Below are 54,994 nucleotides of genomic sequence, written 5' to 3' on the forward strand. Positions count from 1 at the left end.
TCGGTGGTGGTGGCATCCCCTGCCGATGATGCGCCGCTGATGCGCCTGCGCGCCGCCATGTACTGCACGCGGATCGCCGAGTACTTTCGCGACAAGGGCAAGAACGTCCTGCTGCTGATGGATTCGCTGACTCGTTTCGCCCAGGCCCAGCGGGAAATCGCCCTGGCCATCGGCGAGCCGCCAGCCACCAAGGGCTATCCGCCTTCCGTGTTCGCCAAGCTGCCCAAGCTGGTGGAGCGCGCCGGCAACGGCGAGGCCGGTGGTGGCTCGATCACCGCCTTCTACACCGTGTTGTCCGAAGGCGACGACCAGCAGGACCCGATTGCCGACTCCGCGCGGGGCGTACTCGACGGCCATATCGTGCTGTCCCGGCGCCTGGCCGAAGAGGGGCATTACCCGGCCATCGATATCGAGGCTTCGATCAGCCGGGTCATGCCGCAGGTGGTCAGCCCCGAGCAGATGACCCAGGCCCAGCAATTCAAGCAGCTCTGGTCGCGCCTTTCGCAAAGCCGCGACCTGATCAGCGTGGGTGCCTATGTGGCTGGCGGCGACCGCGAGACGGACCTGGCGATTTCCCTGCAACCCAAGCTGGTGCAGTACCTGCGCCAGGGGCTCAATGAAAACGTCAGCCATGAGCAGAGCCGCGATGAGCTGGCGGCGGTGTTCGCCCCAGCGGCTTCGGGCTGATAACCGATGGCCCTGCCAAGTCGTGCCGCGCGCCTGGTGCCGGTGGTGGAGATGGCCGAGGAGGCCGAGCGCAAGGCCGTGCAGCGCCTCGGGCATTTCCAGCAGCAGGTGAGCATGGCCGAAACCAAGCTCCGGGAACTGGACCAGTTTCGCAGCGAGTACCAGAACCAGTGGATGGAAAAGGGCGGCCAGGGCGTTTCAGGCAGCTGGCTGCTGGGCTATCAGCGCTTTCTCAGCCAGCTGGACACCGCCGTGGCCCAGCAACACCAGAGCCTGGTGTGGCACCAGACCAACCTCAACAACGCACGGGCCACCTGGCAGCAGGCCTACGCCCGGGTCGAGGGCCTGCGCAAGCTGGTACAGCGCTACCGCGATGAAGCCCGCATGCTCGAGGACAAGCGCGAGCAGAAGCTGCTCGACGAATTGTCCCAGCGATTGCCGCGCCACGATCGCTTCTAGCACGGCATTGGTCGGCGCAGGTTGCCCAGGGGCGGGCGGGCTGCTAAACCTGTGGTGTCTGCAATCGCCATGATCGAAGGAGTCGAGCATATGGCCGTGGAGCACGATCTATCGCCGGATGGGAACAGCCTGACGATCAGGGTCAAGGGACGGTTCGATTTCGGCAAGCACCAGGCGTTTCGTGAATGCTACGAGCGCGAGCCAGTACCTTCCAAGGGCGTGGTCGTCGACTTGAAGGACGCCACCTATCTCGACAGCTCCGCCCTGGGCATGCTCCTGCTGCTGCGTGACCACGCCGGCGGCGACGATGCGTATATACGGGTGATCAACGCCAGCTCCGACGTTCGCAAGATCCTCGCCATCTCCAATTTCGACAAGCTGTTCGAGATCACTTGAGCGACCTCGTGAACGAGCAGTCGTCGCTGACCGTGCTGATTGCCGAAGATGGCGCCACCGACCGCCTGTTGCTGGCGCGCATCGTGCGCGAGCAGGGGCATTCGGTGATCACGGCCGAGAACGGTGCGCAGGCAGTGGCGCTGTTTGCCGAGCTGCGTCCGCAACTGGTGCTGCTCGACGCGCTGATGCCGGTGATGGACGGCTTCGAGGCGGCTCGCCAGATCAAGCTGATGGCTGGCCAGGCGCTGGTGCCGATCATCTTTCTTACCTCGCTGAGTGAGGAGCAGGCCCTGGTGCGTTGCCTGGAGGCTGGTGGCGACGACTTTCTGCCCAAGCCTTATCGCCCGGTGATCCTGGCCGCCAAGATCAAGGCGATGGATCGCCTGCGTCGCCTGCAGGCGACCGTGCTGGAGCAGCGCGACGAGCTGGCGCGCCACCACGGTCACCTGCTCAACGAGCAGCGGGTGGCCAAGGCGGTGTTCGATCAGGTCACGCATTCGGGGTGCCTGAATGCGCCGAACATCCGCTACCTGCAATCTCCCTATGCGCTGTTCAACGGCGACCTGCTGCTGGCGGCGTTCACGCCGACCGGTGAAATGCATGTGCTGCTTGGCGACTTCACTGGCCATGGCCTGCCGGCTGCAGTGGGCGCCATGCCGTTGGCCGAGGTGTTCTACGGCATGACCGCCAAGGGCTACGGCCTGGCCGAAACCTTGCGCGAGATGAACGCCAAGCTCAAGCGCATCCTGCCGGTGGACATGTTCTGCTGCGCAATGATGCTCAGCCTGAGTTTCGAGCGGCGCCTGGCCGAGGTATGGAACGGCGGCATGCCGGACGGCTACCTGCTGCCCGCGGCCGGTGGCGAGCCCCAGGCGCTGGTGTCGCGGCACTTGCCCTTGGGGGTGCTGGCGCCGGAGCGTTTCGACGAGCACCCCGAGGTGGTGTCGCTGGCGTTGGGGGATCGCCTGTTCCTGCTGTCCGATGGGGTGGTGGATACCTGCGACCAGGACGAGCAACTGTTCGGGGTGGAGCGCCTGCGCCAGGTGTTTGCGCGCAACCGTGCGCCGCAGCACCTGTTCGAGGATGTACTGCAGGCGCTCGAAGACTTTCGCGGCCAGTCCCGCGACGATGTCAGCATGCTCGAGATCAGTGTGGTCGAGCCACAGACACTGGCCCCGCCGCCGCTGGTGTATTCGGACAGCGGCCAGTCCAGCCCGCTGGACTGGTCGCTGTCGTTCGAGTTTCGCGCGCAGACCCTCAAACGCTTCAACCCCTTGCCCTATCTGTTGCAGGTACTGCAGGAAATACACGGCCTGCGCCCCCAGAGCGGTGCGCTGCACAGCGTGCTCAACGAGCTCTACACCAATGCACTGGAGCACGGTGTGCTGGCCCTCGACTCGGCCCTCAAGCGCGACGCCCAGGGGTTTGCCGCCTATTATCAGGAGCGCAGCCGACGCCTGCAGGCATTGCAGGAGGGTTACATACGCTTGCACCTTCAGGTTGAACCCGTAGCGGGTGGCGGGCGTCTGGTGATTGAGATCGAAGATAGCGGCAGTGGCTTCGATGTGGGTACAGTGCTGGCCCGACCGGTGTTGGAGCAGCGGTTGTGCGGGCGTGGCCTGAGCCTGATCCGGCGTTTGAGCCGTCACGCCGAATGGGCCGACGGAGGGCGCAGGGCCCGCGTGGAGTTCGCCTGGGTGGCTCTGGCATAATTGAACTTGATCAAGGAGTGAGCAAGTGTCCGATCAGCGTATCGATAACAAGGTAGTGGGCGAGTTGCGGGAGGTCATGGGTAGCCAGTATGCCGAGTTGCTGGAGACCTTCCTGGCCGATTGCGAAAAGCGCATGGTGCAACTGCGCGACGCCCGCTCCCCCCGGCAGCTGAGTGAGGCTGCCCACAGTTTCAAGGGTAGCTGCAGCAACATGGGCGCCACCGACCTGGCCGAGTTGTGTCGGCAGCTGGAAGTGCGCGTGATGGAGCAGCCGGCACACGGCATCGAGGACCTGATCAGCCAGATCAGGTGCGAGTACCTCGAAGTGCGTCCCTTCTATGTCGCCGAGTTGGAGCGCGTGTCGCCGCAGGCGGCCAGGCATCCTGTGTAGCGCAAACCTGGCGCGACTCTTGCAGTCTCTTCGCTATTCAAGTTCGCGCTTCTGTAGTGGAGACCCTTCCCATGCCTGTCGCTTCAAACCCGCTGCTGCAACCGTCCGCCGTGGCCAAGGCCTCGCGCACGGCTGCGCCAGCGCCCGAAAAGGTGCCCCAGGTCGCCAATGACAAGGCTGCGGGCTTCTCCAAGGTGTATGCCGATCAGTCCCGCGACAAGCTGCCGGCCAAGGCGGATGTGCCCAATGCCGACAAGGCGGGCGTTGCAGCCGGGGCGGCAAATGCCGGCAAGACGGCGACCGATCAGGAGCGCACTGTTGCCGACAGCGGCAATTCATTGCCTGAACAGAAGCCGGCATCGGACGAGTCGACGCCAGTTGCCGATGACCTTCAACTGCTCGATTCGAGCCTGGTGGCGGGTCAGGTTACTGACGCCCAGGCCGGCGCACAGCTGATCCAGGCTCAGGCCGAAGCGGTGGCCCCAGTGGTACAGGCGGCTGCCGCACAGTTGCAGGCCCAGGTGCAGGCCCCGGCCGTCGCGCCGCAGCCACCGGCCCCGGAAGAACCCGCTTTCGACCCGGCCGGCGACGTGCTCGAGGACCTGCCGGTATTGCGCCTGGCCCTGGAGCAGAACGCCCAGGCCCAGGGCACCACCTCTGCCCATGCCAGCAAGCCGACCACGGCGCAACCCGAAGCCACCCAGGGCCAGCCTGCCGTCAATACCCTGGCGGCCATGCTCGACCCGCGTCAGGCCGATCCGGGCGACAGCGAGCCGGGCGAGAAGGGCTTCAGCAACCTGCTCGATGACGGCCTGAAGGACCTCAAGGGCGCCTCCAGCGATACCCGTGTCGATGACTTTGCCGAGCGCCTCAGCGCGCTGACCCAGGCCGCGACGCCCAAGACCGCCAATGCGGTGCCGGTGGCGATGCCGCTGAACCAGCCGCTGGCGATGCACCAGGGTGGCTGGACCGAAGGCCTGGTCAATCGCGTGATGTACCTGTCCAGCCAGAACCTGAAGTCGGCTGAAATCAAGCTGGAGCCAGCCGAGCTGGGGCGCTTGGACATTCGCGTGCACATGACACCCGAGCAGCAGGCGCAGATCACCTTCACCAGTGGCAACGTGGTGGTGCGCGAAGCGCTGGAAAACCAGGCCAGCCGGCTCAAGGAAATGTTCGCCGAACAGGGTCTGGCGCAACCTGACGTGAACGTGGCCGACCAGTCCCGCGAGCAGCAGCAGGGCTCGCAGGACGGCACCTCGAAGCTCAGCGGCGTGGCCGCGCGTCGCAATGAAGGCGCGGGCGGCGAAGAGGCCGACGCCGACGCGGCGGCCCAGCCGGTGGAGCGACCGGTGGTGCTGGGGTCCAGCGCGGTCGATTTCTACGCCTGATTGCACGGGTAGGGCTGGGCGGTTGCGGGGCGGCTGCCCAGCCCTTCACGGATGAATCTGCCCCTGCGTTCGTCGCCTTCCTCAATCGGGCCGGTGTGGCTCGCAAATCTGGCATAACACTTGCTCAACCCTCGCCATGTGGGACAAACCTCTTGTGAGTGACGGATTATTGGCATGGCGAAGAGCGAAGCAGTGAAAGACCCCGCCGTAAAAGGCAAACTCAAGCTGATCCTGCTGCTGGTGCTGGCATTGCTGCTGGCCATCGGCTTGTCGGTGGGCGCCACCTGGTTCTTCCTGCAAAGGGGCGACAGCAAACCTCAGGTCGACCCGGCAACCGTCAGCAACGTCAGGCCTGCGGCCATCTACGAGCCGCTGGCGCCAGCCTTCGTCGTCAACTTCAACCAGAACGGTCGTCAGCGCTACATGCAGGTGAGCATCACCATGCAGGGGCGCGACCAGGCTGCGCTGGATGCGCTGAAAGTGCACATGCCGGTGATCCGCAACAACCTGGTGATGCTCTTCTCCGGCCAGCCGTTCGACTCCCTGGCGACCCCGGTCGGCCAGGAGATGCTGCGCCAGAAGGCCACCGCCAGCGTGCAGGAAGTGGCCCAGAAAGAAGTCGGCAAGCTGGTGATCGACCAGTTGCTGTTCACCAATTTCGTATTGCAGTAGGAGCCCAAGATGGCCATGCAGGACCTGCTGTCCCAGGATGAGATCGATGCCCTGCTGCACGGCGTCGACGACGGGCTGGTGCAAACCGATAGCGGCGCCGACCCCGGCAGCATCAAGAGCTACGACCTGACCAGCCAGGACCGGATCGTGCGCGGGCGCATGCCGACCCTGGAAATGATCAACGAACGTTTCGCCCGGTATACCCGGGTGAGCATGTTCAACCTGCTGCGCCGCTCGGCGGATGTGGCAGTGGGGGGCGTGCAGGTGATGAAGTTCGGTGAGTACGTGCACTCGCTGTACGTGCCCACCAGCCTCAACCTGGTGAAGATCAAGCCGTTGCGCGGCACCTCGCTGTTCATCCTCGATGCCAAGCTGGTGTTCAAGCTGGTGGACAATTTCTTCGGCGGTGACGGTCGTCACGCCAAGATCGAGGGCCGCGAGTTCACGCCCACCGAATTGCGCGTGGTGCGCATGGTGCTGGACCAGTGCTTCGTCGACCTCAAGGAAGCCTGGCAGGCGATCATGCCGGTCAACTTCGAGTACATCAACTCGGAGGTCAACCCGGCCATGGCCAACATCGTCGGCCCGAGCGAGGCGGTGGTGGTGTCCACCTTCCACATCGAACTCGATGGCGGTGGCGGCGACCTGCACGTGACCATGCCCTACTCGATGATCGAGCCGGTGCGCGAAATGCTCGACGCGGGCTTCCAGTCCGACCTGGACGACCAGGACGAACGCTGGATCAAGGCCCTGCGCGAAGACGTGCTGGACGTCAGCGTGCCGATCAGCGCCACCGTGGCACGCCGCGAGCTGCGCCTGCGCGACATCCTGCACATGCAGCCGGGTGATGTGATCCCGGTCGAACTGCCGGACGAGCTGGTACTGCGCGCCAATGGCGTACCGTCGTTCAAGGCCAAGTTGGGCTCGCACAAGGGCACGCTGGCATTGCAAGTAACCGAGCCGATCGAGCGCCGCTGATCGGTACCCTGGCTTTAACTCCGAATTGATTGCCCCGTCGAGGACAAGATGGCTGACGAAAACGATATCACCTCCATGGAAGACCAGGCCCTGGCCGATGAGTGGGCAGCAGCCCTGAGCGAGACCGGCGACGCCGGCCAGTCCGACATCGACGCGCTGTTGGCGGCTGACGGCGGCAGCAGTGCCGGCTCGCCCAACCGCTTGCCGATGGAAGAATTCGGCAGCTCGCCCAAGGGCAGCGATGCAGTGACCCTGGACGGCCCGAACCTGGACGTGATCCTGGATATTCCGGTGAGCATCTCGATGGAAGTGGGCAGCACCGAAATCAACATCCGCAACCTGCTGCAACTGAACCAGGGTTCGGTGATCGAGCTGGACCGCCTGGCCGGCGAGCCGCTGGACGTGCTGGTCAACGGCACCCTGATCGCGCACGGCGAGGTGGTGGTGGTGAACGAGAAGTTCGGCATCCGCCTGACCGACGTGATCAGCCCGAGCGAACGCATCAAGAAGCTGCGCTGAGTGAAGCGTCTTCTGCAAGCGGGGCTGACCGGGGTCGGCCTGCTCTGGCTCGACCTGGCACTGGCGGCACAGCCCGCGGCCACGACAGCCGCGGCGACCACGGCAGCAGCCGGCAGTGCCAGCGGGCAGTTGGGCCGTCTGGTGCTGGGGTTGTTGCTGGTGCTGGGCCTGATCTTCTTTCTCGCCTGGCTGCTGCGCCGGGTGCAGAACGTGACGCCGCGTGGCCAGCAGGTCATCGAGATCGTCGGCACGCGCGTGGTCGGCCCGCGTGATCGGCTGCTGCTGGTGCAGGTGGGCAACGAACAGATACTGATCGGTCATACGCCGGGCAGCCTTACCGCGTTGCATGTGCTGGCCGAGCCGGTGCAGGTACCGGCCAGCGCTCGCCAGGCTACGCCCGAATTCGCCCAGCGCCTGATGGAGCTGCTGGGCAAGGATCAAAAGGACAAGTCGTGATGGGCGCATTGCGCATGCTGTTGACCCTGCTGCTGATGTTCGCAGCGCCGCTGGCCCTGGCCGCCGACCCGCTGTCGATTCCGGCGATCACCCTGTCCAACGGAGCGGATGGGCAACAGGAGTACTCGGTCAGCTTGCAGATCCTGCTGATCATGACGGCGCTGAGCTTCATTCCGGCGTTCGTGATCCTGATGACCAGCTTCACCCGGATCATCATCGTGTTCTCGATCCTGCGCCAGGCCCTGGGCCTGCAGCAGACGCCGTCGAACCAGATCCTCACCGGCATGGCGCTGTTCCTGACCCTGTTCATCATGGCGCCGGTATTCGACCGGGTGAACAAGGATGCCCTGCAGCCGTACCTGGCCGAGACCCTGTCGGCCCAGGACGCGGTGGCCAAGGCCCAGGTGCCGCTCAAGGACTTCATGCTGGCGCAGACCCGCGAGAGCGATCTCGACCTGTTCATGCGCCTGTCCAAGCGTACCGATATCGCCACGCCGGACGAGGCGCCGTTGACCATCCTGGTACCGGCCTTCGTCACCTCCGAACTCAAGACCGCGTTCCAGATCGGCTTCATGATCTTCATCCCGTTCCTGATCATCGACCTGGTGGTGGCCAGTGTGCTGATGGCCATGGGTATGATGATGCTGTCGCCGCTGATCATCTCCCTGCCGTTCAAGATCATGCTGTTCGTGCTGGTGGATGGCTGGGCGTTGATCATGGGTACCCTGGCCGGCAGTTTCGGTGGCGTCTAGCGCGCCGAGGAGAACAACATGACCCCAGAAGTTGCTGTCGACCTGTTCCGCGATGCGCTGTGGCTGACCACCATGATCGTGGCCGTGCTGGTGGTACCGAGCCTGCTGGTGGGCCTGATGGTGGCCATGTTCCAGGCCGCCACCCAGATCAACGAACAGACCCTGAGCTTCCTGCCGCGCCTGCTGGTGATGCTGATCACGCTGATCGTGGCCGGGCCCTGGCTGGTGCAGAAGTTCATGGAATACATCCTGTCGTTGTACGGCAGCATTCCCCAGTTGATCGGCTGAGCGCGCGATGCTCCAGTTGACCGATGCGCAGATCGCCACCTGGGTGGCGAGCTTCATCCTGCCGCTGTTTCGCATTGCCGCCGTGCTGATGACCATGCCCATCATCGGGACCAAGATGGTGCCGGGGCGCATCCGCCTGTACCTGGCCCTGGCGATCACCGTGGTGGTGGTGCCGGGCCTGCCGCCGATGCCCGAAGTCAATCCGCTGTCGCTCAGCGGGCTGCTGCTGACTGCCGAGCAGATCCTCATCGGTGCGGTATTCGGCCTGTCGCTGCAACTGTTCTTCCAGATATTCGTAGTGGCCGGGCAGGTGGTGGCCATCCAGATGGGCATGGCCTTCGCCTCCATGGTCGACCCGGTCAACGGCGTCAACGTGGCGGTGGTCAGCCAGTTCCTGAGCATGCTGGTGACGCTGCTGTTCCTGTCGATGAACGGGCACCTGGTGGTGTTCGAGGTGATCACCGAGAGCTTCACCACCTTGCCGGTGGGCACCGGCCTGATGGTCAACCACTACTGGGACCTGGTCGGGCGGCTGAGCTGGGTGCTGGGCGCGGCGCTGCTGCTGGTGCTGCCGGCGATCACCGCGCTGCTGGTGGTGAACATCGCCTTCGGCGTGATGACCCGTGCAGCGCCGCAGCTGAACATCTTCTCCATCGGTTTCCCGTTGACCCTGGTGCTGGGGCTCGGGATTTTCTGGGTTGTCCTGGCCGACATCCTTTCCCATTACCAGGCGCTGGCCTCCGAGGCCCTGCAGTGGCTGCGTGAGCTGGCGAGGGCGAGCTGAGCATGGCAGAGAGCGAAAGCGGTCAGGACAAGACAGAAGACCCCACGGAGAAAAAGAAGAAGGACGCCCGCGAGAAGGGCGAGATCGCCCGTTCCAAGGAGCTCAACACGGTGGTGGTGACCCTGGCCGGGGCCGGTGGCCTGCTGGTGTTCGGTGGTGGCCTGGCCGAAGTGCTGATGGACATCATGCGCATCAACTTCACCCTGTCGCGCGACACGCTGATCGACGAGCGCTCGATGGGCACCTTCTTGCTGGCCTCGGGCAAGATGGCCCTGATGGCGCTGCAGCCGGTATTGCTGGTGGCGCTGATCGTGGCCTTCATCGGGCCGATCTCGCTGGGTGGCTGGCTGTTTGCCGGCGGCACCCTGGCGCCCAAGTTCAGCCGCATGAACCCGCTGTCGGGGATCAAGCGCATGTTTTCCCTGAATGCACTGACCGAGCTGCTCAAGGCCCTGGCGAAGTTCTTCGTGATCCTGATCGTGGCGCTGGTGGTGTTGTCGTCGGACCGTGACGACCTGCTGGCCATTGCCAACGAGCCGCTGGAGCAGGCGATCATCCACAGCGTGCAGGTGGTGGGCTGGAGTGCCCTGTGGATGGCCGCCGGCCTGTTGCTGATTGCCCTGGTGGACGTGCCGTTGCAGCTGTACCAGTCGCACAAGAAGCTGCTGATGACCAAGCAGGAGGTGCGCGACGAGTACAAGAACAGCGAGGGCAAGCCGGAGGTCAAGCAGCGTATTCGCCAGTTGCAGCGCGAGATGTCGCAGCGGCGCATGATGGCGGCGATCCCCGATGCCGACGTGATCATCACCAACCCGACCCACTATGCGGTGGCGCTCAAGTACGACCCCGAGAAGGGCAATGCGCCGACGCTGCTGGCCAAGGGCACCGATTTCCTGGCGCTGAAGATTCGCGAAATCGCCAATGCCCACAACATCCAGGTGCTGGAATCGCCTGAGCTGGCGCGTTCGATCTTCTACTCCACCGAGCTCGAGGAAGAGATCCCGGCCGGCCTCTACCTGGCCGTGGCCCAGGTGCTGGCCTACGTGTATCAGATTCGCCAGCACCGGGCGGGCAAGGGCAAGGCGCCGGAGCCGCTCAAGGATCTGCCGATTCCGCCGGACCTGCGCCGCGATTCCTGAACCGTTTGAGCTCTTCCCGTCGGCGCCGAGGTGTCGGCCCCTTCGCTGCAGGAGCCGGCAGTGTCGGCGAAGGTCGCGTCACTGATCCAAAGTTGGAAAGCTTCTTGCAATAGCAGCGCCAAGCGCCCGCATGGCGTCAAAAGTTTGCTTGAAGAGGAATATCGGTGGATCGCTCTCAGTTAATCAACAGCGCCCGTAGCAACCTGTCCGGGCTCGGCCGGGGCAACCTGGGGGTGCCGCTGTTGCTGCTGGTGATGTTGGCAATGATGATGTTGCCGATCCCGCCGTTCCTGCTCGACGTGTTCTTCACCTTCAACATCGCCCTGTCCATCGTCGTGCTGCTGGTGTGCGTGTACGCCTTGCGCCCGCTGGATTTCGCCGTGTTTCCGACCATCCTGCTGGTGGCCACGCTGCTGCGCCTGGCGCTGAACGTGGCGTCCACGCGGGTGGTGATGCTCCACGGCCACGACGGCCACGAAGCCGCGGGCAAGGTGATCCAGGCCTTCGGCGAGGTGGTGATCGGCGGCAACTACGTGGTCGGTATCGTGGTGTTCGCGATCCTCATGATCATCAACTTCGTGGTGGTGACCAAGGGGGCCGGGCGCATTTCCGAGGTGAGCGCGCGCTTCACCCTCGACGCCATGCCCGGCAAGCAGATGGCCATCGACGCCGACCTCAACGCCGGCCTGATCGACCAGGCCCAGGCCAAGGCACGGCGTACCGAAGTGGCCCAGGAGGCCGAGTTCTACGGTTCGATGGACGGTGCCAGCAAGTTCGTGCGCGGTGACGCCATCGCCGGCCTGCTGATCCTGTTCATCAACCTGATCGGCGGCATGGCCGTGGGTATCTTCCAGCACGGCATGACCTTCGGCGATGCCGGTCGCGTGTATGCGCTGCTCACCATCGGTGACGGTTTGGTGGCGCAGTTGCCTTCGCTGCTGCTGTCCACCGCCGCCGCGATCATGGTTACCCGTGCCTCGGGCTCCGAGGAAATGGGCAAGCAGATCAACCGGCAGATGTTCGATTCGCCCAAGGCGCTAGCCGTGTCCGGTGGCCTGATGATCGTCATGGGGCTGGTGCCGGGCATGCCGCACGTGGCATTCCTCAGCCTCGGCCTGATGGCCGCGGGCGGCGCCTACCTGGTGTGGCGCAAGCAGAACCAGGCCAAGGTCAAGGCACAGCAGGAAGTGCAGCGCCAGCAGGACCTGCTGCCGTCGCCGCAGCGTGCTCAGGAAACCAAGGAGCTGGGCTGGGACGACGTTACCCCGATCGACATGATCGGCCTGGAAGTCGGCTACCGGCTGATCCCGCTGGTGGACCGCAACCAGGGTGGGCAGTTGCTGGCGCGGATCAAGGGGGTACGCAAGAAGCTGTCCCAGGACCTGGGCTTCCTGATGCCCACCGTGCACATCCGCGACAACCTCGACCTGGCCCCCAGCGCCTACCGCCTGACGCTGATGGGGGTGATCCTGGCCGAGGCCGAGATCTACCCCGACCGCGAACTGGCGATCAACCCGGGGCAGGTGTTCGGCAACCTCAACGGCATCGCCGCCAGGGACCCGGCCTTCGGCCTGGAGGCAGTGTGGATCGATGTGGCCCAGCGCAGCCAGGCGCAATCGCTGGGCTACACCGTGGTGGACGCGAGCACCGTGGTCGCCACCCACCTCAACCAGATCCTCTACAAGCATTGCCACGAGCTGATCGGTCACGAAGAGGTACAGCAACTGCTGCAGGTCCTGGCCAAGGGCTCGCCCAAGCTGGCCGAGGAACTGGTACCGGGGGTGCTGCCGCTGTCCGGTCTGCTCAAGGTGCTGCAGGCGTTGCTGGCCGAGCAGGTGCCGGTGCGCGACATCCGCACCATTGCCGAAGCCATCGCCAACAATGCCGCCAAGAGTCAAGATACCGCCGCGCTGGTGGCTTCGGTGCGCGTAGGATTGAGCCGCGCAATCGTGCAAAGCATTGTAGGAACTGAGTCCGAGCTGCCTGTGATCACGCTTGAGCCAAGGTTGGAACAGATTTTGCTCAATAGTTTGCAAAGGGCCGGGCAGGGTCAGGAAGATGGTGTTCTTCTTGAGCCGAGCATGGCCGAAAAGCTTCAGCGTTCGTTGATCGAGGCCGCCCAGCGTCAGGAGATGCAAGGGCAACCTGCAATCCTGCTGGTCGCAGGACCCGTTCGACAGATGCTGTCGCGTTTTGGCCGCCTGGCTGTACCGAATTTGCATGTTTTGGCGTATCAGGAAATACCTGACAACAAGCAAGTTACCATCGTTGCCACAGTAGGCCCCAACGGCTGAGGTAGTGGGATATGCAAGTTAAGCGTTTTTTCGCCGCTGATATGCGTCAGGCCATGAAGCTGGTTCGTGATGAGCTGGGGGCAGAGGCCGCCATCATCGGCAACCGACGGATTGCTGGCGGTGTCGAGCTGACGGCGGCGCTGGACTACAAGCTGTCCGCGCTTGCGCCGCGGGTGCCGAACGTCGAGCTCGAGGACGAACTGCGCAAGACCCAGTCGCGCATCGTCACCGCGCAGGCCGAGCTCAGCAGCCGGGTCGAAGGCGAGGAGGGCAACCGCCAGTTGTTCGCCGGCCTGCCGCTGACCGCCTCCGAGCCGCTGGTAGAGCCGCAGGTCGAGGCCCCCGTGCGGCCTCAGGCAGCGGCCCCGGCGCCGGTCGATCAGCGCCTGTTCGATTCCATGCGTTCGGAGCTCTCGGGCCTGCGCGAGCTGCTCGAAGTGCAGCTCGGCTCGCTGGCCTGGACCCAGCTGCAGGGCAGCAAGCCGCACCAGGCCAACCTCTGGCGCCGCCTGCAGCGCATCGGCATCGCCGGGCCGCTGGCCCGCGAGGTGCTGGACATCACTGCCGACATCGAAGAGCCCCGCCAGGCCTGGCGCATGCTGCTGGCGCACCTGGCCCGCATGATCCAGGTGCCGGAAATCGAGCCGATCGAAGAGGGCGGCGTGATCGCCATGGTCGGCCCGGCCGGCATGGGCAAGACCACCACCCTGGCCAAGCTGGCGGCGCGCTATGTGCTCAAGTACGGCGCGCAGAACATCGCGCTGGTGAGCATGGACAGCTTTCGCATCGGCGCCCAGGAACAACTCAAGACCCTGGGGCGCATCCTGAATGTGTCGGTGACCCACGTCGACCCCGGCCAGTCGCTGGCCCAGGCCCTGGACCCTCTGCTGCGCAAGCGCGTGGTGCTGATCGATACCGCCGGCCTGCAGGCCAGCGACCCGGCACTGCGCATGCAGCTCGAAACCCTGGCCGGGCGCGGCATCCAGGCCAAGAATTACCTGGTGCTGGCCACCACCAGCCAGAAGCAGGTGCTGACCGCTGCCTACCACAGCTACAAGCGCTGCGGGCTGGCCGGTTGCATCCTGACCAAGCTCGACGAAACGGCGTGCCTGGGCGAGGTGCTGAGCCTGGCCATCACGCATGAGTTGCCGGTGGCCTATCTGACCGATGGGCCGCGCATTCCGGACGATCTGCACTTGCCGCGCCGGCACCATCTGGTCAGTCGCGCGGTCAGTGTACAAATGCAGGACGATCCCAGCGAAGAGGCCATGGCCGACATGTTCGCCGATCTGTACCACAGCGACGGCAAGCGTGTCGGCTGAGGTAAATGTGTATACGTTGCAAAGTACCTACATCAATGGTCTGCCAGGCATTTTTCAGGTGTTGAAAGCGCAGCCAGTCATGTGGCCTCGGTCTAAGTAAGACAAGGTAAAGAACAAACATGGGCAGCATGCATCCCGTACAGGTGATCGCCGTGACAGGCGGCAAAGGTGGCGTCGGCAAGACCAACGTGTCAGTGAACTTGTCATTGGCGCTGGCTGAGCTTGGCCGTCGGGTCATGCTGCTGGACGCCGACCTGGGCCTGGCCAACGTCGACGTCTTGCTCGGCCTGACCCCCAAACGCACACTGGCCGATGTCATCGAGGGCCGCTGCGAGCTGCGCGACGTGCTGCTGCCGGGGCCTGGCGGGGTACGCATCGTGCCTGCGGCCTCCGGCACCCAGAGCATGGTGCACCTGGCGCCGGCCCAGCATGCCGGGCTGATCCAGGCGTTCAGCGAGATCGGCGACAACCTCGATGTGCTGGTCATCGACACCGCGGCCGGCATCGGCGATTCGGTCGTCAGCTTCGTGCGCGCGGCCCAGGAAGTGCTGCTGGTGGTGTGCGACGAGCCCACGTCCATCACTGACGCCTATGCCCTGATCAAGCTGCTGAACCGCGATTACGGCATGAACCGTTTCCGGGTGCTGGCCAACATGGCACAAAGCCCTCAGGAAGGTCGCAATCTGTTCGCCAAATTGACCAAGGTCACGGATCGCTTCCTGGATGTCGCCTTACAATACGTCGGTGCTGTGCCCTACGACGAATGTGTCCGCAAGGCAGTGCAGAAGCAGCGAGCAGTCTACGAAGCCTTTCCGCGTTCCAAGTGCGCGCTGGCCTTCAAGGCCATTGCTCAGAAGGTCGATAGCTGGCCGTTGCCTGCCAACCCGCGTGGTCATCTGGAGTTCTTCGTCGAACGGCTGGTGCAACCGACCAGTGCGGGACCAGTGCTATGAGTGCAAGCGGCTATCGGATGTACAGCAAGGCTTCGCGTGATGCCCAGTACGAGCTGATCGAGCGGTACGCACCCTTGGTCAAGCGCATTGCCTATCACCTGCTGGCGCGTCTGCCAGCCAGTGTGCAGGTGGAAGACCTGATCCAGGCCGGCATGATCGGCCTGCTCGAGGTCTCCAACAAGTACGACTCCAGCAAGGGTGCCAGTTTCGAGACCTATGCCGGTATCCGCATCCGTGGGGCCATGCTCGACGAGGTGCGCAAGGGGGATTGGGCGCCGCGTTCGGTACACCGCAATACCCGCATGGTGAGTGACGCGATTCGTGCAATTGAAGCAAAAACCGGTCGTGATGCTAAAGATCACGAGGTTGCTGCCGAACTTCAATTGAGTCTCGATGATTATTACGGGATTTTGAACGATACCTTGGGCAGTCGCCTGTTCAGTTTCGACGACCTGTTGCAGGACGGCGAACATGAAGGCCTGCACGAGGACGGCGCCAGTGCCCAGCTCGAGCCATCGCGCGATCTGGAAGACGAGCGCTTTCAGGCAGCCCTGGCGGATGCAATCGCCAACCTGCCCGAGCGCGAGCGCCTGGTGCTGGCGCTGTACTACGACGAAGAGCTGAACCTCAAGGAAATCGGCGAGGTGCTGGGGGTCAGCGAGTCGCGTGTCAGCCAGTTGCACAGCCAGTGCGCCGCACGCTTGCGCGGTCGCCTGGGGGAATGGCGGGCGCGTTGAGCAGCCGTTCCATACAGTCGTGAAATGTAGTGCCCGAATTGATTGAATGCGCGTTCAGCGCTGAGCGCGTTAAAGACTGCTTGGAGGTCTAATTGAACAAAGACATGAAAATCCTCATCGTCGACGATTTTTCGACGATGCGGCGGATCATCAAGAACCTGTTGCGTGACCTGGGCTTTACCAATACCCAGGAAGCCGACGACGGCAACACCGCGTTGCCGATGCTCGAAAGCGGTCACTTCGATTTCCTGGTGACCGACTGGAACATGCCCGGCATGTCCGGTATCGACCTGCTGCGCAAGGTACGTCTGGATGAGCGCCTCAAGCACCTGCCGGTGCTGATGGTGACGGCCGAAGCCAAACGCGAACAGATCATCGAAGCCGCCCAGGCGGGCGTCAACGGCTATGTGGTCAAACCGTTCACCGCCCAGGTGCTGAAAGAAAAGATCGAAAAGATCTTCGAGCGCGTCAATAGCTGAGGTACGCCACGGGGGCGCTTATGGAGCAAAAAAGATCATCTTTGGACGACTTCGAGTCGACTCTGAAGAAACATGCCCAGGAGCTGGTCAGCAGCCTTGAAAAAGGCAGGTTCGGCGACGCGGTGCAACTGATCCATCAGCTGAACCAGACCCGTGACCTTGGCCTGTACCAGGAGGTCGGCAAGCTTACCCGCGAGCTGCACAGTGCGATCGTCAGTTTCCAGATCGATCCGCACATGCCGCAGGCCGAGGAAGTCTCGCAGATTACCGACGCCACCGAACGCCTGTCGTACGTGGTCAAGCTGACCGAGGGCGCTGCCAACCGCACCATGGACCTGGTGGAGGCAAGCACGCCGGTACTCAATGACCTCAGTGCCGAGGCGGCCAGCCTGAGTGGCGACTGGCAGCGCTTCATGCGCCGCGAAGTCGAGGCTCCGGAGTTTCGCGAGCTGGTCAAGCGCGTCGACAGTTTCCTGACGCACAGCGCCGAGGGCAACCGCAAGGTCGCCGGCCATCTCAACGACATTCTTCTGGCTCAGGACTACCAAGACCTGACCGGCCAGGTGATCAAGCGCGTCACGGCGCTGGTCACCGAAGTAGAAAGCAATCTTCTGAAGCTCGTGTTGATGGCGAGTCAGGTCGACCGGTTCGCCGGCATCGAGCATGACCACGACCAGCTGCGTGCCGAAAAAGATCAAGAAAAACATCCGACTCGGGGTGAAGGACCACAGATTCATGCCGATAAACGTGAAGACGTTGTGTCCGGTCAGGACGATGTCGACGATCTGCTGTCCAGCCTGGGTTTTTAGGGAGCACGTTTAATGAGCTTCGGCGCCGATGAAGAAATCCTCCAGGATTTTCTGGTAGAAGCCGGCGAAATTCTTGAGCAACTGTCCGAGCAACTGGTCGAGCTGGAAAGCCGCCCGGATGATGCCGACCTGCTCAATGCAATTTTTCGCGGTTTTCACACTGTAAAAGGGGGCGCCGGCTTCCTCCAGCTCAATGAGCTGGTGGAGTGCTGCCACATCGCCGAAAACGTCTTCGACATCCTGCGCAAGGGTGAACGACGTGTGGACGCCGAACTGATGGACGTGGTCCTGGAAGCCCTGGACACCGTCAACAGCATGTTCGGCCAGGTGCGCGAGCGCACCGACATCACCGCAGCCACTCCGGAACTGCTGGCCGCCCTGGCGCGCCTGGCCGAACCTGCCGGTGCCGAAGCTGCGGCGCCTGCGCCGGTGGCGGCGGTTGCCGAGCCGGAGCCTGAGGCCGAGGCGAGCGGGGGTGATATCACCGACAGCGAGTTCGAGCAGTTGCTCGACTCGCTCAATGCCGCCAAGGCCCAGGCCGAGGCGCCCGAGCCGGTGGCCGTGGACGCTGCCAGCGATGAGATCACCGACGCCGAGTTCGAGTCGTTGCTGGACCAGTTGCATGGCAAGGGCCAGTTCGCCCCCGACAGCGTGGCGGCGGCATCTGCTGCTGCACCTGGCGCGGACGCGGCGCCCAGCGGTGACATCACCGACGATGAATTCGAAGCACTGCTGGACCAGTTGCACGGCAAGGGCACCTTTGCCGCCGATGCACTGCCCGGCGCTGTAGCGGCCGCCGCACCGGCCGCTGCCGCACCCGCAGCGGCGGGTGACCATATTTCCGAACACGAATTCGAGGCCCTGCTCGACGAGTTGCACGGCAAGGGCAAGTTCGCGCCCGACGCCGTCAGCGGCGCTGGCGCTGCCAGCGCGCCTGCTGCTGCGGCGACGGTTGCGGCCAAGCCGGCGGCCAAGCCCGCAGCGGCAGCCGCTGCACCGGCACCGGCACCGGCACCGGCCAAGGCACCCGCCCCCGCGCCAGCCCGTCAGGCGGCTCCCGCTGCCGACAAGCATCCGGCCAGCGAGGCCGAGACCACCGTGCGGGTCGACACCGCGCGCCTGGACGAGATCATGAACATGGTCGGCGAACTGGTGCTGGTGCGTAACCGCCTGGTGCGCCTGGGCCTGAACAGCGGCGATGAAGCCATGTCCAAGGCCGTCTCGAACCTGGACGTGGTGACCGCCGACCTGCAGACCGCGGTGATGAAGACCCGCATGCAGCCGATCAAGAAGGTCTTCGGGCGCTTCCCGCGTCTGGTGCGCGACCTGGCCCGCCAGCTCAAGAAAGAGATCAACCTGGAGCTGGTCGGCGAAGAGACCGACCTGGACAAGAACCTCGTCGAGGCCCTGGCCGACCCGCTGGTGCACTTGGTGCGCAACGCCGTCGACCATGGCGTGGAAACCCCGGAAGAGCGCGAAGCCGCCGGCAAGTCGCGCAATGGCAAGGTGATCCTCGCTGCCGAACAGGAAGGCGACCACATCCTGCTGTCGATCTCCGATGACGGCAAGGGCATGGATGCCAATGTCCTGCGCGCCATTGCGGTCAAGCGCGGGGTGATGGACAAGGACGCCGCCGATCGCCTCAGCGAAAGCGACTGCTACAACCTGATCTTCGCCCCGGGCTTCTCGACCAAGACCGAGATCTCCGACGTGTCCGGTCGCGGCGTGGGCATGGACGTGGTCAAGACCAAGATTTCCCAGCTCAACGGCTCGATCAACATCTACTCGACCAAGGGCCAGGGCTCGAAGATCGTCATCAAGGTGCCGCTGACCCTGGCGATCATGCCGACCCTGATGGTGATGCTCGGCAACCAGGCCTTCGCCTTCCCGCTGGTGAACGTCAACGAGATTTTCCACCTGGACCTGTCGCGCACCAACGTGGTCGACGGCCAGGAAGTGGTGATCGTGCGTGACAAGGCCTTGCCGCTGTTCTACCTCAAGCGCTGGCTGGTCAGCTCGGCAGCCCACGAGGAGCAGCGTGAAGGCCACGTGGTGATCCTGTCGGTGGGTACCCAGCGCATCGGCTTCGTGGTCGACCAGCTGGTGGGCCAGGAAGAGGTGGTCATCAAGCCGTTGGGCAAGATGCTGCAGGGCACCCCGGGCATGTCGGGCGCCACCATTACCGGTGACGGGCGCATTGCGCTGATCCTCGACGTGCCGAGCATGCTCAAGCGTTACGCCGCTCGGCGTATCTGATCCCGGTGGTGTGGCCAGGTGGCCGCGCCCCGTAATGGAGTGTTTATGGTAGTCAAGGTCCTGGTGGTGGATGATTCCGGTTTTTTCCGCCGCCGTGTCTCGGAAATTCTTTCAGCGGACCCGACTATCCAGGTGGTCGGTACCGCGACCAACGGCAAGGAAGCGATCGATCAGGCGCTGTCGCTCAAGCCCGACGTCATCACCATGGACTATGAAATGCCCATGATGGATGGCATCACCGCCGTGCGTCATATCATGCAGCGCTGCCCCACGCCTGTACTTATGTTCTCCTCGCTCACCCACGAAGGCGCCCGCGTCACCCTCGACGCACTGGACGCCGGTGCGGTGGACTACCTGCCGAAGAACTTCGAGGACATCTCGCGCAACCCCGAGAAGGTCAAGCAGATGCTGTGCGAAAAGGTGCATACCATTTCGCGCAGCAACCGTCGTTTCAGCAGCTATGCCAGCCCGGCACCGGCCGCAGCGCCTGCACCGTCGCACAGCGCCGGCAGCAGCGTCCCGGCAGCGTCCATGCGCGCCGCCCCGGTTGCCCCGCAAGCCCCTGCGCGGGCCGCTGCACCCAGCTCGCCGGCGCCCAAGCGCAAGGCCTACAAGCTGCTGGCCATCGGTACCTCCACCGGTGGCCCGGTGGCGCTGCAGCGCGTGCTGACCCAGCTGCCGGCCAACTTCCCGGCGCCGATCGTGCTGATCCAGCACATGCCGGCGGCCTTCACCAAGGCCTTCGCCGAGCGCCTGGACAAGCTGTGCCGCATCAGCGTCAAGGAGGCCGAGGACGGCGACGTGCTGCGCCCCGGCCTGGCCCTGCTGGCACCGGGCGGCAAGCAGATGATGGTCGACGGGCGCGGCACGGTGAAGATCCTGCCGGGTGACGAACGCCTCAACTACAAGCCCTGCGTGGACATCACCTTCGGTTCGGCGGCCAAGTCGTATGGCGACAAGGTGCTGGCCGTGGTGCTGACCGGCATGGGCGCCGATGGCCGCGAAGGCGCGCGCCTGCTCAAGCAGGGCGGCAGCCAGGTGTGGGCCCAGGACGAAGCCAGCTGCGTGATCTATGGCATGCCCATGGCCATTGCCAAGGCCAACCTGGCCGATGCGGTGTACGGCCTGGACGAGATCGGCCGGCACCTGGTAGAGGCGTGCATCTGATGGACGTGTTGAGCCTTATCGGGATCATCCTGGCGTTCGTCGCCATCGTTGGCGGCAACTACCTCGAAGGCGGCCATCTGTCGGCGCTGATCAATGGCCCGGCGGCGCTGATCGTGATCGGCGGGACGCTGGCGGCCTCGCTGCTGCAGGCCCCCATGAGCGCGTTCAAGCGCGCCCTGCAGATCGTGCGCTGGATCCTCTTCCCGCCGCGGGTCGACCTGGCCGGCGGTATCGACCGGGTGGTCAACTGGAGCCTCACCGCACGCAAGGAAGGCCTGCTGGGCCTTGAGGGCGTGGCCGATGCCGAGCCCGACCCGTATGCCCGCAAGGGCCTGCAGCTGCTGGTCGACGGCGCCGAGCCCGAAGCCATCCGCAGCATTCTCGAGGTGGATTTCTACACCCAGGAAAGCCGCGACATCCAGGCCGCCAAGGTGTTCGAGAGCATGGGCGGCTATGCGCCGACCATCGGCATCATCGGCGCGGTGATGGGCCTGATTCACGTGATGGGCAACCTGGCCGACCCGACCCAGCTGGGCAGCGGTATCGCGGTGGCGTTCGTGGCCACCATCTACGGCGTGGCCAGTGCCAACCTGATCCTGTTGCCGATCGCCAACAAGCTCAAGGCCCTGGCCATGCGCCAGTCGCGCTATCGCGAAATGCTCCTGGAAGGCTTGCTGTCGATTGCCGAAGGCGAGAACCCACGTTCAATCGAACTGAAGCTTCAGGGCTTCATGGAGTAAGCCATGGCCCGTCGTCGTCAACCCGAGGAACATGAAAACCACGAACGCTGGCTGGTGTCGTATGCCGACTTCATCACCTTGCTGTTCGCCTTCTTCGTGGTCATGTATTCGATTTCCTCGATCAACGAGGGCAAGTACAAGGTCATCTCGCAGGCGCTGATCGGCGTGTTCAACGATCCCGAGCGCAGCATGAAGCCGATTCCGATAGGCGACGAGCGCCCCCTCAGCGTCAAGCCGGCCGAACCGCTGATCAAGGACAGCGAGCAGGTCGATGCGGGCCTGGGGCAAAGCTCCAGCGACCCGCTGCAGACCATCGCCGACGATGTGCGCGATGCCTTTGGCGACCTGATCAAGTCCGACCAGATGACCGTGCGCGGCAACGAACTGTGGATCGAGATCGAGCTCAATTCCTCCCTGTTGTTCGGCAGTGGCGATGCCATGCCCAGCGACAAGGCGTTCGACATCATCGACAAGGTGGCGCACATCATCAAGCCGTTCGCCAACCCGGTGCACGTCGAAGGTTTCACCGATGACCAGCCGATCCGCACGGCGCAGTACCCGACCAACTGGGAGCTGTCGTCGGCACGGGCGGCGAGCATCGTGCGCCTGCTGGCGATGGAAGGGGTCAACCCGGCACGCATGGCTTCTGTGGGCTACGGCGAGTTCCAGCCCATCGCCAGCAATGCCAGCCCTGAAGGGCGCGCGCAGAACCGCAGGGTGGTGCTGGTGATCTCGCGCAATCTGGAGGTGCGCCGCAGCCTGACCGGTACCGGCAGCGCCAATGCCACACCCGATGCGGCGCTCAAGCGTGCTGGCACACAAACTGCACCGCCAGCCGTAGCACCGACGGCCGGGCGCAATCCCGTCAATTCCCCGTCGTCGACCCTTTAATCGATCCCGGCAGGGTCCGACCCGACCGGGAGGAAGCAGCGCAATGAGAGTCTGGGCAGTAGCCAATCAAAAAGGTGGTGTCGGCAAGACCACCACATCCATCGCCCTGGCCGGCCTGCTGGCCGAGGCGGGCAAGCGTGTGGTCGTGGTCGACCTCGACCCGCACGGGTCCATGACCAGCTACTTCGGTCACAACCCGGACACCCTCGAGCACAGCAGCTACGACCTGTTCCTGCACAAGGGCACGGTGCCCGAAGGGCTGCCGGGCCAGCTGTTGCTGCCCACCAGCGACGAGCGCATCTCGCTGCTGCCTTCGAGCACCGCCCTGGCGGTGCTCGAGCGTCAGTCACCGGGCCAGAGTGGCCTGGGCCTGGTGATCGCCAAGAGTCTGGCGCAGCTGTGGCAGGATTTCGACTACGCGATCATCGACAGCCCGCCGTTGCTGGGCGTTCTGATGGTCAATGCGCTGGCTGCCAGCCAGCAACTGGTGATCCCGGTGCAGACCGAATACCTGGCGGTGAAAGGCCTCGAGCGCATGGTCAGCACGCTGAGCATGGTCAATCGCTCGCGCAAGCAGGCCTTGCCGTACCACATCGTGCCGACCCTGTTCGACCGCCGCACCCAGGCCTCGATGGGCACCCTGCGGGTGCTGCGCGACGCTTATCCCGACACCATCTGGCAGGGCTACATTCCGGTCGATACGCGCCTGCGCGACGCCAGCCGTGCCGGGCTCACGCCGTCGCAGTTCGATGGCAGGAGCCGTGGCGTGATTGCCTACCGGGCATTGCTCAAGCATCTGCTGGCGCAGAATGCCGTTGCGCAGGTGGCCTGATGAACAGCCCGCAGCAGGTCACCATAAAGCCTCAACTGGCCTTGCAGTCGTACCTGGACGGCCTGTTGCAGGAGGCCACCGAAGAGCTGCAGCCATTGCCCCTGGCGGTGGCCGAACGCGTCGCAGTGGCCCCGGCCCCGGTGGTCGTCACGGCGCCTGAAGCGATCGACGAGTTCCAGGCCGCCGTGCTCGAAGAACAGGCCCGTGACGCCCGGCTCAAGACCGCGGCGCCGGCATTCGCCGAGCCGACGCGGCTGGTCATGCCGGTGATGGCGCCACCGGTGGTGGCCAAGGTGGTGGAGGCGACCCCGGTGGTCGCCCCGGTCATCGCCGACGTGCCAACCCCGGTCGAGCCGCTGGTGCAGGTGCACCTGCCCGCAGCACCGGACCAGCCGGTGCCGCCGTTGACGGGCGACGGTCGCCCGGCCTGGGCCGCCGAGCCGTTCGAATGCCTGCTGTTCGACGTGGCCGGGCTGACCCTGGCGGTGCCGCTGGTGTGCCTGGGCTCGATCTACTCGCTGGCCGGCCAGGAGCTCACGCCGCTGTTCGGCCAGCCCGAGTGGTTCCTGGGCATCCTGCCGAGCCAGGCGGGCAACCTGAAGGTGCTCGACACGGCGCGCTGGGTCATGCCAGACCGCTACCGCGACGACTTCCGCCAGGGGCTGCAATACGTTATTTCGGTACAGGGCTACGAGTGGGGGCTGGCGGTGCATCAGGTCAGCCGCTCGCTGCGCCTGGACCCGAGCGAGATCAAGTGGCGCAGCCAGCGTGGGCAGCGCCCGTGGCTTGCTGGTACGGTCATCGAACACATGTGCGCGCTGCTGGATGTCGCCGAGCTGGCCGAGCTGATCGCCAGCGGCGCCGTCAAGCAGATGCACGGTACGCATAAATAATCGGTCGCAACTGCCGCGACCGCACTGAGTACACCGCCGAGAACGGCTTTTGAGGGTTAGGGGAATGAAAAACATGACTGCGCAGGGTTCCGACGATCCGATTCTGCAGTGGGTAACGTTCAAGCTGGACAACGAGTCCTACGGCATCAACGTGATGCAGGTCCAGGAAGTGCTGCGCTACACCGAAATCGCTCCGGTGCCGGGCGCGCCGAGCTATGTGCTGGGCATCATCAACCTGCGCGGCAATGTGGTGACCGTGATCGACACGCGCCAGCGCTTCGGCCTGATGTCTGCCGAAATCTCCGACAACAGCCGTATCGTGATCATCGAGGCGGACAAGCAGGTGGTCGGCATCCTGGTCGATAGCGTGGCCGAGGTCGTGTACCTGCGTCAGTCGGAGATCGAGACCGCGCCGAATGTCGGCAACGAGGAATCGGCCAAGTTCATCCAGGGCGTGTGCAACAAGAACAACGAACTGCTGATCCTGGTCGAGCTGGACAAGATGATGACCGAGGAAGAGTGGTCCGAGCTGGAGAATATCTGAGTTGATTCTCGAGGGTGCTGTCATATTTCTGGCGCTGGTCTGGATCCTCAGCCTGTGGCTGTTCTACGGCTACAGCAAGCGCCAGCGCGAGCTGGCCTCGCAGCAGGCTCAGGGCGATGCGCTGCGTGACCAGCGCATCAAGGACCTGGCCAAGCGTGTGGACGATTACCAGAACGGTACGGTGCGCATGGGCGACGCGTTGCACGAGCTGCGCGCCGTGGTGGCGCCGTTGCCGGACAAGCTGATGCAACTGGAGCAGCGCGACCCCAACAGCCTGTCGTTCGCCCAGGCGGCGCGGCTGGTGGGCATGGGCGCCAGCGTCGACGAGCTGACCCAGTCCTGCGGCCTGACCCAGGCCGAAGCCGAGCTGATGAGCAAACTGCACCGCAGCTGATGCAAGGCACCCGGCCTGCGCGGCGTCAGTCCGGCGCAGGCAGGCTGTACAGGTTCGGGGTAATGTCGCGCTCCTGCGGGGCGTTGTCCACGAACCCCTCCGGCACCTGGCCCTTGAGCTGCCAGGCGAAGGCGATGATCTCGGCGATGGTCAGGTACAGCGCCTCCGGGATCTGATCGCCCAGCTCCATGCGCGCCAGCAGGCGTACCAACTCGGCATTTTCGTAGATCGGCACTTCGTGTTCGCGGGCAATGGCCAGGATCGCCTCGGCCAGCTCGTCGTCGCCCTTGGCGCTCAAGGTCGGGGCCTGCTGGCCGTCGTAGGTCAGGGCAATGGCCTGACGTGGCGGGGTCTGGCTCATGCGTTTTCATCCACCCAGCGTTGTTCCAGATGCGTACGCGGCCCCTGTGGCGGCGTACCGTGATGGCACAGCAGTTCACCGACGTTGAGCCCGCGCTCCACCAACCGCGCGCGCAGCTTGCCGAGCTGGCTGTCGATCAGTTGCGCGGTGCTCGGCAGCTCCGCCCACAGCTGGCTGGACAGGTTGCCCTGGCTGATCTGCGCCTGCACCTGCAAGGGCCCCAGCGGGCTGAGGTCGAATGCCAGCTCCACGCGCCAGAGCATCTCCAGCGGGTCGCGCTGTTCGCGTTCCGGGTCGGCCTGCTGCTCGGGGGTTTCCTCGCGCTGCAGCTTCACTTGCAGCGGCATGAACTCCTGACCGTTGCGCACCGGTATCTCCAGTTGCCAGGTGGTCTGCAGGTTGCCGTCGGCGGTGGTGCGGGTTTGCTCCAGGCCAGCGAGCTGGTGGCTCTGCAGGCGTGAAATGGCTGCCGCTGCCAGGCGCAGCAGGTGTTCCAGGTCGCCTTCCTCGTCGCCACTTTGCAGCAGCCGCGAGGGCAGCGGAAAGCTTCCCGGGGCCGGGCGCGGGCTTACCTGGCCGAGCATGCCCAGGGCGTTGCGCACCATGCCCGGCAGCACCTGGGCCAGGGTGCTGGCAGCCACGGCCGGGTTGAACTGGGTGCTGCCGGGGAGGCCGGGCAGCAACTGCGCCACCAGCCGGATCACCTGGGCCTTGAGGTCGGGGGCGAGGGCGGCGGGGGCGCCAGCCAGCAGCTTGGCTTCCAGAAACGCGCCGCTGTTGTTCAGGGCCTGGGCCAGGCCCTTGGCCGTGCCGAGCTGTTCCATGTCCGGCAGGCTGGCCAGCAGGGTGCTCACGCTGGCCCGCACATCGGCCGGCAGGCGCTGCTCGGCGCTCATCTGTTGCAGGCTGGCGAGCAGGCCCGGCAGCGAGGCCTGGCGGCTCAGCTGCGCGCTCAGGTGCTGGGTGATCGCCAGTTGTTCCTGGCGCCCGCTCAGGGGCACGAAGCTGATCGACTGTTCACCCTGTACCCGTGCGCTGAGCAGGCTGCCCAGCGCCAGTGGCCGAGGGCTGTCGATGTTCAGGGTGGCGCCGGCCTGGGCGGTGTTGAGCAGGGTCACCAACGAGCGGAACAAGGCCGGCTGCCCGGCGGCCTGGGGTAGCGCCTGGGTGGTCAGTACCTTGCCCTGCAGCAGGGTGCCCGGCGGCAACTGGCGGGTGTCGAGCTGGGTGAGGGTGGCCACGTTGCGCGCGATGGCCTGCTGCACGGTGATGCTCAGGTTGCCGGCATTGGGCTGGCTGACCGTCAGCTCGCTGCCCTGGGGCAGGGGCTGGCTGGCGCTGGTCTGCACGGTGGTCTGGCGCCCGTTGGTCTGGGTCAGTTGCAGCAGCAGCTGGAAGTCCTGACCGACCTGGCGCAACGACAGTACCTGCGCCTGCGCGGTCTCGCCCGGGGCGAGCAGGGCAGGCTGGGGTTGCAGCAGCTTGAGCAGTTCGCCGGTCATCGCCGCGCTGCGCGCCTGGGGGTTGGCCAGGGCCTGCGGGCCAAGGCTGTTGATTTCGCCTGTCATCACGTTGCAACCTGTGGAAATAGCCCTCTTTGCAGTAGGACATGCCATGTATAATGCCGCCCGTTCCTGGCGGGTGCGCACGTCCTGTGGCGTGCCCGATGCGACCGGCCATGCCGTACAGCTGTTGCTCAGTATAACGGCCAGGCCCGGACCGACTTGAGACCGAACCATAAGGCGAACCTGTGACCCCTCGACTCGAAGCTGTGGGCCTGGCCTGCGAGCGCGACTGGCGAATGCTTTTCGAACACCTCGAACTGCAACTGGCGGCCGGTGACATGCTGCAGATCAGCGGCCCCAATGGCAGCGGCAAGACCAGCCTGCTGCGCCTGCTCAGCGGGTTGATGCGGCCCACCAGCGGTGAAATCCGCCTGGACGGCAAGCCCTTGGCCGAGCAGGGCAGCGAACTGGCCAGGATGCTGCTGTGGATCGGTCATGCGGCCGGCATCAAGGACCTGCTCACCGCCGAGGAAAACCTGGCCTGGCTGTGCGCCCTGCATCAGCCTGCCAGCCGCGAGGCGATCTGGCAGGCACTGGCGGCCGTGGGCCTGCGCGGCTTCGAAGATGTTGCCTGCCATACCCTGTCGGCCGGCCAGCAGCGCCGCGTGGCGCTGGCGCGGCTGTACCTGGACAGCCCGCCGCTGTGGATTCTCGACGAACCCTTCACCGCCCTCGACAAGCAGGGCGTGGCCCAGCTCGAAGCGCACCTGGCGGCGCATTGCGAGCGCGGCGGCATGGTCGTGCTGACCACCCACCACACGCTGGCGCAGACGCCGTCCGGCTACCGAGAACTGAACCTGGGGCAGTACGCGGCATGAGTGTGTTCGTTCATTTGCTGCGCCGAGAAGCGCAGGTGCTGTGCCGCCGTCCGGCCGAGCTTGCCAACCCATTGGTGTTCTTCGCGATCGTGATCGCGTTGTTCCCGTTGGCGGTCGGGCCGGAGACGCAATTGTTGCAAAACTTGTCCCCTGGGTTAGTCTGGGTGGCCGCCCTTTTATCCGTTCTGCTCTCGCTGGACGGGCTGTTTCGCAGTGATTTCGAGGACGGATCCCTCGAGCAGTGGGTCCTTTCGCCGCACCCCCTGGCGCTTCTGGTATTGGCAAAGGTGCTGGCACACTGGGCCTTTTCCGGTCTGGCACTGGTATTGTTGTCGCCGCTGCTGGCCCTGATGCTCGGTTTGCCGGTGCAATGCCTGCCGGTACTGCTGGCCTCGCTGCTGCTCGGTACCCCGGTACTGAGCCTGCTGGGTGCAGTGGGCGCAGCCTTGACCGTGGGTTTGAAGCGCGGTGGCCTGCTGCTGGCACTGCTTATTTTGCCGTTATATATCCCGGTGTTGATCCTGGGCAGTGGCGCCTTGCAGGCGGCACTGCAAGCTATGCCGGCGACCGGTTACCTGCTCTGGCTTGGCAGCCTGACCGCCCTTGCAGTAACCCTGGCACCCTTTGCAATAGCGGCTGGCCTGAAGATCAGCGTCGGCGAATAATGAGGTCTGGGCCCCGCCCAGCAAAGACCCTGGATGTACCGTGATGAAAAGCAGCGCAATAAGCTGGACGTGGTTTCACAAGCTGGGTTCACCCAAATGGTTCTATGCCATCAGCGGCCGCATGCTGCCGTGGCTGAGCATCGCCGCCATCCTGCTGATCGGCGTGGGCGTGGTCTGGGGCCTGGCCTTCGCCCCGCAGGACTACCAGCAGGGCAACAGTTTCCGAATCATCTACATCCACGTGCCGGCGGCCATGCTGGCGCAGTCGTGCTACGTGATGCTGGCGGTGGCCGGTGTGGTCGGCCTGGTCTGGAAGATGAAGATCGCCGACGTGGCACTGCAATGCGCCGCGCCCATCGGCGCCTGGATGACCGTGGTGGCCCTGAGCACCGGTGCCATCTGGGGCAAGCCGACCTGGGGCAGCTGGTGGGTTTGGGATGCACGACTAACGTCGATGCTGATCCTGCTGTTTCTGTACTTCGGTCTGATTGCCCTGGGCCAGGCGATCAGCAATCGTGAGAGCGCGGCCAAGGCCTGCGCGGTACTGGCGATTGTCGGCGTGATCAACATTCCGATCATCAAGTACTCGGTGGAGTGGTGGAACGCCCTGCACCAGGGCGCCACCTTCACCCTCACCGAAAAGCCGGCGATGCCTGCCGAGATGTGGCTGCCGCTGCTGCTGACCGTGCTGGGGTTCTATTGCTTCTTCGGCGCGGTGCTGCTGTTGCGCATGCGCCTTGAAGTGCTGCGGCGCGAGGCACGCGCCAGTTGGGTCAAGGATGAAGTGTTGGGCCACCTGGGGCGGGAGACCGCACGATGAGTTTTGCCAGCTTCAATGATTTCCTCGCCATGGGCCATCACGGCCTCTATGTCTGGTCGGCCTATGGCATCTGCCTGCTGGTGCTGGCCATCAATGTTGCCGCGCCCGTACTGAGCAAGCGCCGGTATCTGCAAGAAGAAGCGCGCCGCCTGCGCCGGGAGAAGTCCAAGTGAATCCGCAACGCAAGAAGCGTCTGTTCATCATCCTCGGCCTGCTGGTGGGTGTCGGCGTCGCCGTCGGCCTGGCCCTGAGCGCGCTGCAGCAGAACATCAACCTGTTCTATACCCCTACCCAGATCGCCAACGGCGAAGCCCCGCTCGATACCCGCATCCGGGCCGGCGGCATGGTCGAGGCCGGTTCCCTGCAACGCTCCGGCGACTCGCTGGACGTGCGTTTCGTGGTCACCGACTTCAACAAGTCGGTGCCCATCACCTACCGCGGCATCCTGCCCGACCTGTTCCGTGAAGGGCAGGGCATCGTCGCCCTGGGCAAGCTCAACGCCGAGGGCGTGGTGGTGGCCGACGAGGTGCTGGCCAAGCACGACGAAAAATACATGCCGCCCGAGGTCACCAAGGCCCTGAAGGAAAGCGGCCAGGTGTCCACCGACGGCGGAGCCAAGCCATGAATGCTGCACTGATGATTCCCGAGCTGGGCCAGTTGGCGATGATCCTGGCCATCTGTTTTGCCGGCGTTCAGGCCAGCGTGCCGCTGCTCGGCGCCTGGCGGGGCGACAGCCTGTGGATGAGCCTGGCACGCCCGGCGGCGTGGGGCCAGTTCGCCTTCCTGGCGTTTGCCTTCGCCTGCCTGACCCATGCCTTCATGACCGACAACTTCTCGGTGGCGTATGTGGCCAGCAACTCCAACAGCGCCTTGCCCTGGTACTACAAGTTCAGCGCCGTGTGGGGCGCCCACGAAGGCTCGCTGCTGCTGTGGGCGCTGATCCTGGGCGGCTGGACCTTCGCCGTGTCGATCTTCTCGCGCCAGTTGCCGCAGGTGATGCTGGCCCGGGTGCTGGCGGTGATGGGCATGATCAGCGTGGGCTTCCTGTCGTTTCTGATCGTTACCTCCAACCCGTTCCAGCGTCTGCTGCCGCAGGTGCCTGCCGATGGTCGCGACCTCAACCCCCTGCTGCAGGACATCGGCCTGATCGTGCACCCGCCGATGCTCTACATGGGCTACGTGGGCTTCTCGGTGGCCTTTGCCTTCGCCATCGCCGCATTGCTCGGCGGGCGCCTGGACGCGGCCTGGGCACGCTGGTCGCGGCCCTGGACCATCGTGGCCTGGGCGTTCCTGGGCATCGGCATCACCCTGGGCTCGTGGTGGGCCTACTACGAGCTCGGCTGGGGTGGCTGGTGGTTCTGGGACCCGGTCGAAAACGCCTCGTTCATGCCGTGGCTGGTGGGCACCGCACTGATCCACTCGCTGGCCGTCACCGAGAAGCGCGGCGTGTTCAAGAGCTGGACCGTGCTGCTGGCGATCGCTGCGTTTTCGCTGAGCCTGCTGGGCACCTTCCTGGTACGTTCCGGCGTGCTGACCTCGGTGCACGCCTTTGCCGCCGACCCCGAGCGCGGTGTGTTCATCCTGATCTTCCTGCTGTTCGTGGTCGGCGGTTCGCTGACCCTGTTCGCCTTGCGCGCCCCGGTGGTCAAGAGCCAGGTCGGGTTCGCCCTGTGGTCGCGGGAAACCCTGCTGCTGGCCAACAACCTGGTGCTGGTGGTGGCGGCCTCGATGATCCTGCTGGGCACCCTGTACCCGCTGGTGCTCGATGCACTGACCGGGGCCAAGCTGTCGGTGGGGCCGCCTTACTTCGATGCGCTGTTCATCCCGCTGATGGCCCTGCTGATGGTGGTGATGGCGGTCGGCGTGATCGTGCGCTGGAAGGACACCCCGACGAAATGGCTGGTGAGCATGCTCACCCCGGTGGCGATCGGCAGCGTGGTGCTGGCACCCATCGGCGGGCTGCTGGTGGACGACTTCGACTGGCAGGTACTGACCACCTTCGCCCTGGCGGCGTGGATCCTGCTGGCCGGCGTGCGCGACCTGCTCGACAAGACCCGTCACAAGGGCCTGCTCAAGGGCATGCGCGGCCTGAGCCGCAGCTACTGGGGCATGCACGTGGCGCACCTGGGCATCGCGGTATGCGCCCTGGGCGTGGTGCTGTCGAGCAACAACAGCGCCGAACGCGACCTGCGCCTGGCGCCGGGCGAGTCGATGGAACTGGGCGGCTACCAGTTCGTGTTCGAAGGCGCCAAGCATTTCGAAGGGCCGAACTTCACCTCCGACAAGGGCACCGTGCGCGTGCTGCGGGACGGTCGTGAAATCAGCGTGCTGCACCCGGAAAAACGCCTGTACACCGTGCAGCAGTCGGTGATGACCGAGGCCGGCATCGATGCCGGTTTTACCCGCGACCTGTACGTGGCGCTGGGCGAGTCGCTGGACAACGGCGCCTGGGCCGTGCGCGTGCACGTCAAGCCGTTCGTGCGCTGGATCTGGCTGGGCGGCCTGCTGACCGGCCTGGGCGGCCTGATGGCGGCGATGGACAAGCGGTATCGGGTCAAGGTGAAAAGCCGGGTACGTGAAGTACTGGGCATGTCGGGAGCAACTGCATGAAGCGTTGGATCATGGTGCTGCCGCTGGCGGTGTTTCTGCTGGTGGCAGTGTTTCTGTACCGGGGCCTGTACCTGGACCCGTCCGAGCTGCCCTCGGCGATGATCGGCAAACCCTTCCCGGCGTTCTCGCTGCCGACCGTGGAAGGCGACCGGACCCTGACCCGCGACGACCTGCTGGGCAAGCCGGCGCTGGTCAACGTGTGGGCCACCTGGTGCCCTTCGTGCAAGGTCGAGCACCCGGTGCTGAACAAGCTGGCCGAGCAGGGCGTGGTGATCTACGGGGTCAACTACAAGGACGAGAACGCGGCTGCGATCAAGTGGCTGACCGAGTTCCACAACCCCTACCAGATCGGCATCCGTGACGAGCACGGCACCCTCGGCCTGGACCTGGGTGTGTACGGCGCGCCGGAGACCTTCATCATCGACGCCAAGGGCATCATCCGGCACAAGTTCGTCGGTGTGGTCGACCAGACCGTGTGGCGCGAGCAACTGGCGCCGCTGTACCAGGGCCTGCTCGACGAGGCCGGCCAATGAGGCGCTGGCTGGCAGGCGCGCTGCTGGGCCTGAGCATCGCCGGCGTGGCCCACGCGGCCATCGACACCTATCAGTTCGCCGACGACGCCGAGCGCGAGCGTTACCACGTGCTGACCAAGGAACTGCGCTGCCCCAAGTGCCAGAACCAGGACATCGCCGACTCCAACGCACCGATTGCCGCCGACCTGCGCCGCGAGATCTTCCGCATGCTCGGCGAAGGCAAGGACAACCAGCAGATCATCGACTTCATGGTCGACCGCTATGGCGACTTCGTGCGCTACAAGCCGGCCCTGACGGCGCGTACCTGGCTGCTGTGGTTCGGCCCGGGCATCCTGCTGCTGGGCGGCTTCGGCATGCTGGCGCTGATCGTGCGCAAGCGCCGTACCCAGGCGGCGGGCGGCACCGTCGACCTTTCCCCCGAGGAGCGTGAGCGCCTCGCCAAACTGCTGGACAAAGAACGCACCCATGACTGAATTCTGGCTTCCCGCAGGCCTGCTGTTACTGGTAGCCCTGAGCTTTCTGCTGATCCCGGTGTTGCGCGTGCGTCGTGCGCAACAGGAAGAAGACCGTACCGCGTTGAACGTGGCCCTGTACCAGGAGCGGGTGGCCGAACTGCAGGCCCAGGGCGAGACCGGGGTGCTCACCGCCGAGCAACTGGACCGTGGCCGCGACGAGGCCGCCCGCGAGCTGCTGGCCGACACCGACAACGCCGAGCCCGACCGCAGTGCGCGCCTGGGCAAGACCTTGCCGCTGCTGGCCGCGGTGCTGGTGCCGGTGATGGGCCTCGGGCTGTACCTGCACTTTGGCGCCAGCGACAAGGTCGAGCTGACCCGCGAGTTCGCCCAGGCGCCGCAGTCGGTGCAGGAGATGACCTCGCGCCTGGAGCGTGCGGTGCAGGCCCAGCCAGACTCGGCCGAAGGCCTGTACCTGCTGGGCCGTGCCTACATGGCCCAGGAACGCGCCACCGATGCCGCCAAGGCCTTCGAGCGCGCTGCCGCCCTGGCCGGGCGTCAGCCTGAGCTGCTTGGACAATGGGCGCAGGCGCTGTACTTCGGTAACGGCAAGCAGTGGACAGCGCAGATGCAGGCGTTGACCGACGAAGCGCTCAAGGCCGATCCGGCGGAAGTCACCAGCCTGGGGCTGCTGGGTATCGCCGCGTTCGAGGACGGGCGCTACCAGCAGGCCATCGACTACTGGAACCGTCTGATTGCCCAGCTGCCCGAGGGCGATGCCTCGCGTGCCGCGCTGCAGGGCGGCATCGAGCGGGCTGGCGAACGGCTCAAGGCCGCGGGCCAGGCGCCGGCCACCAACGCACGCCTGACGGTGCGGGTCGAGCTGGCGCCGGCGCTCAAGGACAAGGTGCGTCCCGATGACAGCGTGTTCATCTTTGCCCGCGCCAGTTCCGGGCCGCCGATGCCGCTGGCGGCCAAGCGCGTGACCGTGGCCGACCTGCCGATCGAGGTTCAGCTCAGCGACAGCGATGCGATGATGCCGAACATGAAACTGTCGAGCTTCCCCGAAGTCCAACTGGTTGCGCGCGTCTCCCGTGCCGGCCAGCCGACCAAGGGCGAGTGGATCGGCCGTGGCAGCCCGCTGGCCAGCAGCACCGAGGCGCCGCAGCACCTGACCATCGACAGCCCGGACCCGTAGAGAGCTCACTATGAACAGCATCGCACGCCTCACCCTGATCGCCCTGGCCGTGGGCTTGAGTGCGTGTACGGTGCATCGGCCCAGCGAGCCCACTGTGCCGCCGATCGAAACCCTGCCGCCGACCGGGCCGGTGATCAAGCCGGTGCCGGGGCCCAAGCCAGGTACCCCGGCCACGCTGCCGACGCCCAAGCCGATGCCACGCACCTCGGCAAGCTTCGCGCCGCCGCCGGGTGGCGCCAGCCACTGGGACCCGAAACTCGGGGTGTACGTGCTCGAAGGCAAGACCAACACCTTCTACCGCCAACGCACCTACTACCGCTTCAGCAATGGCTGGAGCTGGGCCACCAGCCCTGACGGCCCCTGGCAGGACACCGACAGCAGCGGCGTGCCGGGCGGCCTGGGACGGGCTTTCGCCCAGTAAGCCCAAGCCGGCATAATGCCCCTTTTGCGAATGGCCAGGGGGCACGGCATGACACACAAGGTACTGGTGCTGGTAGAAACGGTGGATGACTACCTGCCCTTGCTCGAACAGGCCGGCTTCGAGCTGATTCGTGCACAGACCCCGGCCCTGCGTGCCGAGGCCATCGCCCGCCACGGCGGCGCAATCGATGCGGTACTGACCCGCGGGCCGCTGGGCTTGCGAGCCGACGAAATCGCCGCCTTGCCCCATCTGAAAATCATCTGCGTCATCGGCGCCGGCTACGAGGAAGTGGACCTGGCAGCGGCTGCTGCGCGTGGCATCACCGTGACCAATGGCGCCGGTGCCAACGCCACGGCGGTGGCCGACCATGCCCTGGCGCTGCTGTTCGCCATCGTGCGCGATATTCCCCGTGCCGATGCCACCACCCGCCAGGGGCAGTGGAACCGTGTGATCAGCCCGTCGCTGAGCGGCAAGCGCCTCGGGGTACTGGGCCTTGGCGCGACGGGGTTGGCGATTGCCCGGCGTGCGGCGCTGGGCTTCGACATGCAGGTCAGCTACCACAACCGCCGGCCACGCACCGACGTGCCCTACACCTGGTGCGAAAGCCCGCTGGCGCTGGCGGGGGCGGTGGACTTTCTGATCGTTGCCACCCCGGGCGGGGCCGGTACGCGCCACCTGGTCGACGCGGCGGTGCTGGACGCACTGGGGCCTCAGGGTTTTCTGGTGAACATTGCGCGGGCCAGCGTGGTGGACACCGATGCGATGGTGGCGGCGTTGCGCGAAGGGCGTATTGCCGGGGCCGGGCTCGATGTGTTCGATGCCGAGCCTGAAGTGCCGCAGGCACTCAAGGCGCTGGACAACGTGGTGCTGACCCCGCATGTGGCCGGACAGTCGCCGGAAGCGGCGCGCGACACGGTGGCGCTGGTGCTGCGCAACCTGCAGGCGTTCTTTGCCGGGGAACCGGTGTTGACCCCGGTGACGGCGTAATCCGCTGTAGGAGCCGGCCTTGCCGGCGAAAGGGCCGGGGCCGACTGCTGCTAGACTTCAGCCCTACCGCTCACCGCAAGGACCCTGCACCATGTCCCAACCCCAGGAAAAACACGGCAGCTGCCTGTGCGGCGCCATTCACCTCAGCGTCAGCCTCGACAACGCCAGTGTCAGCGCCTGCCATTGCAGCATGTGCCGCAAATGGTCCGGTGGCCCGTTGATGGTGGTGCACAGCACCCAGACCCTCAGGCTCAGCGGCGACACCCCGCGCATCTACGATTCCTCCGAGTGGGCCCAGCGCGGCTTCTGCGGCACCTGCGGCACCCACCTGTTCTATCGCCTCAAGGCCGGCGGCTTCGACGCCGTGCCGGTGGGCGTGCTCGATGGCGAGAGTGACTGGGCGCTGGAACTGCAGATCTACATCGATCAGAAGCCGGGCTACTACTGCTTCGCCAACCAGACCCGGACCCTCACCGGCGCCGAGGTGCAAGCGCAGTTCAGTTGAGCGCAAGCAACCAGTCCCTGAACACCTGGGCCGCCGGCGAGCACACGCGCTGCCTGTCGTGCACCAGGTAGTCGGCCTGGCCGGTGTGCACGACGAACTCCGACACCGGCCGCACCTGCCCGCTGGCGATGCACTCGCGGGCCATGAACTCCCAGCCCAACCCCACCCCCATGCCCTGCATCACTGCGTCGAACACCAGGGTGATCTGATTGAATGTCACCGCATCGGCCGGCGCCTTGTAGCGCACCCCCAGGTGCGCGAACCAGTCGGGCCAATCCAGACAGTTCCAGGCCGAGGCATCCAGCTGGATCAGCGGCAGGGCCTGCAGCGCCGCCAGCGAATCGGCTGGCGGCAGGGCCCGCTGGGTGCTGACGATGGGGTAGATGCATTCATCGAACAGCTTGTCGGCCTGCAGTGAACTCCAGCGGCCATGGCCGTACAGCACGCCGAAGTCATAGTTGCCCACCACGCGTTCATCCATCTCGTTGCTGGCATGGATGTTCACTGTCAGCTCGGGGTGCTGTGCGTTGAAGCGCAGCAGCCGCGGGAACAACCAGTACTGTGCCACCGCATGGGTGCAGATCACGCTGACATTGCGGCTGCCGTGCCCGCTTTTGAGGCGCAATACGTTGGCCAGCAGGCTGTCGAGCATCGGCTCGACGATGGCATTGAAGCCACTGCCGGCGGCGGTCAGGGTGATGCCGCGGGCGCGGCGTTCGAACAGCGGCGCACCCAGGTGTTCTTCAAGCAGCTTGATCTGTTTGCTCACCGCGCTCTGGGTCAGCGACAGCTCGGCGGCGGCGCGGGTGAAGCTGCCGGTGCGTACCACCGCCTCGAAAGCGATCAGGGTATCCAGCGGGGGCAGGTGACGGCTGAAGCGGCTCATTGCGGTGTCTTTGGTTCAGGGAATGGCTGGATGGTAAACCCGGTGCTTTGCGCTTTAAAGGTATTCCCCATGGGAATGCCTGCATGCCGAATGATCTTTTGCCTGGACGCCTGCATTTGGCTAGCCTGCGTGCTCTGAAAAACGAGGAGCAGGCAAGTGAAACGGGGTGTGGCGTATGCCGGCGTGGCCGGTGCGATGTGGGGCATGGTGCTGATGGTGCCGCAACTGCTGCCGGAGTTCAGCCCGGTGCTGCTGGCCTGTGCGCGGTTCGTCCTGCTGGGGGCGGTATCGCTCGCGCTGCTGCTGCCAATGCGCAAGGCGCTGCGTCAGCTCGAACGGGCAGACGTGTGGATGCTGGCGCGCCTGGCGCTGATCGGCAACCTGCTGTACTTCATGTGCCTGGTGGCGGCGATCCAGCGCCTGGGCGTGGCGCCGGCATCGCTGATCGTTGGTGTGCTGCCGCTGACTATCACCCTGTACGGGCGCAATGACAGCGGCGCGGTGGCCCTGTCGCGCCTGGCCGGGCCGCTGGCGCTGATCCTGGCGGGCATGCTGTGCATCAACCTGCAGACCTTCGCGGTGGAGCCGGGGGCGGTGCAGGACAAGCTCGCCGGGCTGCTCTATGCGCTGGCCGCGCTAGCGTGCTGGACCTGGTACGCCACCTACAACAGCCGCTATCTCAAGCAGTGCCGGCACCTGGACAGCCATCAGTGGTCGGTGCTCACCGGGGTGGTGACCGGCGTGTTCAGCCTGGTGCTGGTGGCGCTGCTGTGGGTGTGGCAGCCGCAGCAGTTGCAGGTGCAGGCCACTGCTGAGCGCTGGCAGCTGTTCTGGGCGTTCAGCCTGGGTTGCGCGTTGTTTGGCTCGTGGCTGGCGGGGGTGTTGTGGAATGCGGCAGCCAAGCGCATGCCGCTGACCCTGAGCGGGCAGTTGATCGTGTTCGAGACCCTGTTTGCCTTGCTGTATGCGTTCATCTGGCGCCAGAGCGGGCCGAACCTGCTGGAGAGCGCGGCGATCGTGCTGGTGGTGGGCGGGGTGTGCTGGTCGATGCGCCAGCACGAGCCGGTGACAGCCAGCGCCACCTCATGATCCGCGTTCGCTCCCCACAGCCTTGCAAAACACGGCCATTGCTGCGAAAACGCATCGGCAGAAAACGTCCCATAGCCGTCAGAGATCACCCATGAGCAACGAACTTCAAATCATCGACCTCCAGTTGGGCGACGGCAAGGCGGCCGTCAAGGGGGCACTGATCACCACCCAGTACACCGGCTGGCTGGACGATGGCAGCGTATTCGATTCCTCCCACCAACGCGGCAAGCCGTTCCAGTGCGTGATCGGCACCGGCCGCGTGATCAAGGGCTGGGACCAGGGCCTGATGGGCATGCAGGTGGGCGGCAAGCGCAAGCTGATCGTGCCGGCGCACCTGGGTTACGACGCGCGTAGCGTAGGCAGCATCCCACCGAATTCGACCCTCACCTTCGAGATCGAGCTGCTCGAGGTCCTCACCCGCGACGATTGAGGGCTGAGTCATTCTCATTACAGTCTTTGGCCCTGATGCCGATAACAGCCTGTCTCTCACCCGAAGCAAGGACATTTTGCGTGCTGCGTACTTTCTGTTTTCTTTTCCTGGCCTGCCTCGGCCTTACCGGTTGCTACTCCTTCACACCGGTGGGCCCGATCGGCGAACCGGTCACCGTGGCCGACAACACTGCACAGCGGGGCGCCCAGATCGCCGACGTGGCCATCACCGCGCCCGACCTCAAGGATGACGTGCGCCTGAACATCAGCCGCCAGCTCACCGCACAGATCAGCCACTACGTCGACCGCGGCGAGTACTTCACCAAACTGGTGGAATTTCCCGCCACCCTGGGCGAGCAGGATGTAGTGCTCAAGTTCACCATCACCTCGCTCAAGGGCAAGCGCACCACGCACCCCGGTTACGTTCCCGGCGCGTTGGTGACGCTGACGTTCTGGATCTGGTTCAACGGCCCGATCTATGTCGACAAGTACGACCTGGCCGGCGAGCTGGTGATCGAAGACCGCGACGGCAAGCGCCTCACCCGCGTCACCGAGCAGGTCAAGCTCGACAACAATGTCGGCCTGTACGACAACGACTATGCCAACGGCAGCCTGGGGGGCGTGCAGTTGCGTCAGCTGATCACCAGGTTGCTCGACACCGCGACGGCTGCCCCGCAATTGGCCACTCACTGAAAGGAATTCAACCATGCGTCATTGCCTAATGGCCCTGTTGCTGGCCCTCAGCACGGCCCTGACCGGCTGCATCAGCTACTCCCAGCACCAGTTGCCGGTGGTCGAAGCCTGGCCGCCGCTGCCTGCCGCCGATGCGGCGCCCGCGCACAAGACCGCCTATGTGCGCTTCAATACACTGTACGAGTTCAACGGCCAGCCGCGCGCCAGCAACGCCAACCTGATGCGTTTCGAAAAGACCCTGGTGCAGAGCTATGAACAGAGCGAGCGCTTCACACGGGTGACCAGCGAGAAGGTCGACTCTGACGTGTACGCCTACGTCACGCTCAGGAACAACGAGCAAGGCAACGTGCTGGCGGCGACGCTGACCGGTGCGACGCTGTTCATCATCCCGTCCACCTTCGACAACACCCTGACCCTGGAGACGCTGTACAAGGACCGTGAAGGCAAACTCATCGGCAAGGTCAGCAAGAGCGAAACCATCACCACCTGGATGCAATTGCTGTTGATCTTCGCGGTGCCGTTCAACGATTCGGGCGATGCCATCATCGAGCACCTGAGCCGCAGTTCGGTTGAAGAAGCGATCCGGCGCAAGCTGATCTGAGCGTCATCATCGCGAAACATCCCTGCGCCAGACTGGCGCGGGCTCAAGGCAGAGCCGGCACGGATGAACCAAACGGGTTTGCGACACTCTCAAGCACGCCCGTTTCCACGGATGGAACGACAGACAGGGATCACCCCGCAGCCCCGGCTGCGGGGTGGCACAGGCGGGTCAGCCTCAACCCTATTTGTCGCAAAGAGCCCGTGCCATGAAGTTGCCCTCCTTTTTTCGGCGTTATCGCCCTGCGCTGTTTTCCGTTCCGCTGGTCGTCGGCGCCACCCTGCTGACCTTCGAAGCGCTCGAAAGCCGAGCCCAGCCGGTGGACGGCACCCAGACCCTGGTCTTCCTGCGCCATGCAGAAAAGCCCGGCGAAGGCCTCGGGCAACTGAACTGCCAGGGCCTCAACCGCGCCCTGGACCTGGCCACTCTGCTCCCGGAAAAATTCGGCCCCGCCGACTACGTGTTTGCCGCCAACCCCAGCCGCGAAGTGGAGGAGGGCAGCAACGACAATGCCTACAGCTATATCCGTCCGCTGATGACCATCAGCCCGAGCGCGATCAAGCTCGGCCTGCCGGTGAACATCGACTTCGGCGCCAACGACACCGGCGACCTGGCCGACGAGCTGCTGCAGGACAAGTACCGCAACGCCACGGTCTACACCGCGTGGTCACACGGCTACCTGCCCGAGCTGATCAACACCGTGGCCGGCAAGGCGCTGGGCGAAAAACGCACCATCACCGACGACTGGGACGGCGAGGATTTCGACTCGCTGTATGTGCTGACCCTGACCTGGCACGACGGCAAGGCCAGCCTGCTCAGCCGCAACTACAAGCAGGGGCTGGACAACGGCGACCTCGCCTGCCCGAGCTGAGGGCTAGTTCACCACCTCGAAGCGTGCGCTGGCCTCGCGCCACTCGAACGTCTTGCCCAGGCAATACGGGCTGGAAGGGATGAGCACCTGGGTGGCGCCACCCTGCAGGCGTACCTGGACGGTGTCGATACCCTTGCTGCGACAGCCCGGCACCTTCACCTCCAGCGTCTGCTGCAGCTTGCCGGTGGCCTTGTCCATCACCTGGATGGTTTCGAGGGCGGCATAGTCCATGTCCATCGGCAACTGGAAGTAGAAGCGTTCGGTGGATGCGGCCTGGGGCAGTACCGCGCCCGACGAGGGTGTCTGCAGGCCGATGTCGGCCACCAGCTTGAGCGTGAAGGGCAGCTGCTTGCCGCTGGCGTAGGCGGTCCAGGTGCCTTGCAGCGGCTGGGCACGGCTGCTGAAATCGGCTTTCTGGAAATGCAGGCGCGCGGTGGGCAGGCCGCCGCTGTCCAGTTCGTCCATGGCGAAGTTGTAGGTGTCGGTGTTGCGCGTGGGCTTGAGCCGGATCGGCGTGTGGTAGCGCTCGTAGTAGTAGATACCGGTCACGTAGTCGTTGGTGCGCTCGATCACCAGCGTCACCGGCAACCCGCCGAGTTTGCCCTGGTACACGGAATGGTAGGCCAGGGCATTGGCGCTCAGGCACAGCAGCAGGCAGGCGAACAGGGTACGAAACGGCATCAGAAAGGCTCCACGCTGTGGCGCTGCCACACCAGTTGCTTGGGGTCGACGAAGTGGTAGTACTGCCAGTCGCTGGTCCCGGTGTCGTAGTTGCTGCCCTGGCGCTGGGCTACCCAGCCGGGGGCGGGGAACTTGAGCGCGCCCTTGTCGCCCAGCGCTTCGAGTTCGGTGTGGCGTTGGTAGGTATTGCTGGTGGGCTGGTACAGGTAGAACTGGTCCGGCTCCTGGTTGGCGCCGCCGGTGGCGCGCTGGCCGATGGGCGAGGCCCTGAAGTCGATGATGCCGTCACCGTTGTAGTCGGCGAAGGTCAGGGTGCGGGTGCCGTTGAACGCCAGCGCCAGGTTGTCCAGCACCTGCAGTGTGCTGCCGCTGGCGAGGTCGATGATGGTGATGCGATCGACCTTGCCGGTGTATTCGCCCTCGGCCTTGCTGGCGTGCACATAGAAGCTCTTGCCGCGGTTCTGCGGCTGTTGCAGCAGCGCGCCTTGCCAGCTGGAGCGCTGCTCGTCGCTGAAGCGAGTCTGGCGCGTGAGGCTGAAGGGCACACGTTCCCGGGTGCGCAGGTCGATCCATTCGCCACTGAAGTCGCGATCGTGCGTGAACACGAAGGGGCGCACCCGCAATGCTGCGGCGGGCATGCGCGGGTTGTCCATGATGTTGATCAGCAGTGGCACGTCCTTGCTGTAGGGCGTCACTTCCAGTGGCTGGCTGGTGTGGTGCTCGGTGTCCAGCAGGTAGCCTTGCACGTACTCGTACTGCGAGGTGTATTGCAGGGCGACCTCGACCTTGCGCTCGCCGAGGGTGCCCTGGTACAGGTTGATCGGGTCGGTGGCGTGGGCGCTGGTGAAGGCCAGCGCCAGGCCCAGCATGCAGAGGGGCCTTGGGAAAGCGAACATGGTGACGATGCGTCCTTGCGGGAGAGGGGCGCAAGGCTAGCATATGTGTGGAACGTGCCGTTGCTCTGCGAATCCCGCGCCGCCCGCCAGTATGGCGCTTATGCCATCGGCGGCAGCCGTCGCTTCACCGGGCTTTTCTTGACGATGGCGGTGTTGGTTTCGGCGTGGCTGTTGAGCTTGTCGAGCAAGGTGTCGAGCTGCTCCATCGAGCGTACATGCAGGCGCGCGATGAAGCAGTCGTCACCCGTGACCTTGTCGCACTCGGTGAACTCGGGGATGGCGATGATCTGGCGCTCCACCTCCTGCAACTGCCCCGGCAACGGACGAATGCGCACGATGGCCTGCAACTGGTACCCGAAGCTGCGCGGGTCGATGTCGACCGTGTAGCCCTTGAGCACGCCGCGTTCTTCCAGGCGACGCAGGCGCTCGCTGACGCTGGGCGCCGACAGCCCGCTCAGGTGCGCCAGCGCCTTGAGCGAACGCCGCGAGTCTTCCATCAGCGCCTTGATCAACAGCTGGTCGATATCGTCAGTCATGCAATCCTCGTCAGGCAGATCAATGAAATTGCCTTGATAAAAAAGGCAAGGCTTGAGTCTAGCCTTGTTTTTGCTATGGAGTGCCCTGGCTTCTTGCTCGCATAATCTGTCCATCGTCTGGGAGGTGAGAGATGGACAATTCAATACGCCGTGGGTCGTTGGAAATGGTCGCCGCGATGCTGATATCCGGCACCATCGGCTGGTTCGTGCTGGTGTCGGGGCAACCGGTGCTGGACGTGGTGTTCTGGCGCTGCGTGTTCGGCGCCGGCACGCTGTTGCTGGTGTGCGCCGTGCTGGGCTTTCTGCGGCCGGGCATCCTCACACGTGCCAGCTTTGCCCTGGCGGTACTCAGCGGGGTGGCCATCGTGGGCAACTGGGTGCTGCTGTTCGGCTCCTATTCACGGGCCTCGATTGCCATCGGTACGGCGGTGTACAACGTGCAGCCGTTCATGCTGGTGGGGCTGGCGGCGGTGTTTCTGGGTGAAAAGCTCAGTGTGCCCAAGCTGTTCTGGCTGGGGGTGTCGTTTGCCGGGATGCTGGCCATTGTGAGTGCCCACGGCAGCGGGCAGGGCAGTGGCGAGGATTACCTGCCGGGCATCGCGCTGGCGCTGGGCGCGGCGTTTCTGTACGCGGTGGCCGCGCTGATCATCAAGCGCCTGAGTGGCACGCCGCCGCACCTGATCGCGCTGATCCAGGTGAGCACCGGCATCCTGTTGCTGGCGCCCTTTGCCAATACCGGCGGCCTGCCGGGCACTGCGGGGGCGCTGGCCAGCCTGGTGACGCTGGGTATCGTGCACACCGGCCTGATGTACGTGCTGCTGTATGGCGCCATCCAGAAACTGCCGACCGCGTTGACCGGGGCGCTGTCGTTCATCTACCCGATTGCGGCGATCTTCGTCGACTGGTTCGCCTTTGGCCATCGCTTGAGCGCGCTGCAATGGCTGGGGGTGGCAGCGATTCTGCTGGCGGCTGCCGGCATGCAGCAGGGCTGGTGGTGGAGGGCGAGCGGCAAGCTGCACGCCACAAGCGACAAGTAAACAGGCGCCCGGCGCAAACTTGTCGCTTGCTGCGTGAAGCTTGCCGCTAAAATAGCCCTTTTTGTCCCAGTGAATCCTGCCATGCCGATTGCCACCCTTCACGCCCACCTGCTCGGTGCCCTGAACCCTGCGCCTGCCGAAACCCGGCGCCTGTTCCATGGGCGCGGGCGCTGCTGGCCGGGGCTCGAACAGATCACCGTGGACTGGCTGCAGGGCGTGCTGCTGGTCTCGCTGTTTCGCGAACCGCCCGAAGGGCAACTGGCCACGCTGGAGCAGATGCTGCGCACCCTGGCCGCCAGCCCTGGCTGGCCCGGGCAGGCGATCCTGATTCAGCACCGCTACCTGCCCGACAGCCCCGGCCAGTGGTTGCTGGGCGAGCCGAGCGAGCACCGGGTGATCGACGAGGATGGCCTGCGCTATCAGCTGGACCTGGGCCTGAAGCAGAACACCGGGCTGTTCCTGGACATGCGCTATGGCCGGCGCTGGGTGCGGGAGCAGGCGGCGGGCAAGCGGGTGCTCAACCTGTTCGCCTACACCTGCGGGTTTTCGGTGGCAGCGATTGCCGGGGGGGCCGAGCAGGTGATCAACCTCGATATGGCGCGCTCGGCCCTGAGCCGCGGGCGCGACAACCATCGGCTCAACGGGCATGACCTGGGGCGGGTGGGGTTTCTGGGGCATGAGCTGTTCAAGTCATGGGGCAAGGTGCGCAAGAGCGGGCCGTATGACCTGATCATCATCGACCCGCCGACGTTCCAGAAGGGCAGCTTTGTGCTGACCCAGGACTACAGCAAGATCCTGCGCCGCCTGCCGGAGCTGTTGAATGAAGGCGGCACGGTGCTGGCGTGCGTGAACGACCCGGCCATCGGGCCTGACTTTCTGATCGAGGGGATGGCAGCCGAGGCGCCGGGGCTGGTGTTCGTGGAGCGTCTGGCCAACCCACCGGAGTTTGCGGACAGTGATCCGGTGGGCGGGCTGAAGGCGCTGGTGTTTCGCCAGGGGTGAATCTGTTTTGCCAGTGCTGGCCTATCGCGGGTCAAGCCCGCTCCCACAAGGATTGGCGCTAACCCTGTGGGAGCGGGCTTGACCCGCGATGCGATCCGAAGGCTAGCGGCGCAAACGCCGCCACCCCATCACCACACCACTCACGCTCAGCACCAGCCCACCCAGGCTGAGCACGATCATCCACCCATCCCACAAAGGCCGCCGCGTCAGCAGCGGTAGCCAGTCCCAGCTGTGCAGCAACGCGAACAGCCAGCGTGACGCGCGCCGTGGCTGGTCCAGTTGCCCCAGTACTTCACCGGTGTACAGGTCCAGATGCAGCCAGGTCTGCGCCGGGTCGTCGAAGCGCACCCGCAGCACCGGCAGACGCTTTTCAAGATGCCCGAGCATGCTCTGCTCGGCCCGCGCGTAGTAGTAGAAGTCGTAGGCCTCCAACTGCTGCACCTGCATCGCCGGCCCGATCGCCCGCGCCGCCTGCTCCAGCACCGCCCGTGGCAGACGCTGCAGCACCTGGCCGTCGTGCATCGACAGTACCCGCGTGCGTCCCGCGCCGTCCTGGCCCACCACATACCCCGCGCCCCCGATCAGCCGCCACTCCAGCTCGCGGGCGGTGAAGCCCTGGTCGGCAAAGCGCGCCAGTGCCTGGGGCACCGACAGCGGGAACGCCGCCGCATTCAGCGGCCCGCCCTGATACGCCGAGGTATCCAGCGGCTGCGCACTGCTGAACAGCCGCCACGGGTTCATCGACATCAGCCCACTGAAAATCCAGGTGATGGCCAGGGCACCGAACAGCAACCCGCCCACATGGTGCCAGCGTGCCCAGCCCTTGTACGGCGAACGCGAACCGCTGCGGTAGGGCCGGCTGAAACGCCAGCGCATCACCCCCACCACCGCGCCCAGCAGCGCCATCACGCTGGCTGCCAGCGACAGGTAGATCACCAGGTTGCTCCACAGCCCGTCCAGGCCGATGCCGCGCAATGGATACAGCCAGTGCAGCCAGGCGCCGATCAGGTTCCAGCCGCGCTCGCTGGCGCTGGCATCGCGCACCACTTCGCCGGTCTGGCCGCTGATGTACAGCAAGGTGCCGTCCGTATCGCTCAACTGCACGCGATGCAGCGGCCGGTGCGCATCCAGTGCGCGCGAATGGCTCCACAGGTCTTCCTGCACCGCGTCGCGATAGGTCAGCGGCGCATGCGGGTCGTATTGCCCGGCACTGGCCAGCGCCCGTTCGCGGTTGGTGGGGGCGATGCGCTGGCCGCTGCGTGCGTCCACCGCCACGGCCTCGCCGCTGGCATAGTCGAACAGGTAAAGCGCCTGCCCGGCCACGCTGCTCAGGCGTATGCGTGCAGGTTGCGGATCGGCCACCGCCAGCGCCTCGCCCAGCGAGACGCAACAGCCCTGCGCCGACAGCGCCGGCAGGTGCGCCAGGTGCTCGCGCGGGGTCAGCTTGGGGTAGCCCACGTACAGCATCACCATGCCCGAGACGAACCACAGCGCCATGAACACGCAGGTCACGATCCCCAGCCAGCGATGCCACAGATACAGATAACGCTTCATTGCAACGCTCCATCAGGGCCAGGGCGCGAACGCCCCGGCCCGGCCCAGTCAGAAGCGGGTCTGCACCGCCAGTTCGAAGGTGCGCGGTGCACCCAGGTAGAGCATGCTCGACGAGGTCCAGCGTGCGTACACCTCGTCGGTCAGGTTGCGCACCCGCGCGGTGATGCGCGTGTCGGCATCCACCTTGTAGCCGACGAAGGCCCCGAACAGGGTGTACGACGGCGCGTAGCGGGTGTTGGCCGCATCGGCATACACCGACGACACATAGCGGCTGTCGCCGCCCACCTGCCACTGTGGGTCCAGGTCGTAGGTCAGCCACAGGTTGGCCACCCGGTCCGGGGTGTTGGTGGGGGTGTTGCCCTTGCGCGAGAACGACTGGCCGCCGACGTTTTCGTTGAACGCGTCGTACTGCGCATCGACATAGGCGAAGTTGCCTTCGGCCAGCAGTTGCGGGGTGACACGCAGCGCCGCCGCCACCTCGATACCGCGTGACGACTGCTTGCCCACCGGCTGGGTGAAGCCGGGGTTGGCCGGGTCGGCGGTGGCCAGGTTGTCGCGCTCGATGCGGTAGGCGGCCACGGTGGCCGAACCGCGTCCGTCCAGAAAGTCGAACTTGCTGCCCACCTCCAGCTGCTTGCCGGTGCTCAGGTCGAAGTCGCGCACCTGGCCGAAGCTGGCGGTGGTGAGCATGCCGGCGGGCGGGTCGGCGGCGGTGCTGTACTGCACATACACGTTGGCCGACGGGGTCAGCTCGAACACCAGGCCCACACGCCCGGTGGTGGGCTGGTAGCGGCGTTTGAACTGCGCCGGGTTGGCCTCGTTGACGGCGCGGTAGTTGCGTACCTGCAGGTCGATGCTGTCGTGGCGCAGGCCCGTCAGCAGGGTCAGGCGATCGGTCAGGGTCAGGCGGTTCTCCAAAAAGCCGGCCCAGGTGTCGACCGTGTTCTGACGGTTCTTCTCGTAGCCGGGGAACATGCCCGGCAGGTCGTAGAAGTGTCCCGGGTCGAAGTGGTCGGGGTCGACGCTGCCGGCAGCGGTGCCCGAGCGCGGGTAGGTCATCTGCACGTTGTGGCTGTAGTCCAGGCCCGTCGACCACTGGCTGCGCAGGCCGAACAGCTGGCCGTCATGCAGCAGTTCCACGCGGTTGCCGTTGAGCTCCTGGTCGTGCCGTTGCAGCAGGCTGCCGGCGCGTTGCACGCGGCTGTTGTCGGCGTTGTAGGTGTAGGTCTCGAGATTGCGGAAGTTGCGCTCGGTGTTGTAGTGGTAAAGCGTATTGCGCAGCGAGGTGGCGTCGTCGAAACGGTACTCGGTGATCGAGCGCAGCCAGCGCACGCGCTGCTCGTAGCGCCCGTCCTCGACGTTGTAGTTCTCGAAGCGCCGGCTCTTGTCGACCTTCATCTGGCCGCCCAGCGGGTTGAGCACCGGGCTGCCCCAGTAGGGGCTGTCGACGCTCTCGTTCTGGTATTCGAGTGCCAGGGTGTGGGACAGCTGGTCGTTGATGTCGGTCAGCAGCGAGAACGCCACGCTCCAGGCATCGCGCTCCTCGCGGTCGACGTAGCCATTGCTGCGGGTATGGCTGAAATCCAGGCGCGCATGGTTGGTGTCGTTGAGTGCGTGGTTGAAGCCGAACGAGGTCTCGCTGCTGTCGTAGCTGCCATAGCTGACGCGGCCTTCGTTGAAGTCTTCGTCGCGGTTGGCCAGCTTGGTGATGTAGTTGATCGAGCCGCCTACGGCGCCGGCGCCGAACAGGAAGCTGGACGGGCCGCCGACCGCTTCGACGCGGTCATAGATCCAGCTGTCGACCGGGCGTGCGGCGATCGAGTCGTACTGCACGCTGATGCCATTGAACAGCTGGGTGATCTGCGCCCCGGAAAAGCCCCGGTACGACACCGAGCCGGCCGAGCCGGGCGGGGAGGCGGCGTTGAGGCCGGGTACGCCGGCGAGCATGTCCTGGGTGGTCCTGGCGCCGCGCTGTTCGATCTGCTGGCGGTTGACGATGCTGATCGAGGCCGGGGTTTCGCGGGGCGTGAGGCCCAGGCGCGAACCGGTTTGCGAGGGGGTGTCGAGCAACACGCCGTCCACCGGAATCGGCCGGTCGCTGACCAGTACATCGGGCAGCACGAGTGCCTCGTCGGCAACGGCGTTGAGCGACAGGGCGCAGAGCAGGGCAGTGCAGCCCTGCAAACGTGGGAAAGGGGTCATTGAGCGAACTCTGCAGGTGAGCCAACGGCACCCCCGCGCAGTGGCGCAGGCGTGTGCCGGTACGGGCAGCGGCAAGGCTGCCGGGTTGGATCAGGCCAGCAGGGGGGAGGCGCGCGGGTTGGCCGAGGGCCAGCAGTAGCGAGGTGGTGCCTTGCTGCGCAGTTCGCGGTGGTAGCGGCGCGTGCGGGTGAACGCCAGCAGCCAGCCGATCACCAGGCTCAGGGCCAGGCACACCACGGCCGCGGCACACACCGGGCAGGTTTGCAGGCTGTCCCAGCCGGCGATGGAGGCATCGCTGTAATCGGTCTTGAGGGTCGGGCCCGGGGTGCCCATGGCCGAGCAGAAGGCTCCGCCGATGCCGTTGAGCTGCAGGCCCATCATCTGCCCGTGGCCGATACCGCAGGCGAACAGATTGAACAGGACGCTGAAGTACAGCGTCCAGGCAATCAGCGAGCGGTCGGCACGGGTAAATTTCATGGCGGCGACTTTAGCACCACCTTCCCATGCCGGGAAGGTTGAACGCCGCAGTGTCTACACCGTTTCGTCGCGTACGTGGGCCGGCTGCGGGTAATACTGCGCGAAGCTCACGTCGTCGGTCTGGTCCACGCGCTTTTTCAGGCGTTCGTTGAACGCCCGGTTCACCGCGTACTGCCCGCCCGAGGTGGTGCGGAACTGGGCGGTGAGGGTGATGCCGTTAAGGTTCATGGCGTCCACCCCGAACACCTGCAGCGGCCCTTGCAGGCTGTGGCGCAGCACCGGGTCCTCGCTGATCGACTGGCCCACCTCGCGGATCAGGTGCAGGGCGCTGTCGACATCGGTCTGGTAGCTGAACTGCACCGAGAAGAACGCATAGGCGAACTGACGCGACTGGTTGGTGACGGCCTTGATCTGGCCGAACGGTACCGAGTGCACGAAGCCCTTGCCGTCGCGCAGGCGCAGGGTGCGGATGGTCAGGCTCTCGACGGTGCCGGCGTGGCCGGAGTCGAGCACCACCCAGTCGCCGATGGCGATGGTGTCCTCGATCAGGATGAACAGGCCGGTGATCACGTCCTGTACCAGCTGCTGAGAACCGAAACCGATGGCCAGGCCGACCACCCCGGCACCGGCCAGCAGCGGCGCCACGTTGATGCCCAGGTTGGCCATGGTGGTGATGGTGCAGATCACCACCAGCACGATCTTCACCGCGTTGCGCAGCATCGGCAGGATGGTGCGCACCCGTGTGCTGGGCTGGCGCGAAGCGCGCCGGCCGGCGCTGGGCTTGAGGGCTTCCTGGATGGCGGTGTCGATCACCACCCACAGCAGCCAGGTGACCAGCAAGATCAATCCGATGCTGCTCAGCGAATCGCTGATTGCCCGGCCCAGGCTGTTGCGCACGGCGAATTCGAGCACCGAAAAACCCCAGATGCGCCCCAGCAGCTCGATGAAGGCGATGGCCATGCCGATGCGCAGCAGCGCGTGGGCGAGGTTGCGCACCAGTTCCTTGTAGGGGCGCAGGCGCTGGCCGGGGTCGACCTCGCGGGACTTGAACAGGTGCTGCAGCACCGTGCTCAGGAACACCGTGCCCACCAGCAGCACCGTGGTCAGCAGGGCCTTTTGCAGGGCCTTCTGGCTTTCTTCGCCGGCGCCGATCAGGTTGATCGCCGACACCAGGATCATCATCAGGATCGGCAGGTACCACAGCCACGAGAAGATCCGCAGGGTTTCCTGCAGGGCGCGGTGCTGCAGGCGGTCGTGCAGGTCGCGGTTGCGGATCAGGTGGGCCACCGGGCGGCGCAGGCGGATCACCAGCGCGGCGAAGGCGAAGGTGGCCAGCAGGCCGGTGATCACCGCGATGCTGCTGGTGAGGTTGCCACCGATCTGGCGGGTGATCTGCGGGCTGGTCAGGGCGTCGGCCCAGGCGGCGAGAAAGCCGATCATGAACAACGGGCGTGGCGCGATCTTGCGGATGATGCGCACGGCGGTGCGCTTGTGGCCGGTGTCGAACACGGTGATCAGGCACAGGATGATCGACGTCGAGAACAGGCCGCTGCTGGTGGCGTAGGCCAGGCTAAGGCCCAGCGCGCGGCCGATCGAGGGGTCGAGCAGGCGCGTGCTGGCGTAGAGGGTGGCGGGCAGGCTGGCCAGGGCCGGCAGGGTGTAGGGCAGCAGGTAGCCGAGCAGTTTCTGCAACCGCGGACGTTCGCGCAGCGGGCGCCTGCGATTGATGTGGTGGGACAGCACGCGGCCCAGGCTGGTGAGCACGCCGAACACCACCAGCCAGGTGAGGCTGAGCAGGGCAAAGTCCACCAGCAGGTCGAAGGAGTCTTCGGCGTGGCGGTCGACCAGCTGGTTGGCCTCCTTGCTGGCGCGATTGGCGCGCAGGCGCCAGGCGTCGACCAGGTGACCGTCGACGTCGATTTCCTGGGTGACGCTGTCGAGGCTGTTGGCCAGGGCGCCGAGCAGGCCGCCCTGAACCACGGGTTCCGGGGCTTTTTCGGCGGTTTCGGCGCTGTCGGTGCCGGGGATGAGGCTGGCGGCGAGCAGTTGCGTGCTGAGCAGGCAACCGAGCAACAGGGTGAGCAATCGGGTCACTGGGCACTCCTTGAGCCGTGAATGACGGAAAGGGTAGTCCAAGGAACTGATCGGTATTTGCCGGGCAAGTTCGAAACCGAGGTGAATTCATCGCGGGTCAAGCCCGCTGCCACAGGTGCGACATCGCTCTTGAAATCGGCACATCACCTTGTGGCAGCGGGCTTGACCCGCGACAGGCCCGAACGCCGGCCACAAAAAATCCGGGGCCCGTCACAGGCCCCGGATTCGTCACCCGGCCTTATTGCCCGGTGTAGATCTGGTCGAAGATCCCGCCGTCGTTGAAGTGGGTCTTCTGCACGGTGCGCCAGTCACCGAAGGTCTTCTCCACCGACAGGAAGTCGACTTTGGGGAAGCGGTCGGTGTACTTGGCCAGCACGGTCGCGTCGCGTGGGCGCAGGTAGTTGTTGGCGGCAATTTCCTGGGCTTCAGGCGACCACAGGTACTTCAGGTACTCCTCGGCGGTGGCACGGCTTTTCTTCTTGTCCACCACCTTGTCGACCACGCTCACCGGCGGCTCGGCTTCGGCCGACACGCTCGGGTAGATCACCTCGAACTGGTCGCGACCGAATTCGCGCGCGATCATCTCGGCTTCGTTCTCGAAGGTCACCAGCACGTCGCCGATCTGGTTGGTCATGAAGGTGGTGGTCGCGGCACGGCCACCGGTATCGAGCACCGGTGCCTGCTTGAACAGCTTGCCGACGAAGTCCTTGGCCTTGTTCTCGTCACCGCCGTTCTTGAGCACATAGCCCCATGCCGACAGGTAGGTGTAGCGGCCGTTGCCCGAGGTCTTGGGGTTGGGCACGATCACCTGTACGCCGTCCTTGAGCAGGTCGGGCCAGTCCTTCAGGGCCTTGGGGTTGCCCTTGCGCACGATGAACACGGTGGCGGAGGTGAAGGGCGCGCTGTTGTTGGGCAGGCGGGTGACCCAGTTGTCCGGCACCAGTTTGCCGTTGTCGGCCAGGGCATTGATGTCGGTGGCCATGTTCATGGTGATGACGTCGGCCGGCAGGCCGTCGATCACCGAGCGCGCCTGCTTGCTCGAACCGCCGAAGGACATCTGCACGTTGATCTTCTCTTTGTGCTCGGCTTCCCAGTGCTTCTGGAACGCGGCGTTGTAGTCCTTGTAGAAGTCGCGCATCACGTCGTAGGAGACGTTGAGCAGGGTGGTCGGGGCGGCCTGGGCGAGGTTGCCCAGGGCCAGGCCTGCGGCCAGAAGCGAGGCACCAAAGAGTTTTTTCACTGCGCATTCCTTGTTCGAGTTGGGAGAAAGGCATTATGCCAGCGACTATAGCGGCTCGGCCTTAGTCGCTTAAAGATTAAAAAGTGCTGTGGTTATTCCATTTTCTTGAACAGCGCATTGCCGCAGCGTGAACAGAACGCGGCGCTCTGCTCGTGGCTGCCCTTGTGGCAGGTGGGGCAGGCGTGCTGCAGCTGTTCGCCGCGCATGGCGTTGGCCAGCTCGGCAGTGAAGATGCCGGTGGGCACGGCAATGATCGAGTAGCCGGTGATCATCACCAGCGAGGAAATCACCTGGCCCAGCGGGGTCTTGGGCACGATGTCGCCAAAGCCCACGGTGGTCAGGGTCACGATGGCCCAGTAGATGCCCTTGGGGATGCTGGTGAAGCCGTGCTCCGGGCCTTCGACCACGTACATCAGGGTGCCGAACACCGTGACCAGGGTCGACACGCTGACCAGGAACACGATGATCTTCTGCTTGCTGCCGCGCAGCGCCGACATCAGGTAGTTGGCCTGCTTGAGGTACGGGCCGAGCTTGAGCACGCGGAAGATGCGCAGCATGCGGATCACGCGGATGATCAGCAGGTACTGCGCGTCACTGTAGTAGATGGCGATGATGCCCGGCACGATTGCCAGCAGGTCCACCAGCCCGTAGAAGCTGAAGGCATAGCGCAGCGGCTTGGGCGAGCAGTACAGGCGGGTGAGGTATTCGGCCAGGAAGATGGCGGTAAAGCCCCACTCGATCCAGGCCAGCAGCCCGGCGTAGCCCTGGTGGACCTCGTCGATGCTGTCGAGGATGACGGTGATCAGGCTGGCCAGGATGATCAGCAGCAGAATGCTGTCGAAGCGCCGGCCGGCCACGGTGTCGGCTTGAAAGACGATGACGTAGAGCCGCTCGCGCCAGCTCGAAGGGGTGCTCATGGGCGCTTTCCATTACAAGATGGAGCAGAGCCTAGGGGCTGGCCCGCAGCTGTGCAAGCGGGCGACGTCGGGCAGCGGTGCCCAGTTGCAGCAGCCAGCAGGCGAGGATGAACGGCGCGGTCAGGCCCGGCACCGGCAACAGGCCCAGCAGCGGTTGCAGCACGATGGCCAGAACGATGGCCAGCAACGGCCGCCAGGGTTGTGCGCGGGTCTGGCTGAAGGCCAGCGCGGCCAGCGCCGCATTGAAGCCGTACAGGCCGTAGTAGCCGGCGCCGGCCTCGCCACCGAGCAGCGCCACGCTGCCGCCCAGGGCGGCGCCCAGTAGCGCCCAGGCGGCGGCGTAGCGGTTGGCGATCAGCAGGCCCAGGGCAATCAGCAGGCCGGCCAGCGGCTGGTCGAGCAGGAAGATCTGGCCCAGGCCGCGACCCAGGGCGAACAACGGGTTGGCCGCGACCGGGCCGTAGCCGGCGCTGGAAGGCTCGGCCAGCGCCAGTACCGCCCAGCCGATCAGCACGAAGGGCGCGGTGTAGGCGGGCAGCAGGCGAGGGCTTTTGCGCTTGAGCCACTGGTGCACCAGCATGCTGCTCAGGCCCGCGGCGGCGATGATCAGCGGGGGCAGCAGGGCCGACCAGGGCAGTGCGTGGCTGAGCAGCAGGCCCAGCAGCACGCCGTTGTAGCTGTACAGGCCGGCCTGGCGGTCGGCGCGGTTGTAGCCGCGGCGCTGCGCGGTGAGCAGCCCGGCAAGGGCGCCCAGCAGCGCACCGCCGATGAGTTCGGGGGCGGTAATCAGGATGGCCAGCAGGCACAGCAGGCCGCACAGCGGGTTGCGCTGCAGCAGCACCTGACTGAAACCGTTGAGCAAGGCGGTGGCCCAGTCGGGGCACGGGTTGACGAAGTTCTTGGTGTACATGGCAGTGGGTCAGGGTGAGTGGAGTGGGGCGCCTCTTCGGGCTTTGTTGTCCCACGGTGTGGTGTGTCAGTGCGGGCCTCTTCGCCGGCAAGGCCGGCTCCTACAGGGTCTGTGCCGTGTGTAGGAGCCGGCGTTGCCGGCGAAGCGGTCAGAGCAGGGTTTCGATCCGCAGCGTATTGGTCGACCCCGGCTTGCCAAAAGGCACACCGGCAGTGATCAACAGGATGTCGCCACGGCTGGCCATGCCCTGGGCCTGGGCAATCTCCAGTGCCGTGGACACCACTTCGTCCACCTGGCGCAACCGATCGTTGACCACCGAATGCACGCCCCAGGCCACGCTCAGGCGCCGTGCGGTGTTGAGGTTGGGGGTCAGGTTGAGGATCGGTGCACGCGGCCGTTCACGCGCTGCGCGCAGGGTCGAGTTGCCCGACTCGCTGTAGTTCACCAGCACCGCCACCGGCAGGATGCCGCTGATGCGACGGATCGCGCAGCTGATCGCATCCGACACCGTGGCCTCGGCCTGTGGCCGGCCCACGTCCAGCTGGGCCTGGTAGTCCGGGCCGCTTTCGACCTGGCGGATGATCTTGCTCATCATCTGCACCGCTTCGAGCGGGTAGTCGCCCGAGGCGGTCTCGGCCGACAGCATCACCGCATCGGCGCCCTCGGCCACGGCGTTGGCCACGTCGGTGACCTCGGCGCGGGTCGGGGCCGGGCTGAAGCGCATCGACTCGAGCATCTGCGTGGCCACCACCACCGGGCGGCCCAGCTGGCGGCAGGTGGTGATGATGCGCTGCTGGATCTGCGGCACGCTTTCGGCCGGCACTTCCACGCCCAGGTCGCCACGGGCGACCATGATCGCGTCGCTCAACTGGGCAATCTCGCGCAGTTGCGTGACCGCCGAGGGCTTCTCGATCTTGGCCATCAGGTAGGCCCGGTCGCCGATCAGCTGGCGCGCCTCGATGATGTCTTCAGGGCGCTGCACGAACGACAGGGCCACCCAGTCCACGCCCAGCTC

61 protein-coding genes (2 of these 61 cut by a window edge) are annotated in these 54,994 nt (G+C 65.2%); 47 read left to right on the plus strand and 14 right to left on the minus strand.

Translation table 11 applies throughout. From position 1 onward, the window contains the following. The 28 genes from fliI to N0B28_RS08075 all read left to right on the plus strand — a co-directional run. Positions 1 to 687 carry the 3' portion of a flagellar protein export ATPase FliI gene (gene fliI, locus N0B28_RS07940; RefSeq protein WP_043861807.1) on the plus strand. It extends 672 nt beyond the left edge of the window, so the window shows 687 of its 1,359 coding nt (coding positions 673-1,359); its start codon lies beyond the left edge, outside the window; the stop codon is at positions 685 to 687. A gap of 6 nt (positions 688 to 693) precedes the next feature. Beyond that, positions 694 to 1,146 (plus strand): flagellar export protein FliJ, encoded by a 453-nt coding sequence (fliJ, locus tag N0B28_RS07945; protein WP_043861808.1) that lies wholly within the window; start codon positions 694 to 696, stop codon positions 1,144 to 1,146. 90 nt (positions 1,147 to 1,236) lie between these two features. Then, positions 1,237 to 1,542 (plus strand): STAS domain-containing protein, encoded by a 306-nt coding sequence (locus N0B28_RS07950; RefSeq protein ID WP_043861809.1) that lies wholly within the window; start codon positions 1,237 to 1,239, stop codon positions 1,540 to 1,542. Next, positions 1,539 to 3,254 (plus strand): fused response regulator/phosphatase, encoded by a 1,716-nt coding sequence (locus N0B28_RS07955; protein ID WP_043861810.1) that lies wholly within the window; start codon positions 1,539 to 1,541, stop codon positions 3,252 to 3,254. The genes N0B28_RS07950 and N0B28_RS07955 overlap by 4 nt, the downstream gene beginning before the upstream one ends. 25 nt (positions 3,255 to 3,279) lie before the next feature. Beyond that, positions 3,280 to 3,645: an Hpt domain-containing protein gene (locus N0B28_RS07960; protein ID WP_043861811.1), complete on the plus strand. Its 366-nt coding sequence runs from the start codon at positions 3,280 to 3,282 to the stop codon at positions 3,643 to 3,645. A gap of 71 nt (positions 3,646 to 3,716) precedes the next feature. Next, a complete protein-coding gene (locus tag N0B28_RS07965; protein WP_275731338.1) occupies positions 3,717 to 5,033 on the plus strand; it encodes a flagellar hook-length control protein FliK in 1,317 nt (438 codons plus the stop codon). Positions 5,034 to 5,207: 174 nt separating this feature from the next. Next, entirely contained in the window at positions 5,208 to 5,705 is a 498-nt protein-coding gene (gene fliL, locus N0B28_RS07970) for a flagellar basal body-associated protein FliL (RefSeq protein WP_054915630.1), read from the plus strand. Positions 5,706 to 5,714: 9 nt separating this feature from the next. Further along, positions 5,715 to 6,683: a flagellar motor switch protein FliM gene (fliM, locus tag N0B28_RS07975; protein ID WP_043861814.1), complete on the plus strand. Its 969-nt coding sequence runs from the start codon at positions 5,715 to 5,717 to the stop codon at positions 6,681 to 6,683. Between the two features lie 48 nt (positions 6,684 to 6,731). Next, the gene (fliN, locus tag N0B28_RS07980; protein ID WP_088515603.1) at positions 6,732 to 7,202 is read left to right on the plus strand and encodes a flagellar motor switch protein FliN; all 471 of its coding nucleotides are present in this window, start codon (positions 6,732 to 6,734) and stop codon (positions 7,200 to 7,202) included. 54 nt (positions 7,203 to 7,256) lie between these two features. Next, entirely contained in the window at positions 7,257 to 7,658 is a 402-nt protein-coding gene (fliO, locus tag N0B28_RS07985; protein WP_229590456.1) for a flagellar biosynthetic protein FliO, read from the plus strand. Beyond that, positions 7,658 to 8,410: a flagellar type III secretion system pore protein FliP gene (gene fliP, locus N0B28_RS07990; RefSeq protein ID WP_054915628.1), complete on the plus strand. Its 753-nt coding sequence runs from the start codon at positions 7,658 to 7,660 to the stop codon at positions 8,408 to 8,410. Before fliO ends, fliP begins: the two co-directional genes overlap by 1 nt. Positions 8,411 to 8,428: 18 nt before the next feature. Continuing rightward, positions 8,429 to 8,698, plus strand: coding sequence for a flagellar biosynthesis protein FliQ (gene fliQ, locus N0B28_RS07995; protein WP_043861818.1), 270 nt, complete (start codon positions 8,429 to 8,431; stop codon positions 8,696 to 8,698). A 7-nt stretch (positions 8,699 to 8,705) separates the two neighbouring features. Then, positions 8,706 to 9,482 (plus strand): flagellar biosynthetic protein FliR, encoded by a 777-nt coding sequence (fliR, locus tag N0B28_RS08000; protein WP_275731341.1) that lies wholly within the window; start codon positions 8,706 to 8,708, stop codon positions 9,480 to 9,482. Between the two features lie 2 nt (positions 9,483 to 9,484). After that, positions 9,485 to 10,621 (plus strand): flagellar biosynthesis protein FlhB, encoded by a 1,137-nt coding sequence (gene flhB, locus N0B28_RS08005; protein WP_054915626.1) that lies wholly within the window; start codon positions 9,485 to 9,487, stop codon positions 10,619 to 10,621. A 164-nt stretch (positions 10,622 to 10,785) separates the two neighbouring features. Beyond that, a complete protein-coding gene (flhA, locus tag N0B28_RS08010; RefSeq protein ID WP_043861821.1) occupies positions 10,786 to 12,915 on the plus strand; it encodes a flagellar biosynthesis protein FlhA in 2,130 nt (709 codons plus the stop codon). 11 nt (positions 12,916 to 12,926) lie between these two features. Then, entirely contained in the window at positions 12,927 to 14,237 is a 1,311-nt protein-coding gene (gene flhF, locus N0B28_RS08015; protein WP_043861822.1) for a flagellar biosynthesis protein FlhF, read from the plus strand. A 119-nt stretch (positions 14,238 to 14,356) separates the two neighbouring features. Further along, the gene (fleN, locus tag N0B28_RS08020; RefSeq protein ID WP_054915624.1) at positions 14,357 to 15,190 is read left to right on the plus strand and encodes a flagellar synthesis regulator FleN; all 834 of its coding nucleotides are present in this window, start codon (positions 14,357 to 14,359) and stop codon (positions 15,188 to 15,190) included. After that, positions 15,187 to 15,927, plus strand: coding sequence for an RNA polymerase sigma factor FliA (fliA, locus tag N0B28_RS08025; RefSeq protein WP_043861824.1), 741 nt, complete (start codon positions 15,187 to 15,189; stop codon positions 15,925 to 15,927). The genes fleN and fliA overlap by 4 nt, the downstream gene beginning before the upstream one ends. Before the next feature lie 104 nt (positions 15,928 to 16,031). Further along, positions 16,032 to 16,406, plus strand: a complete 375-nt coding sequence (locus N0B28_RS08030; RefSeq protein ID WP_043861825.1) for a chemotaxis response regulator CheY — start codon at positions 16,032 to 16,034, stop codon at positions 16,404 to 16,406. Between the two features lie 20 nt (positions 16,407 to 16,426). Then, positions 16,427 to 17,215 (plus strand): protein phosphatase CheZ, encoded by a 789-nt coding sequence (locus tag N0B28_RS08035; RefSeq protein WP_043861826.1) that lies wholly within the window; start codon positions 16,427 to 16,429, stop codon positions 17,213 to 17,215. Positions 17,216 to 17,227: 12 nt separating this feature from the next. Further along, entirely contained in the window at positions 17,228 to 19,471 is a 2,244-nt protein-coding gene (locus N0B28_RS08040; RefSeq protein WP_043861827.1) for a chemotaxis protein CheA, read from the plus strand. A 45-nt stretch (positions 19,472 to 19,516) separates the two neighbouring features. Next, positions 19,517 to 20,638, plus strand: coding sequence for a chemotaxis response regulator protein-glutamate methylesterase (locus N0B28_RS08045; RefSeq protein WP_054915622.1), 1,122 nt, complete (start codon positions 19,517 to 19,519; stop codon positions 20,636 to 20,638). Further along, complete coding sequence (locus N0B28_RS08050) at positions 20,638 to 21,378, plus strand: flagellar motor protein (RefSeq protein WP_043861829.1); 741 nt, start codon at positions 20,638 to 20,640, stop codon at positions 21,376 to 21,378. Before N0B28_RS08045 ends, N0B28_RS08050 begins: the two co-directional genes overlap by 1 nt. A gap of 3 nt (positions 21,379 to 21,381) precedes the next feature. Further along, positions 21,382 to 22,269: a flagellar motor protein MotD gene (motD, locus tag N0B28_RS08055; protein WP_043861830.1), complete on the plus strand. Its 888-nt coding sequence runs from the start codon at positions 21,382 to 21,384 to the stop codon at positions 22,267 to 22,269. A 43-nt stretch (positions 22,270 to 22,312) separates the two neighbouring features. Continuing rightward, positions 22,313 to 23,101 (plus strand): ParA family protein, encoded by a 789-nt coding sequence (locus tag N0B28_RS08060; RefSeq protein WP_078480275.1) that lies wholly within the window; start codon positions 22,313 to 22,315, stop codon positions 23,099 to 23,101. Further along, entirely contained in the window at positions 23,101 to 23,994 is an 894-nt protein-coding gene (locus N0B28_RS08065; RefSeq protein ID WP_275731348.1) for a chemotaxis protein CheW, read from the plus strand. Before N0B28_RS08060 ends, N0B28_RS08065 begins: the two co-directional genes overlap by 1 nt. Before the next feature lie 64 nt (positions 23,995 to 24,058). Next, on the plus strand, positions 24,059 to 24,538 hold the full coding sequence (locus N0B28_RS08070) for a chemotaxis protein CheW (protein WP_043861833.1): 480 nt from the start codon (positions 24,059 to 24,061) through the stop codon (positions 24,536 to 24,538). A 1-nt stretch (position 24,539) separates the two neighbouring features. Next, positions 24,540 to 24,932, plus strand: coding sequence for a DUF2802 domain-containing protein (locus tag N0B28_RS08075; RefSeq protein ID WP_043861834.1), 393 nt, complete (start codon positions 24,540 to 24,542; stop codon positions 24,930 to 24,932). Positions 24,933 to 24,957: 25 nt separating this feature from the next. Here N0B28_RS08075 and N0B28_RS08080 read toward each other — a convergent pair whose 3' ends face one another. Together N0B28_RS08080 and N0B28_RS08085 are read right to left on the minus strand one after the other, a co-directional pair. Continuing rightward, complete coding sequence (locus N0B28_RS08080; protein WP_043861835.1) at positions 24,958 to 25,293, minus strand: EscU/YscU/HrcU family type III secretion system export apparatus switch protein; 336 nt, start codon at positions 25,291 to 25,293, stop codon at positions 24,958 to 24,960. Then, positions 25,290 to 26,861: a flagellar hook-length control protein FliK gene (locus N0B28_RS08085; protein WP_078480273.1), complete on the minus strand. Its 1,572-nt coding sequence runs from the start codon at positions 26,859 to 26,861 to the stop codon at positions 25,290 to 25,292. Before N0B28_RS08085 ends, N0B28_RS08080 begins: the two co-directional genes overlap by 4 nt. 233 nt (positions 26,862 to 27,094) lie before the next feature. On the opposite strand from N0B28_RS08085, the gene ccmA reads away from it, so the two are divergent. The 12 genes from ccmA (at position 27,095) to N0B28_RS08145 (ending at position 35,867) form a co-directional block, all read left to right on the plus strand. Continuing rightward, complete coding sequence (gene ccmA, locus N0B28_RS08090; protein ID WP_229590455.1) at positions 27,095 to 27,676, plus strand: cytochrome c biogenesis heme-transporting ATPase CcmA; 582 nt, start codon at positions 27,095 to 27,097, stop codon at positions 27,674 to 27,676. Then, positions 27,673 to 28,341: a heme exporter protein CcmB gene (ccmB, locus tag N0B28_RS08095; RefSeq protein WP_043861838.1), complete on the plus strand. Its 669-nt coding sequence runs from the start codon at positions 27,673 to 27,675 to the stop codon at positions 28,339 to 28,341. The genes ccmA and ccmB overlap by 4 nt, the downstream gene beginning before the upstream one ends. A gap of 43 nt (positions 28,342 to 28,384) precedes the next feature. After that, on the plus strand, positions 28,385 to 29,161 hold the full coding sequence (locus tag N0B28_RS08100; protein ID WP_275731354.1) for a heme ABC transporter permease: 777 nt from the start codon (positions 28,385 to 28,387) through the stop codon (positions 29,159 to 29,161). After that, a complete protein-coding gene (gene ccmD, locus N0B28_RS08105; RefSeq protein WP_043861840.1) occupies positions 29,158 to 29,334 on the plus strand; it encodes a heme exporter protein CcmD in 177 nt (58 codons plus the stop codon). Before N0B28_RS08100 ends, ccmD begins: the two co-directional genes overlap by 4 nt. Further along, the gene (gene ccmE, locus N0B28_RS08110; RefSeq protein WP_058542048.1) at positions 29,331 to 29,786 is read left to right on the plus strand and encodes a cytochrome c maturation protein CcmE; all 456 of its coding nucleotides are present in this window, start codon (positions 29,331 to 29,333) and stop codon (positions 29,784 to 29,786) included. Before ccmD ends, ccmE begins: the two co-directional genes overlap by 4 nt. An 11-nt stretch (positions 29,787 to 29,797) precedes the next feature. Continuing rightward, on the plus strand, positions 29,798 to 31,771 hold the full coding sequence (locus N0B28_RS08115; protein WP_167400228.1) for a heme lyase CcmF/NrfE family subunit: 1,974 nt from the start codon (positions 29,798 to 29,800) through the stop codon (positions 31,769 to 31,771). After that, positions 31,768 to 32,304, plus strand: coding sequence for a DsbE family thiol:disulfide interchange protein (locus tag N0B28_RS08120; protein WP_043861843.1), 537 nt, complete (start codon positions 31,768 to 31,770; stop codon positions 32,302 to 32,304). The genes N0B28_RS08115 and N0B28_RS08120 overlap by 4 nt, the downstream gene beginning before the upstream one ends. Beyond that, a complete protein-coding gene (locus N0B28_RS08125; protein WP_043861844.1) occupies positions 32,301 to 32,777 on the plus strand; it encodes a cytochrome c-type biogenesis protein in 477 nt (158 codons plus the stop codon). Before N0B28_RS08120 ends, N0B28_RS08125 begins: the two co-directional genes overlap by 4 nt. Further along, a complete protein-coding gene (gene ccmI, locus N0B28_RS08130; protein WP_275731360.1) occupies positions 32,770 to 33,954 on the plus strand; it encodes a c-type cytochrome biogenesis protein CcmI in 1,185 nt (394 codons plus the stop codon). The genes N0B28_RS08125 and ccmI overlap by 8 nt, the downstream gene beginning before the upstream one ends. Positions 33,955 to 33,964: 10 nt before the next feature. Continuing rightward, positions 33,965 to 34,375, plus strand: a complete 411-nt coding sequence (locus tag N0B28_RS08135) for a hypothetical protein (RefSeq protein WP_043861846.1) — start codon at positions 33,965 to 33,967, stop codon at positions 34,373 to 34,375. 48 nt (positions 34,376 to 34,423) lie between these two features. Next, on the plus strand, positions 34,424 to 35,362 hold the full coding sequence (locus tag N0B28_RS08140) for a 2-hydroxyacid dehydrogenase (protein WP_088515609.1): 939 nt from the start codon (positions 34,424 to 34,426) through the stop codon (positions 35,360 to 35,362). 91 nt (positions 35,363 to 35,453) lie between these two features. Continuing rightward, positions 35,454 to 35,867 (plus strand): GFA family protein, encoded by a 414-nt coding sequence (locus N0B28_RS08145; protein ID WP_043861848.1) that lies wholly within the window; start codon positions 35,454 to 35,456, stop codon positions 35,865 to 35,867. Here the strand turns inward: N0B28_RS08145 and N0B28_RS08150 are convergent. Beyond that, positions 35,860 to 36,753, minus strand: a complete 894-nt coding sequence (locus N0B28_RS08150) for a LysR substrate-binding domain-containing protein (RefSeq protein ID WP_275731365.1) — start codon at positions 36,751 to 36,753, stop codon at positions 35,860 to 35,862. The genes N0B28_RS08145 and N0B28_RS08150 overlap by 8 nt on opposite strands. A 156-nt stretch (positions 36,754 to 36,909) precedes the next feature. Here N0B28_RS08150 and N0B28_RS08155 point away from each other — a divergent pair, with 156 nt between their 5' ends. The 5 genes from N0B28_RS08155 (at position 36,910) to N0B28_RS08175 (ending at position 40,433) form a co-directional block, all read left to right on the plus strand. After that, positions 36,910 to 37,842: a DMT family transporter gene (locus N0B28_RS08155; protein ID WP_116053244.1), complete on the plus strand. Its 933-nt coding sequence runs from the start codon at positions 36,910 to 36,912 to the stop codon at positions 37,840 to 37,842. Positions 37,843 to 37,933: 91 nt separating this feature from the next. Then, entirely contained in the window at positions 37,934 to 38,272 is a 339-nt protein-coding gene (locus tag N0B28_RS08160; RefSeq protein ID WP_043861851.1) for an FKBP-type peptidyl-prolyl cis-trans isomerase, read from the plus strand. Between the two features lie 83 nt (positions 38,273 to 38,355). After that, entirely contained in the window at positions 38,356 to 38,964 is a 609-nt protein-coding gene (locus N0B28_RS08165; RefSeq protein ID WP_078480293.1) for a hypothetical protein, read from the plus strand. A 13-nt stretch (positions 38,965 to 38,977) separates the two neighbouring features. After that, positions 38,978 to 39,565 (plus strand): hypothetical protein, encoded by a 588-nt coding sequence (locus tag N0B28_RS08170; protein WP_043861853.1) that lies wholly within the window; start codon positions 38,978 to 38,980, stop codon positions 39,563 to 39,565. 205 nt (positions 39,566 to 39,770) lie between these two features. Beyond that, positions 39,771 to 40,433 (plus strand): hypothetical protein, encoded by a 663-nt coding sequence (locus N0B28_RS08175; protein ID WP_058542044.1) that lies wholly within the window; start codon positions 39,771 to 39,773, stop codon positions 40,431 to 40,433. A gap of 3 nt (positions 40,434 to 40,436) precedes the next feature. Here N0B28_RS08175 and N0B28_RS08180 read toward each other — a convergent pair whose 3' ends face one another. From N0B28_RS08180 to N0B28_RS08190, 3 genes are all read right to left on the minus strand, one after another. After that, on the minus strand, positions 40,437 to 41,114 hold the full coding sequence (locus tag N0B28_RS08180) for a hypothetical protein (protein WP_078480264.1): 678 nt from the start codon (positions 41,112 to 41,114) through the stop codon (positions 40,437 to 40,439). Next, positions 41,114 to 42,010 (minus strand): hypothetical protein, encoded by an 897-nt coding sequence (locus N0B28_RS08185; protein WP_157811456.1) that lies wholly within the window; start codon positions 42,008 to 42,010, stop codon positions 41,114 to 41,116. Before N0B28_RS08185 ends, N0B28_RS08180 begins: the two co-directional genes overlap by 1 nt. Before the next feature lie 98 nt (positions 42,011 to 42,108). Next, positions 42,109 to 42,546: an Lrp/AsnC family transcriptional regulator gene (locus N0B28_RS08190; protein ID WP_043861856.1), complete on the minus strand. Its 438-nt coding sequence runs from the start codon at positions 42,544 to 42,546 to the stop codon at positions 42,109 to 42,111. A 131-nt stretch (positions 42,547 to 42,677) separates the two neighbouring features. Between N0B28_RS08190 and N0B28_RS08195 the strand changes: the two genes are divergently transcribed. Continuing rightward, a complete protein-coding gene (locus N0B28_RS08195) occupies positions 42,678 to 43,583 on the plus strand; it encodes a DMT family transporter (RefSeq protein WP_213607219.1) in 906 nt (301 codons plus the stop codon). 81 nt (positions 43,584 to 43,664) lie between these two features. Next, a complete protein-coding gene (locus tag N0B28_RS08200; RefSeq protein WP_102063796.1) occupies positions 43,665 to 44,585 on the plus strand; it encodes a class I SAM-dependent methyltransferase in 921 nt (306 codons plus the stop codon). Between the two features lie 102 nt (positions 44,586 to 44,687). Here the strand turns inward: N0B28_RS08200 and N0B28_RS08205 are convergent, their stop codons facing one another. From N0B28_RS08205 to pyk, 8 genes are all read right to left on the minus strand, one after another. Continuing rightward, positions 44,688 to 46,139 (minus strand): PepSY domain-containing protein, encoded by a 1,452-nt coding sequence (locus tag N0B28_RS08205; protein ID WP_275731407.1) that lies wholly within the window; start codon positions 46,137 to 46,139, stop codon positions 44,688 to 44,690. 48 nt (positions 46,140 to 46,187) lie between these two features. Beyond that, a complete protein-coding gene (locus tag N0B28_RS08210; RefSeq protein WP_275731410.1) occupies positions 46,188 to 48,341 on the minus strand; it encodes a TonB-dependent receptor in 2,154 nt (717 codons plus the stop codon). A gap of 90 nt (positions 48,342 to 48,431) precedes the next feature. After that, positions 48,432 to 48,818, minus strand: a complete 387-nt coding sequence (locus tag N0B28_RS08215) for a DUF2946 domain-containing protein (protein WP_043859887.1) — start codon at positions 48,816 to 48,818, stop codon at positions 48,432 to 48,434. A 54-nt stretch (positions 48,819 to 48,872) separates the two neighbouring features. Continuing rightward, positions 48,873 to 50,912, minus strand: a complete 2,040-nt coding sequence (locus N0B28_RS08220) for a mechanosensitive ion channel domain-containing protein (RefSeq protein WP_043859888.1) — start codon at positions 50,910 to 50,912, stop codon at positions 48,873 to 48,875. Between the two features lie 238 nt (positions 50,913 to 51,150). Further along, entirely contained in the window at positions 51,151 to 52,152 is a 1,002-nt protein-coding gene (locus N0B28_RS08225) for a sulfate ABC transporter substrate-binding protein (RefSeq protein ID WP_043859889.1), read from the minus strand. A gap of 92 nt (positions 52,153 to 52,244) precedes the next feature. Then, the gene (locus N0B28_RS08230) at positions 52,245 to 53,069 is read right to left on the minus strand and encodes an ion transporter (RefSeq protein WP_043859890.1); all 825 of its coding nucleotides are present in this window, start codon (positions 53,067 to 53,069) and stop codon (positions 52,245 to 52,247) included. 31 nt (positions 53,070 to 53,100) lie between these two features. Beyond that, positions 53,101 to 53,979: an urea transporter gene (locus tag N0B28_RS08235; RefSeq protein WP_210014301.1), complete on the minus strand. Its 879-nt coding sequence runs from the start codon at positions 53,977 to 53,979 to the stop codon at positions 53,101 to 53,103. A 148-nt stretch (positions 53,980 to 54,127) separates the two neighbouring features. After that, positions 54,128 to 54,994, minus strand: partial view of a pyruvate kinase gene (gene pyk / locus N0B28_RS08240; protein ID WP_043859892.1) — the 3' portion only. Its footprint extends 549 nt past the window's final position; only the last 867 of its 1,416 coding nucleotides appear in the window; its start codon lies off the right edge, out of view; it ends in the stop codon at positions 54,128 to 54,130.

The organism is Pseudomonas sp. SD17-1, assembly GCF_029201585.1.
GTDB classification, from domain to species: Bacteria; Pseudomonadota; Gammaproteobacteria; order Pseudomonadales; family Pseudomonadaceae; genus Aquipseudomonas; species Aquipseudomonas palmensis.

Excerpts from the sequence above, each read along its gene's own strand:
- N0B28_RS08045 (WP_054915622.1), top strand. The coding sequence starts at position 19,517 with ATGGTAGTCAAGGTCCTGGTGGTGGATGATTCCGGTTTTTTCCGCCGC.
- N0B28_RS08135 (WP_043861846.1), top strand. The coding sequence starts at position 33,965 with ATGAACAGCATCGCACGCCTCACCCTGATCGCCCTGGCCGTGGGCTTG.
- fliL (WP_054915630.1), top strand. The coding sequence starts at position 5,208 with ATGGCGAAGAGCGAAGCAGTGAAAGACCCCGCCGTAAAAGGCAAACTC.
- flhB (WP_054915626.1), top strand. The coding sequence starts at position 9,485 with ATGGCAGAGAGCGAAAGCGGTCAGGACAAGACAGAAGACCCCACGGAG.
- fliA (WP_043861824.1), top strand. The coding sequence starts at position 15,187 with ATGAGTGCAAGCGGCTATCGGATGTACAGCAAGGCTTCGCGTGATGCC.
- N0B28_RS08230 (WP_043859890.1), bottom strand. The coding sequence starts at position 53,069 with ATGAGCACCCCTTCGAGCTGGCGCGAGCGGCTCTACGTCATCGTCTTT.
- fliP (WP_054915628.1), top strand. The coding sequence starts at position 7,658 with ATGGGCGCATTGCGCATGCTGTTGACCCTGCTGCTGATGTTCGCAGCG.
- N0B28_RS08040 (WP_043861827.1), top strand. The coding sequence starts at position 17,228 with ATGAGCTTCGGCGCCGATGAAGAAATCCTCCAGGATTTTCTGGTAGAA.
- ccmA (WP_229590455.1), top strand. The coding sequence starts at position 27,095 with ATGCTTTTCGAACACCTCGAACTGCAACTGGCGGCCGGTGACATGCTG.
- N0B28_RS08195 (WP_213607219.1), top strand. The coding sequence starts at position 42,678 with ATGGACAATTCAATACGCCGTGGGTCGTTGGAAATGGTCGCCGCGATG.
- fliJ (WP_043861808.1), top strand. The coding sequence starts at position 694 with ATGGCCCTGCCAAGTCGTGCCGCGCGCCTGGTGCCGGTGGTGGAGATG.
- N0B28_RS08150 (WP_275731365.1), bottom strand. The coding sequence starts at position 36,753 with ATGAGCCGCTTCAGCCGTCACCTGCCCCCGCTGGATACCCTGATCGCT.
- fliQ (WP_043861818.1), top strand. The coding sequence starts at position 8,429 with ATGACCCCAGAAGTTGCTGTCGACCTGTTCCGCGATGCGCTGTGGCTG.
- N0B28_RS08065 (WP_275731348.1), top strand. The coding sequence starts at position 23,101 with ATGAACAGCCCGCAGCAGGTCACCATAAAGCCTCAACTGGCCTTGCAG.
- N0B28_RS08145 (WP_043861848.1), top strand. The coding sequence starts at position 35,454 with ATGTCCCAACCCCAGGAAAAACACGGCAGCTGCCTGTGCGGCGCCATT.
- N0B28_RS08030 (WP_043861825.1), top strand. The coding sequence starts at position 16,032 with ATGAAAATCCTCATCGTCGACGATTTTTCGACGATGCGGCGGATCATC.
- N0B28_RS08185 (WP_157811456.1), bottom strand. The coding sequence starts at position 42,010 with ATGTTCGCTTTCCCAAGGCCCCTCTGCATGCTGGGCCTGGCGCTGGCC.
- motD (WP_043861830.1), top strand. The coding sequence starts at position 21,382 with ATGGCCCGTCGTCGTCAACCCGAGGAACATGAAAACCACGAACGCTGG.
- N0B28_RS08180 (WP_078480264.1), bottom strand. The coding sequence starts at position 41,114 with ATGCCGTTTCGTACCCTGTTCGCCTGCCTGCTGCTGTGCCTGAGCGCC.
- N0B28_RS08175 (WP_058542044.1), top strand. The coding sequence starts at position 39,771 with ATGAAGTTGCCCTCCTTTTTTCGGCGTTATCGCCCTGCGCTGTTTTCC.
- ccmD (WP_043861840.1), top strand. The coding sequence starts at position 29,158 with ATGAGTTTTGCCAGCTTCAATGATTTCCTCGCCATGGGCCATCACGGC.
- N0B28_RS08035 (WP_043861826.1), top strand. The coding sequence starts at position 16,427 with ATGGAGCAAAAAAGATCATCTTTGGACGACTTCGAGTCGACTCTGAAG.
- N0B28_RS08060 (WP_078480275.1), top strand. The coding sequence starts at position 22,313 with ATGAGAGTCTGGGCAGTAGCCAATCAAAAAGGTGGTGTCGGCAAGACC.
- ccmB (WP_043861838.1), top strand. The coding sequence starts at position 27,673 with ATGAGTGTGTTCGTTCATTTGCTGCGCCGAGAAGCGCAGGTGCTGTGC.
- N0B28_RS08085 (WP_078480273.1), bottom strand. The coding sequence starts at position 26,861 with ATGACAGGCGAAATCAACAGCCTTGGCCCGCAGGCCCTGGCCAACCCC.
- N0B28_RS08215 (WP_043859887.1), bottom strand. The coding sequence starts at position 48,818 with ATGAAATTTACCCGTGCCGACCGCTCGCTGATTGCCTGGACGCTGTAC.
- N0B28_RS08210 (WP_275731410.1), bottom strand. The coding sequence starts at position 48,341 with ATGACCCCTTTCCCACGTTTGCAGGGCTGCACTGCCCTGCTCTGCGCC.
- N0B28_RS08115 (WP_167400228.1), top strand. The coding sequence starts at position 29,798 with ATGATTCCCGAGCTGGGCCAGTTGGCGATGATCCTGGCCATCTGTTTT.
- fleN (WP_054915624.1), top strand. The coding sequence starts at position 14,357 with ATGGGCAGCATGCATCCCGTACAGGTGATCGCCGTGACAGGCGGCAAA.
- N0B28_RS08120 (WP_043861843.1), top strand. The coding sequence starts at position 31,768 with ATGAAGCGTTGGATCATGGTGCTGCCGCTGGCGGTGTTTCTGCTGGTG.
- N0B28_RS08205 (WP_275731407.1), bottom strand. The coding sequence starts at position 46,139 with ATGAAGCGTTATCTGTATCTGTGGCATCGCTGGCTGGGGATCGTGACC.
- fliM (WP_043861814.1), top strand. The coding sequence starts at position 5,715 with ATGGCCATGCAGGACCTGCTGTCCCAGGATGAGATCGATGCCCTGCTG.
- N0B28_RS08140 (WP_088515609.1), top strand. The coding sequence starts at position 34,424 with ATGACACACAAGGTACTGGTGCTGGTAGAAACGGTGGATGACTACCTG.
- fliR (WP_275731341.1), top strand. The coding sequence starts at position 8,706 with ATGCTCCAGTTGACCGATGCGCAGATCGCCACCTGGGTGGCGAGCTTC.
- N0B28_RS08190 (WP_043861856.1), bottom strand. The coding sequence starts at position 42,546 with ATGACTGACGATATCGACCAGCTGTTGATCAAGGCGCTGATGGAAGAC.
- N0B28_RS08170 (WP_043861853.1), top strand. The coding sequence starts at position 38,978 with ATGCGTCATTGCCTAATGGCCCTGTTGCTGGCCCTCAGCACGGCCCTG.
- flhF (WP_043861822.1), top strand. The coding sequence starts at position 12,927 with ATGCAAGTTAAGCGTTTTTTCGCCGCTGATATGCGTCAGGCCATGAAG.
- N0B28_RS07950 (WP_043861809.1), top strand. The coding sequence starts at position 1,237 with ATGGCCGTGGAGCACGATCTATCGCCGGATGGGAACAGCCTGACGATC.
- ccmI (WP_275731360.1), top strand. The coding sequence starts at position 32,770 with ATGACTGAATTCTGGCTTCCCGCAGGCCTGCTGTTACTGGTAGCCCTG.
- N0B28_RS08200 (WP_102063796.1), top strand. The coding sequence starts at position 43,665 with ATGCCGATTGCCACCCTTCACGCCCACCTGCTCGGTGCCCTGAACCCT.
- N0B28_RS08050 (WP_043861829.1), top strand. The coding sequence starts at position 20,638 with ATGGACGTGTTGAGCCTTATCGGGATCATCCTGGCGTTCGTCGCCATC.
- N0B28_RS08125 (WP_043861844.1), top strand. The coding sequence starts at position 32,301 with ATGAGGCGCTGGCTGGCAGGCGCGCTGCTGGGCCTGAGCATCGCCGGC.
- N0B28_RS08160 (WP_043861851.1), top strand. The coding sequence starts at position 37,934 with ATGAGCAACGAACTTCAAATCATCGACCTCCAGTTGGGCGACGGCAAG.
- N0B28_RS08080 (WP_043861835.1), bottom strand. The coding sequence starts at position 25,293 with ATGAGCCAGACCCCGCCACGTCAGGCCATTGCCCTGACCTACGACGGC.
- N0B28_RS07965 (WP_275731338.1), top strand. The coding sequence starts at position 3,717 with ATGCCTGTCGCTTCAAACCCGCTGCTGCAACCGTCCGCCGTGGCCAAG.
- N0B28_RS08100 (WP_275731354.1), top strand. The coding sequence starts at position 28,385 with ATGAAAAGCAGCGCAATAAGCTGGACGTGGTTTCACAAGCTGGGTTCA.
- N0B28_RS08235 (WP_210014301.1), bottom strand. The coding sequence starts at position 53,979 with ATGTACACCAAGAACTTCGTCAACCCGTGCCCCGACTGGGCCACCGCC.
- fliN (WP_088515603.1), top strand. The coding sequence starts at position 6,732 with ATGGCTGACGAAAACGATATCACCTCCATGGAAGACCAGGCCCTGGCC.
- N0B28_RS08070 (WP_043861833.1), top strand. The coding sequence starts at position 24,059 with ATGAAAAACATGACTGCGCAGGGTTCCGACGATCCGATTCTGCAGTGG.